A 57,671-nucleotide genomic window follows, 5' to 3' on the forward strand; every position below is an offset into this window, starting at 1 on the left:
CAGGCGCTCCTCGACTGCGCCACCGGACCCGCCGCCACCACCGACACACTGCGCGGCGCCATCGCGAAACTCGAGCGGATCTTCGAATCCGACGAACTCCCCGCCAGCGAAGACACCGACCGCAACGAATTCCATGCGTCGAAGACGCTGAACGGACGCGTCGCCGTAAAGGGCGATTTCGACGCCGTCACCGGCGAGATGCTGCTGACCGCACTGTCCGCCCTGACGAAACCAACCAATCCGGTCGACGACCCCGCCGGCATGCGCAGCCCCGGACAACGCCGGGCCGAGGCGTTCACCGAGATCGTGCGGCACTACCTCGACTCCGGCGACGCCCCGGTCGAGGGCGGAGAGAAGCCGCACCTGTCGCTGCACGTGAACGCGGCAGACCTGGCGCAGACGGATAACGATCATGCGCATACCGGTGATGATCCGGATCTGTTCGGCGACAAAGACATCGCCCACATGCCCTGGACGGGACCACTGAGCATCGCAACCGCACGTCGACTCGCCTGCGACTGCCACCTCACACCAGTAGTGATGGACGACGGCGTCCCGCTCAATCTCGGACGCAGCAGCAGAACAGTCCCCAAGAAGCAGCGCCGGGCGCTCATCGCCCGCGACCACGGCTGCGCCTTCCCAGGCTGCGGCACACCACCCGCCCACTGCGAAGGCCACCACATCAAACACTGGGTCGACGGCGGACCCACCGACCTCGACAACCTGGTCCTGCTGTGCCGCTACCACCACCGGCTACTCCACCATTCCCACTGGCAAGTAGCCATCGGCGACGACCACCACCCGTGGTTCACACCGCCAGGCTCACTGGACCCGTACCGGAAACCGATCCCCGCCCGGGGCCGCGCCGGACCACAAGCGGCCTGAGGGTCAACGTGATTCGGATATCGGACCCTCGACCAGTTCGCCCAAGAGCCGATTGACCTCTTCGCGCGTGAGGTGGGCTCCCATGGCCGCGTACTGCTCGTAGTCCTTGTCGTCGAGCGCACCGCGAACAGCGGCCGCCTCGATCGGCCCGTCGGAGGCATCGATCCAGGCAGGAAGGAATCCGGCCTGCGCCCCCAACGCATCGACCGCGCCCATGAGCACTGCACCGTCAGTCGGTCGACCGGACGCCGCCAGCACTGCTGCCGTCGAATGAATCATCACCAGCCACGACGTGACGTCGCCTTCCTCCTCCAGGTCGGCCCGCATCACCCGCATCGTCGCCAGCGCGCCCTCCACGTCCCCGGCGTCGGCAGCGGCCTTCATCAGCGCCCACGTCGACGATGTGACCGCCCAGCGGTGCCCACACCGCTCGGCCGTTCGAATCGCCTCCCGCAACTCGTCCCGGGCCGCCTCCGCCTCCCCCACCGACCGCAGCAGCATGCCCAACACCATCCGGGCCTCGGCCTCTGCCCACAGGGCGTCATGCTCGACCGCCAACTGCACGGCGTGCCGGCAAATGTCGACGGCAACCTCGGGCCGCCCCTGGATCGCAACGAAGTGGGACCGCCACGCCTCGTCGCGGGCCACCTCGCCTATCTCACCGATCGAGGACCAGAGCTGAGCTCCGCGCCGCACCGAGTCCTCGGCCGTCGCCGCATCGCCCGTCAGGTACGTCAACGACGCCAATCCGTCCAGAGCCCGCGCCATCACCCGGGGCTCGGGCGGTCGCCAATCACCGGCAACCAGATCCAGTGCGGTACGCAGGAACTGGAGACCCTCACCGATGTTCCCGATCCGGTACCAGAACCAGGCGAGCAGGCCGGCGAGTTCGAGTGCATAGTGGGCGTCGTCGACCGCGAAGGCCGACTCGAGCGCAGCACGGTGTTCGGCCTGATCGGAGGCCAGCATGTCCACCGCCAAACCTGCCCGGGCGCTACGCAGCATCGGCGCGATCGCTTCGGCCCGGGCCAGCACATAGGCGCGATGGGCCGCCCGAATCGCGATCGATTCAGCGTCGTCGGCCTGTTCCCGCGCGAACCGGCGCACCGTCGCAAGCATGCGATACCGGGTCGGCGACGACCCGGGGACGACTCGGACCAGCCCACGCCGTACGAGACCGGTGAGAACCGCCGACACCTGCTCGCTGGCACCCAGCGCGCACACCGCCGTCGCCCCCTCCACATCGAAGGATCCCGCGAACACGGAGATCCGACGCACCAGACGCGCCTCCCCATCCGACAGCAATCGATTGGCCCAGTCGATTGTGTCCCACAGTCGACCCCGCGGACCGATGGCAGGTTCGGGAGTGCCGTGGAGCAACGTGAAGTGAGCCGCGAGACGGCCGACGATCTGTTCCTCCGTCATCCAACGCAACTGTGCCGCAGCGATTTCGATGGCGAGTGGCAAGCCTTCCACTGCCCGGCAGATCCCGTGAACCGCTTCGGTGTTGCGGGAATCCAGTTTCCACCCCGCCGTCACACCCGCCGCCCGCTCGGAGAACAACTCGACGGCGGCGCCGTCCACCGACAGTGCCGTCACCACGTGCACGGCCTCGCCGTCCACGCCGAGGGGATCTGCTCCCGTGACGATCACCCGGACGTCCGGGCAGTGGGAAACGATCGCGCGCGCCACGTCCGCGGCGTAGCCGGCGACGTGCTCGCAATTGTCGAGAACCAGCACACACGCGCGTGCGGCGAGCACCTCCGCCAGGTGCGCTGCCGATCCGATTCCGGGCAGCGACAGCAATGTTGCAATTGTCGACGGAATCAGTGCTCCGTCACTGACTTTGGACAGGTCCACGACCCAGGGGCCGTCCGGATCCTCACGCCGTCGACACGCCTCGACCGCGAGCCGCGTCCGGCCGACCCCGCCAGGCCCCACCAGGGTGACCAGCCTCCCGCTGTCGAGTAGATCCATCACCTCGGAGACGTCCCGCTCGCGGTCGACGAGCCGAGTCCGTGGTGCCATCAGGTTCGATCCGCGAGGCTTGGCCGGCGGAGACACCCGCGCCGACTCCAGGTACACGGAGTCGTTCGTGAGGATCGCGGTTTCGATGCGCCGCAGCCCCGGGCTGATCTCGCAGCCCAGTCGGTCGTCGATGATCGCGCGACAGCGGCGGATCGCGGCGAGAGCGTGTGCCCGCTGACCCGAGCGACACAGGCCGAGCACCAACAGTTCCCACGCACGTTCGTCGAGCGGGTGGTCCGCGACGAGCGCCTCCGCCTCGACCGCCGCAGCGGCCGGCGCCCCACCGTCGAGTAGCGCAGTCGCCATCGACATCCGGGCCGCGAACCGCAGGGCGGTCAACCGGAAGACCTCCGTCTCGATGAACACCGTCTCGGTGAATGCCGACGAAGGGATCCCCGCATAGGCGATTCCGTGCCACAGCCGCAGGCCTTCACGGTATGCGTCCGCCGCGGCGTCGGGCGCCGACTCGAGCATCGCATCACCACGCCGGACCTCGTCGACGAACCGTTGAGAGTCAACGGCGTACCGGTCGGCGAGCAACTGCACACGCGTGCCCTCGCGGGTCACGACCCTCTCGCCCTCGGCAGCACCCGCTTCGAGGCGCTCCCGCAGCTCCTCGACGGCCTGCACGAGCGGGTCCGGGCCGCCGTCGGCCTGGCCGTTCCCTGCAGCCGCCACCCCGGTGTGCCGCACCTGGGCGCGCAATCGTTCGATGTCGACGGAGTGTGGAAACGCCACGAGCAAGGCGGCGAGCAACGCGCGTTGCTGCGCGTCGAGAACGATCGGGGCTCCATCTCGTCGCACCGTGACGGGACCCAGAACCGCGAACTCGAGTCCGTCCGCCATCGGTAACTCCCTTCGGTCCGATCGCCCTGTGGTCCGCTAGCCCGTCACGTTCACCATGTCGTGCCCCGCGACGTCGGCGGCGAGCACCCGCAGGTGATCGTCCGCCGAGCCGAGCGTGTGCTCGATCGCGGTCAACCTGGACACGTAGTGCCCCACCGAATACTCAGCCGTCATCCCGATGCCGCCGTGCATCTGGATCGCCTCCTGCCCGATGTGCCGCGCCGATCGGCCGATCCGAAGTTTCGCGCGGGAGGCGACCACCGGATCGACCACCCCGTCGGCGAGCGACATCGTCACGTATTGGCTCATGCTTCGCGCCAACTCGAGCGAGACGTACATGTCCGCGGCACGCTGCGTAAGCGTCTGGAAGCTCGCGAGAGGGACGCCGAATTGTCTACGCGTTCTCAAGTATTCGGTGGTGAGTTGCAGTGCCACCTCCATCGCCCCCACCGCCTCGGCACACAGCGCGGCCTGCGCCCGCACATGCGCGGCCCGGATCGCGACCACTGCGTCTCCTCCGAGTCCCAACGCCTCGCCGGGAGCATCGCGCAGCTCGATCTGCGCGCCCCGCAGTCCGTCGTGCGTCGCGTACGTCTTGCGTGTCACGCCCGGCGCGTCCGCGTCGACGAGAAACAGCCCGATGCCGCCGTCCGGCAGCAACGCCGACACCACTACGGTGTCGGCGCAGTCACCGTGTGGAACGGGGTTCTTGGTTCCGCTGATCGTCCACGAATCGCCCTGCCGCACAGCAGTAGTGGCCACTTCCATAGACGGCCACCGCTGCCCCGGCTCCGCGTGGGCGAATGCCAGGAGGAGCGCACCGCCCACGACGCCGGGCAGGATCTTGCGACGCTGGACCTCGCTGCCGACATCTGCGATCAGGCCACCGGGAAGCAGGACTGCATCGAGGACCGGTTCGGGCGCCAGGCGGCGACCGAGTTCGGTCATGACGATCCCCACCTCCACGGGCCCGGCACCCGATCCACCGTCTGCCTCGTCGAACCCCAGACCGAGGAGCCCGGTCTCGGCGAGCATGCGCCACACGTCGACTCGCCAGCCGCGCGGGGTGTCCTTCGCCGCCGACAGTTGTTCGAGGTCGTAGCTGCGCTCCAGTAGCTCCCGGGTCGTGTCCCGCAGCAGTCTCTGTTCGTCGTCCAGTTCGAAGTCCATGCGCCGCCTCACAATCCGAGGATCGACGATGCGATGATGCTGCGTTGCACCTCACTCGACCCGCTGTAGATGGATACCTTGCGGTAGTTGAGATAGGTGGGGGTGGCCCGTTGCGCCCACAGCGGGGACGCGATCTCGTCGCCGGCGTCGAAGGGCAGCGAGTCCGGTCCGGCGATGTCGACGAGGAGTTCGGTGGCGGCCTGCTGCAGTTCCGATCCACGCAGCTTGAGCAGTGACGACGCCGGATCGGGTTTGCCGTTGGCGGAACTGGCCACCACCCGCAACTGGGTGAGCTCGAGCGCGAGCAGTTCGTTCTCCAGTTCGGCGACGCGCGTGGCGAACAGCGGATCGTCGAGCAACGTGCCGGACCCGAGCACGGTCCCTGCGGCGCGCTCCTTGGCTCGTGCGAGCCGAACCTTGGTGCGGCCGACGCCGGTGACTCCGGTGCGCTCGTTCCCGAGCAGGAACTTGGCGTAGCTCCAGCCCGCGTTCTCCTCCCCCACCAGATTCTCGGCGGGTACGCGCACGTCGTCGAAGAACACCTCGTTGACCTCGTAGCTGCCGTCGATGAGCCGGATCGGCCGGACGGTGACGCCGGGCGAAGTGAGGTCGACGAGGATGAACGAGATCCCCGCCTGCTTCTTCGGAGCGTTCGGGTCGGTCCGCACGAGACAGAAGATCCAGTCGGCGTACTGCGCGAGCGTGGTCCATGTCTTCTGCCCGTTGATCACGTACTCGTCGCCGTCACGAACCGCGCGGGTCTGCAGCGACGCCAGATCAGACCCGGAACCGGGCTCCGAAAAACCCTGGCACCACCAGATGTCGAGGTTCGCGGTCGCCGGAAGGAACCGCTCCTTCTGCTCCTCGGAACCGAACGTCGCGATCACCGGGCCCACCATGTTCGCGTTGAACGCCAGCGGTTCCGGAACGGCGGCAAGCTGCATCTCGTCGAGCCAGATGTGACGCTGGACCGCAGTCCAATCCCGGCCGCCCCACTTGACCGGCCAGTGCGGAACCGCGAGGCCCGCTGCGTTGAGGATACGATGTGTCGCCACGACGTCGTCCCGGCCGATCGTCCCGCCGGAGGCCACCTGCTCCCGGATCTCGGAGGGAATCTCCGTCCGAAAGAACACGCGCATCTCGTCTCGGAAGGCGCGCTCTTGCGGGGTCAACGCCAGGTTCATCGATGGTTACCTCCACACACACGGATCCGGACCGGCCCTCGGTGCGAACGTTACCCTCCTGGCGTGCACAAACAGGAGGCTTTGAACTCCCGTGCGCGGGTGTCGTGCAACTCTGGCTTCCACCGCTCACGCAGACGCCGGCGGGTCGGGTTCGCGCGCCATGCGAAGCGTGTTGAGGACCCCGAGAACACCTGCCAGAAGCGGCACCAGCAGCGCCGCCTGCAGGGCAAGTGGCCGAGCGTCGGTATTGATACGGACGATCTCGTCCTGGATGGCGGGCGCCTGGCCCTGCAGCAACAACTCGAGCTCCGCGTTGCTCATCACCTCGGCGTCGTGCTCGAGCACCTCCGCCACGCGCTGTTGCTCGGCCGCCGGGAGCACCGAGCTCGACTCTGACATCGTGGTGAACGTCGTCGACAGCATCGCCAGCATGACGGCGCCCGCGAAGGCGAGCCCGAACGACAACCCGAAGGATCCGGCCGCAGAGTTGGTGCCGGCGGCCTCGCTGACCCGCTCCTCGGAGATCGGGGCGAGCGTGTAGTTGTTCAACTGCGAGACCAGCAATCCGAGACCCGCGCCCGCGACCACCAGCGGGGCCAGCAAAGCCCACCCGAAGTCTGCTCTCGGGACGATCGGTAGGAGCACGGCGATTCCCACGGTGACCAGTACGAAACCCCACCTGATCATGACGGTCGGCCGCCGGTTGCCTGCCTTCTTTCCCGCAAGCAGCGCGACGGCGAACATGCTCAGCGACAGCGGGGCCAGCGAAAGACCCGCCTGCATCGCGTTGTATTCGAGCACCATCTGCAAGTAGATGGGCAGCGCAATCATCGTGCCGCCCAGCGCGATCTGCTGGAGCATCTGCTGTGAGACTCCGAGCCGGAACACCTTCGACCGGAAGAGATCCGGATCCAGCAGGGTCGCGTCGCCCCGCCGTTTTCGGCGCAGCAACCAGAAGGCCAGACCCGTGAGCGCCGCCGCACCGGCCACCAGCAGCGCGGCAACCGCCTCGCCACCCTCCTGCCACACCAGGATCCCCAGCACTATTCCGCCCATGCCGACCACCGAGAGCACCGCACCGAACACGTCCACACCCCGCGAGCCCGTGTACGGCACGTCACGGACGAGTCCGATGCCCGAGAGGACGACCGCGATGATCGCAGCCTCGAGGACGAAGGCGACGCGCCACGAGAGATACGTCGTGATGAATCCGCCGAGCAGAGGCCCTACCGCTGCCGCGATCGCCGCTGCCGCCCCGACGAGGGCATACACCTTCTTCTGCGCGTCACCTTCGAAGTTTCCGTGGATGAGAGACTGCATCGCCGGCAGGAGCAGTGAAGCGCCGATCCCGCCGACCACCGCCCAGAAGAAGATCACCGCGGTCAGGTTCTGGGCGACAGCCATCGCCACCGCGCCGATCGCGTATCCGAGCAGACCCAGAACGTAGGCGCGCTTGCGTCCGACGAGGTCACCGACCTTGCTGCCGATGAGGATGAACGCCGCCGACACCAGCGCCTCCAGTGCGATGGCCGACTGCACTCCGCTGACGGTCGTGTCGAGGTCGCGCACCACCGCCGAGATCGACACGTTCATCAGCGAGGTGTCCACGACCAGGACGAACATCGCCATCGCGAGCAGGAGTGCAAGCAGGTTCCGGCGCCGAGACATCCGGTCGGATCCGTCGGAGATCACGCTTTCACTCATCGCGGGCCCACCACCTCGGCACGGCACTCACGGCGTTCGTCGCCGGAGTCCGACGGTATCGCCACGGGCTACGGGAGGAGACGGAAACCGGCGGGCCGCGGCCTCCCTGTTCCCGAACTGTTTCGGAAACAGAGGGGCCGGGGCCCGGTCGGTGTCAGCGGGTTTCGAGCACCAGCAGGTATCCGCCGCCGCCGGCATCGATACGGGTGGCGACGTCGAGATCCGGCGCGAAACGGGACAACCGGTCGAGCAGCCATTCGGCCGCGGCCTCGGCATCCGACTCGCCGGGGCAGCGGGCCACCGCCACGCGGCCGCCCTTGCGGCTCAATTGCTCGACGACGCCGACGATCGGCGCGGGATCGACGACGAACAGTTCGTCCGGCCACGGCACGACGGGCTTGACCGCGCCCTTCTTGGTGTTGCACGCGCGGTGTGCCAGGCGCTCCTGAACCGCCTTACTCTTGCTCTTCTTCGCCGTGGCGATGGCGTCGACGCTCGGGCCGCGCGGATCGTTGACGGACATGTCGGGGTCTACGGGTTCGTCACACAGCCAGCAACGCCAGCCGTCACGATCACCGATTTCCTGCATATTGCTCACGCGAAAACGGTACCTTCGCCGCCGAAGCCGCGAAGGTACCGTCCCCTGTTCCGACCGTCCGTTCCGACCGTCTGCCTACATGTCGGAGATCGCCTCCAGCGGCTTCGTCCGCGCGGCGCGCGACGCCGGCCACAGGGCGGCGAGCACCCCGACGATGCCCGAACCGATCAGCATCGCGATCACCTGGCCCCACGGCACCGAGATCTGGTCGAGGCCCTGGTCCGCGAGAGTCCGCACGAAGCCCCAGCCGAACACGACGCCCAGAACCACGCCGACCAGCGCGCCGAACACCGCGATCAGCACCGATTCGAGGTAGATGGTGCGACGCACCTGCGCTCGCTGCATGCCGACCGCTCGCAGCATTCCGATCTCACGACGGCGCTCGACCACGGACAGCGCGAGCGTGTTCACGATGCCGAGGATCGCGATGACGATCGCGAGCGCCAGCAGTCCGTAGAGAACTGACAGCAGCATGTCGATCTGCTGGCCCTGCGTGCCCTTGAACTGCTCCCGGTCCTGCACCTGCACCACGACGAACGGATCCGTCGCGGTCGCCAGGTCGGTGGCCATCGCGGTCAGGTCGGCGCCCGGCGTCGCCTTGATGAGCACCGCCCACTCGGCGCGCATGTTGGCCGGCGTCATCTCCTGGTACACCTGGTCTGACACCATCCACGGACCCAGCAACTGGTTGTCCTCGTAGATGCCGGTCACCGTCACAGTGGTCTGCTCGCCATCACGGTCGGTGAGCGTGACGGGCGTGCCCAGCTTCCAGTCGTGGTCGGCGGCCTCGCTGGCACTCACCAGCATGTCGGCGCCGCCGACGGACGCGGAACCTTCCTTCATCGTGTAGTCGAGGACCCCGTCCGGCGATCCGCTCAGGGCGGTGCCGAAGGCGTCGTCCTCGTCGATCTTCACGGCGACACCGTGCAGGGACACCGCCTCGGCGACACCGTTCACCCGTCCGGCAGCGCCCGCGGCACCCGCCGGCACCCCGATGCCCTGAGGTCCGGTGAGGACGAAGTCGGCCTCGACTCCCTTGTCGACCAGCGAGTTGACACTCGCCTTGGCGGACGCGCCGAACACGCCGATCACCGACACCAACATCAGACCGAGGGTGAGGGCGAATGCGGTCGCCGCGGTGCGCTTGGGGTTGCGGACGGCGTTGGTGCGGGCCAGGCGCCCCACCGAACCGAACGGCTTGGCGAACACGGCGCCGAGCGCACCGACGATCGGCCGCGACAGTGCCGGCGCCGCGAGCAGGACCGCGAGAACGAGGGCGAGAGCGCCGAGCCCCACGACCGCGGCCGCACCGCCGCCCGTGGACCGGGCCCCGGCAACGAGCGCGATCACACCGACGACGGCGGCGATCGCACCGATCAAGGTGCGGACGCGCAGGGTGTCACCGGTGGACGCGAACTCCTCGCGCATCGCGGCGACCGGCGGCACCTTCGCGGCACGGCGGGCCGGTGCATAGGCGCTGACGACGGTGACGATCACACCGAGGACGAGCGCCACGATGACGGTGCGCGGTGCCACCTGCAGAGGGCCGTCGGGCAGGCCGAGATCGAACGCATTGAGCAGGGCGCGCAGGCCATAGGCCAGCCCGACGCCGGCCGCGAGACCGATCGCGCTGCCGATGATGCCGACCACGAGGGCCTCGAACACCACCGAGCGCCCCACCTGCTTACGGCTCGCGCCGATCGCCCGGAGCAACGCCAGTTCGCGCAGTCGCTGCGCCACGATCATCGAGAACGTGTTGTAGATGATGAACGTGCCCACCAGCAGCGCGATCGCCCCGAACGCCAGCAGGAAATAGTTGACGAAGCTGAGGGCCTCGCCGATCTGGTCCTTGGTCTCCTGCTTCACCTCGGCCCCGGTCTGGACCTTCGTGTCGGGCAGCGCCGTGGAGATTCGATCGCGCAACTCGTCCTGCGACGCCCCGGTACCGGCCACATCGATGTAGCCGACGTGGCTGCCGTCGGTGAACAACTCCCGCGCCTGCGCGTCGGTGAACAGCGCTCCGACGTATCCACCGGTGTCGGTGTCCGGGGCGTAGATGCCGGAGACGGTGACGTCGTTCCAGCCGCGCATCGTCAGCACCTTGGTGCTCGACCCGACGTCGAGGCCGGCCCGTGTCGCGGCGCCCTGGTTGAGCGCAATCTGACCGGACTGCTGCGGCGGTGTGCCGGCAACGAACTTCGTGGGTTCACCGAGCGTCTGGCCCGGCGGCAGGTACGACGAGCCCATGCTCGGCGCGCCGCCGTTCTGCATCGGCTTGCCCGCCGAGTTGAGTACGACGATCTGCCCGTCCACGGCAGGCGCGACGGAACGGACGCCGTCGATCGCGCGGAGGGCGTCCACGTCGGCGATCGGGACACCGCTCGAGCCCTGCTCGGTCGCGCTGACCCGCACGTCGACGCCCTGCGCGGTGCCGTCGAAGATGCTGTCGAACGTCTTCTGCAGGGTGTCGGTGAACACGAACGACCCCGCGACGAACGCGGTGCCGAGCACCACCGACAGCACGGTCAGGACGAGCCGCACCTTGTGGGCGGCGAGGTTGCGCAACGACACCTTGCGCATCGGGGAATTGGTCACGGCCATGGCGTCAGACCGTCTCGAGGTTCTTCATGCGATCGAGCACCGACTCCGCGGTGGGCTCGCGCAGTTCGTCGACGATCAGCCCGTCCGCGAGGAACACGACGCGGTCGGCGAAGCTCGCCGCCCGCGGATCGTGCGTGACGATCACGACGGTCTGGCCGAACTCGTCGACCGCGGCCCGCAGAATCGAGAGCACCTCACCCGACGAACGCGAATCCAGGTTGCCGGTCGGCTCGTCACCGAAGATGATCTCCGGTTGCCCCGCGAGGGCGCGCGCGCACGCGACACGCTGCTGCTGACCACCGGACAGCTCGCCAGGGCGGTGATCGAGACGATCCCGCAGACCCAGACGGTCGACGACGGTGTCCAACCACTGCTGATCGGCCTTCCGACCCGCGATGTCCAGCGGCAGCGTGATGTTCTCGAGCGCCGTCAGCGTCGGCACCAGATTGAAGGCCTGGAACACGAAACCGATCCGGTCGCGACGCAACTGCGTCATCTGCTTGTCCGAAAGCGTGGTCAGGTCCGTCGCACCGATCAGCACCGCGCCCGACGTCGAGGCGTCGAGGCCGGCGAGGCAGTGCATGAGCGTCGACTTGCCGGAGCCCGACGGGCCCATGATGGCGGTGAACTCCCCCCGCGCGAACTCCGCGGACACACCCGCGAGGGCATGAACCTGGGTGTCCCCCGACCCGTAGACCTTGGTCAGGTTGACCGCACGCGCGGCCGCTGTGGTTTCGGTGGGCATCTCGGTTTCGGTTGGCATGCCCACCATCCTCGCGCGCGGGCACGACAGAAAACCATCGGGGACTTCCCTGATCTTGTACCCCGACCGACCGTGGAGCCCGGTCAGTCGTGCTCGAATGCCCGGGCGATCTCGCGCTCGATGTCGAGGTACGGCTCGCCGGACACGTCAGCGGTGACCCTGACGATGGCCCCGCCCCGGAATCGGAACGGGGAGCGGTACGCCGCCGACACCGAGTGCCCGGGGTCGCGTCCGATGCGGATTCCCTCCCCGACGCCCGAGAACATCGCCGGCTGCATCCGGACCCCGGTTCGCGAACCCACGGCACGATCGTCGAGGTAGAGCGTCACGTCACCGACCGGCGTGAACTGGTCCTCTCCCGCCCCGGTCCGCTCGAACCGCACGCCGAGCACGTGGTGTCCGGGGGTCACAGGTTCGGGCGACTCCACGAGTTGCTCCTCCTCGCCGAGGAAGTTGTACACGTACTTCAGCCGCCCGTCCTGCACGAACAGCGTGTGACCGCCGAGGCGGCCGCCGTGCGCGAACAGCACCCCCTCGGGTCCGCTCCCCTTCTCCGCATCGAAGTCGTCGACGGTCACCTCCGCGAGCAGCGCGAAGGAACGGCCCCGCATCTCGAGCGCTGCGCCCGGCCCCACCTCGGCGGCGTCCGGGTAGTAGACGAACGATTCCCGCGCGCCGGTGAGGTACGGCCGATAGCGCAGGAACGCCGAGAGGATGTCGAGGTCGTTGAGCGGCAGCCCGCCGTACTTGTCGGCCTCGGCGAACCACAGGGCGCGCATCTGGTCGAGCTTGTCGGGCTGTGCGGCGGCGAGGTCGTGGACCTGGCTGCGGTCGCGCTCGATGTGGAACAGTTCCCACCGGTCGTCGTCGAAATGCGACCAGTTCGACGGAGCCGCCGGGTGGACGGTGTTCGCGAACCACCCGTCGTGCCAGATCCCCCGGGTGCCGAGCATCGAGTAGAACTGGGTGACCTTGCCCGTGGCCGCGTCCGGGTCGTCGAGGATCGGCCGGAAGGAGACCCCCTCGAGGGGCCGCTGCAGGACTCCTCCGACCAGCAGCGGCGGATCGACACCGAGCAGTTCGTACACGGTGGGCGTGATGTCGCAGACGTTCACGTACCGATCCCGAACCTCACCGCGAGCGTCGATCCCGTCCGGCCACGAGATCAGGCACGGGTCCGCGATCCCACCCTCGTGCGACGCGTACCGCTTGAACAGCTTGTACGGCGTGTTGAACGCCATCGCCCAGCCGAGAGAATAGTGGTTGTAGGTATCGGGGCCGCCGAGGTCGTCGATCTTCGCGAGCCCGTCCTCCACCTTGTCGGCGTAGCCGTTGAAGAACCGGTACTCGTTGACCGAGCCATTCGGGCCGCCCTCCCCGCTGGCTCCGTTGTCGGACAGCAGCACGATGATCGTGTTGTCGAGTTGACCCGACTCCTCCAGATAGTCGAGGACCCTGCCGATCTGCGCGTCGGTGTAGCTCTGGAACCCGGCGAACACCTCTGCCATGCGGCTGAACAGCCGCTTCTCCTCGTCTTCCAGCGAGTCCCACGGCCGGACCGTGTCCAGCGGTGGCCACGGCACGCCTTCCGCACTCACCTCGTCGGCGTACGGATTCATCGGGGACAGTTCGGTGTCGGCGGGAACGAGCCCGAGAGCCTTCTGGTTCTGCAGGACGATCTCGCGATACTTCTCGTATCCCATGTCGAATCGACCGGCGTATCGGTCGGACCATTCCTTCGAAACATGATGCGGCGCATGTCCGCAACCGGGGCAAAGGTACATGAACCACGGCTTGTCAGGCGCGATCACCTTGGAGTCGCGAATGAACTCGATCGACTTGTCCGCCAGGTCTTTCGACAGGTGGTAGCCGTCCTCAGGCGAGTACGGCGGCTCCACCGGATGGTTGTCGTAGACGAGGTTGGGATACCACTGGTCGGCCTCACCGCCGAGAAACCCGTAAAACCGCTCGAAACCCCGGGAAAGCGGCCAATTGCGCTTCGTGGCCGCCAGATTCGACTCCTCGAGCGGAGTCAGGTGCCACTTGCCGACGGCGTATGTGTTCCACCCCTGTTCCCCGAGGACCTCGGACATCAGCGCGCAGTCGGCGGGAATACGGCCACTCGAGTTGGCGAATCCGTCCGTGAACTCCTCGACCGTCGTCATCCCCACCGACGTCGGATTCCGCCCGGTCAGCAGCGCGGCGCGCGTCGGCGAACACAGCGCGGTCGTGTGAAACTGGCTCAGCAGCACCCCGCGATCGGCGATGCGCTGCAGATTCGGCATCTCGACGAGGCCGCCGTACGTGTCCCACGTGCCGATTCCGGTGTCGTCCCACACCAGATACAGGACGTTGGGGGCGCCCTCGGGTGCGCGGGGTTCGGCGAACGGCGCCCAATCCGGCGTCGAATCCCTGATGTCGACCGAAACCTTGCCCGTGAATTCCGCAGCCATGACCGGGTCCTCCCGATGCGCGTGGGAACCCATCATCACACGCAGCGGGAGGCTCCGGGGCGGGTTCGAGCTACCGGGCCCGAGTCTCCATCATGACGTTGAAACCCCTGGTGAAGTCCAGATAGTCCACGACGTCCGTTCGCACGACGTCGGGGCTGTCCGGTCCCGCGTAGTAGTGCTCGCGGTAGTCGTCGACCGTGTCGAACCACAGTTCCGAGATGGCCTCGATCGCACCGGCGTCCGCACCTCGTGCATCGACGACAAGGTTCTGCACGTACCTGCTCACCGCAGGATGGTGCACCCGCGCGATGTCGGCGTGCGCGGCGTAGCGACGCTCGAACTCGGCGCGCGGGACGTCCGACCGGCGTGCGACGAAGCAGACCTGCTTTATCCCGGTGAACTCCGCCGCGGGATCGCGGCGATCCCAGCGAACCGACTCCGCGAGCGTCAGCACCGCGTCGGGCTCGACGCCGACGTCGGCCGGCGCGTCGTCCCACGACCACACGACGGTCCGCAGCGGCACGTCATCCGACTGCGGTGCAACGGAATTGGTTCGGAAGATCCCGGCCCGGTGGACGTCGACAGCGAACCGGCCGCCGCCGTCCACCGCACCGAGAACGTCGGCGAACCCGTAGGCCCGCTTGACCGTCGTCACGACCAGCGTGCCTGGCCGCCGTCGAGCGGGATCGTCGCACCCGTCAGGTATGCCGAATCGGGTCCGACGAGGAACGCAACCGCGTTACCGATGTCGGTTTCCGGGTCACCGATGCGACGCATCGGGATGCTCGCGACGAAGGCCTCCGCCTCCTCCGGCCGAGCGTCCGCCCACCGCTGCAGGCCCGGCGACAGTGCATGCGGCGCAACAGCGTTGACGCGAATGTTGTCGACGCCCCACTCGCAGGCCGCCGCGCGCGTGAGGGACCGGACGGCCTCCTTCACCGACGCGTAGCCGCCGTAGCCGCTCGCATCCCAGCGAACCGCGACCGACGACACCATGTTCACGATGGCGCCACCGCCGCGTTCCTTCATGATCGGGTAGCACGCCTGCATCGTCCGCAGAGCCGCGACCGGTCCGGACGTGTACGCCCGCTCGAGAAAGTCGGCCTTCAGATCGTTGATCGGACCCAGCGGGTTGAGGCTGGCGTTGTTGACCAAAATGTCGACACCGCCGAACAGTGCTGCCGTCGTGTCGACTGCGCGCGCGATGTCGTCCGCGTCGGAGACGTCCGCGACGACGGGTTCCGCGATCCCGCCGAATGCCGCGATCTGCTCGCAGGTCTCGATCAGCTTGGACTCGGTGCGTCCCGACACCGCGATGCGGGCGCCCTCCTTCGCGAGTGCGAACGCGACGCCCTGGCCGACTCCCTGGCCGGCGCCCGTGATGAGCGCGACCTTTCCGTCCAACTTGCCCATATGGTTTCAATCTCCCAGGTCAATCGATGTGCTGCCGCACACACAACCAGGAACAGTCGGCAACCGGGTCGCGTTTCCCGATGATCGGGACCGCAACGCCGCTACGCTCGACGTCATGCGGATCGGAGCCCATGTCAGACAGGACGCCGACCCTATCGGGGCCGGGGAGCGCCTCGGTGCGGACATCGTCCAACTGTTCCTCACCGACCCACAGAAGTGGGACAAGCCCGAACCGCACCCACAGGCCGACCAGATCCGGCAGAGCCCGATCGACGTCGTGGTGCACTCGTCCTACGTCATCAACGTCGCGAGCCTGAACAACCGGTTGCGGATGCCGTCCCGCAAGGCCGTCGCCGAACAGGCCGCCGCGGCCGCGGACATCGGCGCGATCGGCCTCGTCGTGCACGGCGGCCACGTGCGCGACGGCGAAAACCCCGCCGCCGGAGTGGCGAACTGGCGCAAGCTCTTCGAACGCCAGCAGGACAAGGGCGGATTTCCGGTCCCGATTCTCGTCGAGAACACCGCGGGCGGCGACTTCGCGATGGCCCGCCACCTGGATGCGATCGCGCGCCTGTGGGACGCGATCGGCGAGTTCGGCGCCGGCTTCTGCCTCGACACCTGCCATGCGTGGGCCGGAGGCGAGGAACTGCTCGGCATCGTCGAACGGGTCAAGGCGATCACCGGGCGCATCGACCTGGTCCACCTCAACAACTCCCGGGACGAGTTCGACTCGGCCCGGGACCGGCACGCGAACCTGACCACGGGCCTGATCGATCCCGCGATGCTCACCGCAGTCGTCTCGGCGGCCGGGGCACCCGTCGTCCTCGAGACACCCGCAGACGGCATCGCCGACGACCTGGCGTACCTGCGGGGCGCCCTGTCGGGAGACTGAAAGCGGCGGACGTCACATACCGAAACGGCCACGACGCCGCGTCGGACCGCGACAGGGACACGGCCCCGCCCTACCATCCCCACTCATGACGTACCTTCGGTCCCGCCGCACGCTCGCCATCTCCTCCGCCGCGATCGCGGCGATCGCCCTGGCCGGTTGTTCCAGCACCGAGTCGGAGCCGACCGCCTCCTCGACGTCGATCACCGCATCCTCGGCTTCCGCGCAGGTCAAGGCTGCTCCACTGGCGGCCGACGAGGGCACCCTGACAGCGGCGCCCACCGCGCAGGAGACCCAGACCGGCACCGCCTCCCCCGATGCCGCGCTCACGATCAGCGACATCCGGATCGGCATCCACGACGGCTTCGACCGAGTCGTGTACGAGCTCGGCGGCACCGGAACCCCGGGATGGAGTTCCGAGATCGTCTCCACCGCCAACCAGCAGGGCAGCGGCAATCCGCTCGCCGTGAGCGGTCAGGCGATCCTGCAGGTCATGATCACCGGATCGTCCATGCCGTTCTCGAGCGGAGTCGAACCGTACGCGGGCCCCAACCCGATCGAGGCCGCTCCGGGTGGCATCGTCACCGAGGTCCGTGACGCGGGCATCTTCGAGGGCACGAACCAGACGCTGATCGGGCTCGCCCGCCCGGACGCCGCATACCGCGTGTTCACGCTGAGCAACCCCACGCGACTGGTCGTCGACGTCGCCCGCTGACCTGAGCGGGTCCGCCCGCCCGTCGCGGCACTGTTGACCTCAACCATTGTCGAGGTCTTACCGTCGGTGTCGTACCCCGGTCGTACTGTGACCGGGCAACGGGAGGGCGGAAGACCATGAGCATGGAAGTCACCGCGTGGAACGCGATGTACAACGCGATGCACGCGCAGCAGGATCGGCGGCCGTTCTCGCGTACGACGCTGCGCCGCATCGCGGGTTACGCGCGGCCGCATCGCGACCACATCGCGTGGTATCTCGTGCTCAGCGTGGTGACCGCGGCGCTCGCGGTGGCCACCCCGGTCCTCGCCGGCCACGTCGTCGACGCGATCGTCGCCGGCGACGCCACCTCCGTGGTGGTGCGACTCGCACTGCTGATCGCGGTCATCGCGCTGCTCGAGGCGGGCCTGGCAATCGTCACCCGGTGGCTGTCGTCGAGTATCGGCGAGGACCTGATCCTCGACCTGCGCCGCGCGGTCTTCGATCACGTCCAGCGCATGCCCGTCGCGTTCTTCACCCGCACCCGGACGGGCGCGCTCGTCAGTCGTCTCAACAACGACGTGATCGGCGCGCAGCGCGCTTTCAGCGACACGCTGTCCGGAGTGGTCGGCAACCTGGTGACACTGGTGATCACGCTCGTGGTGATGATCGGGATCTCGTGGCAGATCACTCTGCTCTCCCTGCTCCTGCTGCCGATCTTCGTGCTGCCGGCCCGGCGCATGGGCACGAGACTCGCCCGGCTCAGCCGCGAGGCCGCCAACCACAACTCGGTGATGAGCACGCAGATGACCGAACGGTTCTCTGCGCCCGGCGCAACGCTGGTCAAGCTCTTCGGACGGCCGTCGGAGGAGTCGGCCGAGTTCTCGGCGCGGGCACGGCGCGTGCGCGACATCGGGGTGCGGACCGCGATGCTGCAGTCGGTGTTCGTCACCGCCCTCACCCTCGTGTCGGCCCTCGCGCTGGCCCTCGTCTACGGGCTCGGCGGGTTCTACGCCCTGCGCGGCCAGCTCGAGGCCGGTGCGGTGGTCTCGCTCGCTCTGCTGCTCACCCGCCTCTACTCGCCGCTCACGTCGCTCGCCAGCGCCCGGGTCGACGTCATGAGCGCACTGGTCAGCTTCGAGCGGGTCTTCGAGATCCTCGACCTGAAGCCACTCATCGCCGAGAAGCCCGGCGCCGTCGACATCCCGGCCGGTCCGGTGTCGGTCGAGTTCTCGGCGGTCGACTTCGCATACCCGGCGCCCGACAAGGTGTCACTCGCGTCGCTGGAGGAAGTCGCGACCCTCGACAGCCGCGGCGGCTCCCCGGTGCTGCACGACATCTCCTTTCGCGTCGAGCCGGGCAGCATGGTGGCGCTGGTCGGGTCGTCCGGCGCCGGAAAGTCCACCATCGCGGGGCTGCTCCCCCGCCTGTACGACGTCGATTCCGGCGCGGTGTTGCTCGCGGGCACCGACGTCCGAGACGTCACGGCCGACTCGCTGCGCCGGACCGTCGGCATGGTGACCCAGGACGGTCACCTGTTCCACGAGTCGGTGCGATCCAATCTGCTGCTCGCGCGTCCCGAGGCCACCGAGACCGATTTGTGGGACGTGCTGCGCCGGGCGCGCCTCACGGAACTGATCGAATCGCTGCCCGACGGGCTCGACACCGTCGTGGGCGAGCGCGGCTACCGACTGTCCGGCGGCGAACGGCAGCGTCTCACCATCGCCCGCCTACTGCTGGCGCAGCCGCGGGTGGTGATCCTCGACGAGGCCACAGCACACCTGGATTCGACGTCGGAAGCCGCCGTCCAGGAGGCACTCGGCGAAGCGCTCGAGGGCCGGACGGCCGTGGTGATCGCGCACCGACTGTCCACGATCCGGGCCGCCGATCTGATCCTGGTGATCGAGGGTGGCCGAATCGTCGAGCGCGGCAACCACACCGAACTCCTCACCCGCGACGGTCGCTACGCGCAGCTGTACCGAACACAGTTCGACACCGGCACACCGGTGCTCAGCGAAGTGTTGAGCTGAACCCCGCGCGGCCGATCAGAAGAAGCGGCGGATGTTGTGAATCCTGAACTCCGACAGCGGGCGTAGCCCCGTCGGAACTCCGGTGCCGTACGCGTTGAACACCATCCCGTTGCCGGCGTAGATCCCGACGTGCCCGGCGATGTCGTAGGTGTCCATCGTGATCACGTCGCCGGGCTGAAGCACCGCGAGCGGCACCAGCATGCCGCCCGTGAATCGGGCCATCTCCTGACTGGTTCGCGGCAGGTTGATCCCCACCGCACGGAAGGCCCACTGGACGAGGCCCGAGCAGTCCCAGGCGTCGGGTCCGTTGCCGCCCCACAGGTACGGCTTCCCGGTCTGCGTAGTGGCCGCGGCGAGCGCCGCGAGGCCACGGGGACTCGGGATCGGAAGGGGAATCGCGATGTCGCCGCTCCCGGCGAACAGGCTGGCGCTGCCGGTGCCGCCACTGCTTCCGGAACTGCCGGACGACAGGACGTCGGACAGGCTGTTGGTGATGTCGGCCGCGTTCGAGATGGAACCGACGATGTCGGGCTGAGCCATTGCGGGTGCCGCCAGCCCGACGGATGTCCCTCCGATGAGTGCTGCTGCGATCAATCCTCGACGAATCGTGTTGGCCACGTTCGTGCCTCCTTGATGAGATTGCGCGGATCCCCCGACCGCAAACTGTGAGGCACGTTACAGATCAGGATTCACTCCTGTCACAGGATCCAGCGCATTCACAGAAACGGGCGCCGGCAAGTCGAAGACTCACCGGCGCCCGTTTCGAACGCTGTCTACCAGGTGGAGGTCAGTCGCGGGGACGACGCTTCGAGAATCGATCGCCCCGGTCTCCCCGGTCGCTGCGGCCGCCCCTCGGGGACCGTCCGCCCGGCGCGCCCTGGTCGAGCTGCAGCTGGATCAGGACACCCGAGATACGGGTCGCACGCAGCGCCTCGACCGTCTCACGCGGCAGGTTGGCCGGCAGCTCGACGAGGCTGTGATCCGGCCGGATGCTGATGTGTCCGAAGTCGCTACGACGCAGACCACCCTCGTTCGCGATGGCGCCGACGATCGCGCCCGGCGCAACCTTGTGGCGCTTGCCGACCGCGATGCGGTACGTCGCGAACTCCTGGCCGTCGCGGCCCACGCGCGGACCGCTCGGGCCGCCGTCGTCGAACCGGCGGGCCGGACGATCCCGCTGCTCGCGGGGCTCACGCTCGCGGCGCGGCGGGGCCGGCGGCTCCGGCTCCATCAGGAACGTCTCGCCATCACGCGACAGGACCGCCAGCGCGGCGGCGATGTCGGCGAGCGGAACGTCGTGCTCGCGCTCGTAGTCCTCGATGAGCTTGCGGAACAGCGCGACGTTCTCGGAGCCCAGGCTCGCCGTGATGGAGTCGCCGAACTTCGTCACACGCTGGGCGTTGACGTCTTCGACGGTGGGCAACTGCATCTCGGTGAGCGGCTGCCGCGTAGTGCGCTCGATCGACTTGAGCAGGTGCCGCTCGCGCGGAGCCACGAACAGCAGCGCGTCACCGGTACGACCGGCGCGGCCGGTACGACCGATGCGGTGCACGTAAGACTCGCTGTCGTGCGGAATGTCGTAGTTGACGACGTGAGAGATGCGGTCGACGTCGAGACCGCGGGCCGCGACGTCGGTCGCGACGAGGATGTCGAGCGCACCGGACTTGAGCTGACCGATGGTGCGCTCACGCTGGGCCTGCACGATGTCGCCGTTGATCGCGGCGGCCGAGAACCCGCGGGCGCGCAGACGCTCGGCGAGGTCCTCGGTGGCCTGCTTCGTCCGGACGAAGATGATCATCGCCTCGAAGGACTCCACCTCGAGGATACGAGTGAGGGCATCGAGCTTGCGCTGGTGCGCCACCTGCACCCACCGCTGGGTGATGTTGGCGGCGGTCGCAGTCTTCGCCTTGACCGTGATCTCGACCGGATCGTGCAGGTACTGCTTGGAGATCTTGCGGATCGCGGGCGGCATCGTCGCCGAGAACAGCGCGACCTGCTTGTATTCCGGGGTGTCGGCAAGGATGCGCTCGACGTCGTCCTGGAAGCCCATCTTGAGCATCTCGTCGGCCTCGTCGAGCACCAGGTACTCGAGGTTCGACAGGTCGAGCGTGCCCTTCTCCAGGTGGTCGATGACGCGACCCGGGGTGCCGACGATGATCTGCGCGCCGCGGCGCAGGCCGGACAGCTGCACGCCGTACGCCTGACCGCCGTAGATCGGCAGCACATGCAGGCCCGGGATGTGGGCCGAGTACTTGCCGAACGCCTCCGCGACCTGCAGCGCGAGTTCGCGGGTGGGTGCCAGGACCAGCGCCTGCGGCACCTTCCGGGTCACATCCAGGCGGGACAGGATCGGGATCGCGAACGCGGCCGTCTTACCGGTACCGGTCTGCGCGAGGCCGACGACGTCCTTGCCCTCGAGCAGCGTCGGAATGGTCGCGGCCTGGATCGGTGAGGGCGACTCGTACCCGACGTCGGAGAGTGCCTTCAGCACCCGTTCGTCGATCTGGAGGTCGGCGAAGGTGATGGGATTGTCGTCGGTCTGCGGGTCGCGCTCGGTGTCACTCATTTGACCTGTCAGTTTAGTCGATGCGTGGTATGGCCTTCGATCCGAGGGCCATCCACGTGCATCGACTCGATTCACCTGCGCAGGAGTCGCGCCGTTCTCACGCGCAGCCGCGTCCGCCGAACGGGAAGTCGGCGACCGTTTTCGGGTCGGACGCGTGCAGTGAACCCCCGTCGGCGGACTGCCGCTGGAGGTCGCCCGCATCAGGCTGGCGGGACCCCGAGTAGGGCGCGGCAATGACCGGCATCACAATGTGGACGACCGTCCTGTCACTCTCCGAGAGGAACCAGCAGTGTCCGATACGACACCCATCCCCACTCACTGGTACAACATCGTCGCGGACCTGCCGGTCGCCCCGCCGCCCCATCTGCACCCGGGCACCATGGAGCCGGTCACGCCCGCCGATCTCGCGGCACTGTTCCCGAGCGCACTGATCGAGCAGGAAGCCACCACCGAGCAGTACATCGAGATCCCCGAACCGATCCGTGAGGCCTACCGCACGTGGCGGCCGGCGCCCCTGATCCGTGCGACAGAATTCGAGAAGGCGCTGGGGACGCCCGCTCGGATCTACGTCAAGTACGAGGGCGTGAGTCCGGTCGGCAGCCACAAGACCAACACCGCCGTCGCGCAGGCCTACTACAACGCGCAGGACGGCGTGAAGAAGATCACGACCGAGACCGGCGCCGGTCAGTGGGGCAGCGCGCTGTCGTTCGCGTGCGCCAAGTTCGGGATCGACCTCGAGATCTGGCAGGTGCGGGCGTCGTACGAGTCCAAGCCGTACCGCCGCCATCTCATGGAGACCTACGGCGGCATCGTGCACCCGAGCCCGTCCGATCTCACCGAGTCGGGCCGCAAGATGCTCGCCGACTTCCCGGACACACCGGGCTCGCTGGGCATGGCGGTCACCGAGGCCGTCGAGGTCGCGGCGAACGACCCCGACGCTCGCTACGCGCTCGGCAGCGTTCTCAACCATGTCGTGCTGCACCAGACGGTCATCGGCCTCGAGGCGGTCGAGCAGCTGCGCGCCGCGGGTGAGGCCAACGCCGACGTCGTGTTCGGTTGTGCCGGTGGCGGTTCCAACCTCGCCGGCCTGGCGTTCCCGTTCATCCGCGAGGTGCTGCACGGTAGGGCGCAGACGCGGATCGTCGCCGCCGAGCCCGCAGCGTGCCCGTCGATCACCAAGGGCGAGTACCGCTACGACCACGGCGACGTCGCCGGCCTGACGCCGCTCCTGAAGATGCACACGCTCGGCCAGGACTTCGTTCCGGACCCGATCCACGCGGGCGGCCTGCGCTACCACGGCATGGCGCCGTTGCTCAGCCACACCGTCGAACTCGGCTACGTCACCGGCCAGGCCGTCGACCAGACCGATTCCTTCGACGCCGGTGTGCTGTTCGCCCGCACCCAGGGCATCGTGCCTGCCCCCGAGTCTGCGCACGCGATCGCCGCAGCCGCCGAGTACGCGCGCGGGCTCACCGAGCCGGAGGTGCTGGTGATCGGCCTGTCCGGACACGGCATGCTCGATCTGCCCGCCTACCAGGCGCACATCGACGGAAACCTCGTGTCGACCGCATAGCCCCGGCACACGGATCGGTGCCGCGGGGTCGGGAACGCCTACCCCGCGGCACCGAGTTCCGTTTCGCCCTAGAGACTTCCGGCCGTGAGACGCCGGATATTCTCCCGCGCCGCCGGGATGTCCGGGTATCCGTTGACCCCCATCAGCAACTCCGCCTCGGCCAGCATCATGCGCAGCACGTGGACGAGGCCGCGCACCCCGCCGAGCGCCAGTCCGTAGACGTAGGGGCGTCCGATTCCGACCATGGTGGCGCCCAGCGCGAGCGCCTTCACGACGTCGGCGCCGGAGCGGACACCGGAGTCGAACAGCACCGGCACCCGGTCCGCGACCGCCTCGACGACACCCGGCAGCGTCTCGAGCGCACCGATCCCCCCGTTCGCCTGCCGCCCACCGTGATTCGAGCAGTAGATGCCGTCGACGCCGGCATCGATCGCCCGCCGCGCGTCCTCGGGATGCGAGATTCCCTTGAGGATGATCGGCAGTGTGGTCAACGAGCGCAGCCAGTCCAGATCCGCCCATGTCATCGAGTTCCCGAAGGTCTGCACCCAGTGGAGCACCGTCATCTGCGGGTCGTCGGAGCCGACCATGTCCCGGAACACCGGGTCGGACGTGTAGTTCTTCAGAACGTGACCGCGCAGCTGCGGAAAGTTCCCGGTGGCGAGATCGCGCGGACGCCAACCCGGCACCCACGTATCGAGGGTGACGGTGATCCCCGTGTAGCCGGCCGCCTCGGCCCGCTTCACGAAACTCTCGGCCAGATCCCGATTCTTGGGGGTGTACAGCTGGAAGAAACTGGGTGTGTCACCGGCATGGGGAACGACGTCCTCGAGCGGATCCTCCATCAGGGTCGAGTACATCGCGGGCACACCCGTCTGCGCGGACGCCTTCGCGACTGCGATATCACCGTGATTGTCGAGGTCGCAGAGCCCGATGACGCCGACCGGCGCCATGAACACCGGACCGGCGAACGTGTGACCCCATGCCTCGACCGCCAGGTTCGGGTTCTCCGCGCCCACGAGCATGCGTGGGATCAGCCCCCACTGCTCGAACGCCTCGACGTTGCGGCGTTGGGTCGTCTCGTCGCCGGCGCCCCCGGCGACGTAGGTGAAGAGCGACTCCGGCATCGCGGCGGTGGCCTTGGCCTCGAGCGCGCTGTAGTCCATCGGGAACTCCGGTGCGCGACCGGCCAGAGCCGCGAGATAGATCTCGTTCTGGTAGGTGCCGAACTGCATGAGTTCTCCATCCTGGTGCGAAATGATCGGCGCCGGCGACGGTTTCGGAGCCCGGCATGCTGCGCGGCACAGCGTAGCCACGCATCGGCGTATCGTCGAGATCGAGAGCGAATGTCTTCGACGGAGCACGCGAATGCACTATGCGACGCGAGCGAGAGCCGGTCAGGCGCTGACCAAGTCGCTCGGCCACCTCAGCGGATCCGAACCGGTGGTGCTCGGACTCCCCCGCGGCGGCGTCCCAGTGGCCTTCGAAGTGGCCGAGGCGCTCGCCGCACCACTCGATATCCTTCTGGTCCGCAAGCTCGGGGTGCCGTGGCAACCGGAACTTGCGATGGGCGCGATCGGCGAGGGCGGCACGGAGGTACTCAACGCCGACGTCATCCGCCTCTCGCACGTCACCCCGCAGGCCGTGGATGCCGTCAGGGCGGACGAACGGCGAGAGCTGGAACGGCGCGCCGCGGTCCTGCGGGGTGGGCACACTCGCATGTCGCTGCGCGGGCGCACCGTCGTCCTGGTCGACGACGGTATGGCCACCGGGGCGACAGCGGCCGTCGCGTGCGTTGCAGCACGAGCGCAGGGCGCCGAACGGATCGTCGTTGCCGTCCCGGTCGCCTCGAGCGAGGCCGTGGCCCGACTCGGAGTGACCGCGGACGAGGTGGTGTGCCCCTTCGTGCCCGCGGATCTCGGCGGCGTCGGCGCGGCCTACACCGACTTCCATCAATTGAACGACCGGGAGGTCACAGAACTGCTGTCCCGAGCCCGGCAAGATCGAACGTGACCGGTGCAACATTCGACGCCGCCACACCGATACACGTCTCGGAGGCTCCACACCGCCAGGGAGGTCCCGTGAGCGTCTCGGAACAGCAAGTACAGACGGTTGCCGATGCATGCCGTGCCCGTCTCGGCGATCCGTCGAGCTGGGTGCCGCCGGACGAGTTTCGGCGCAGTCTCGCGCTGTGCATCATCGAATCCGTCCAGGCCGCCGGATCCCGGTACGCCGACGCGAGCACGGTGATCGACCGATATCGCGCCTACCGCCGCGCGCACGCTGCGGACCCCGTCACCGACGGCGCCCGGGAGCTGCTGCGCACGTTCGAGGAGGCGGGCAGCTCCGATCAGTGGGCAGGAAAGGTCGGCAACTACAAGCGCCGGTATTCCGACTCTGCGGCGCCGCTACGTGCGGCAGAGATCCAGCGAACCGCGGAACGCCTGCACACGCTGCGCGTCGACTCGGTAGGAGATCTGCTCGACGCGACCCGCGACGGCCACGCGTACGCCGACCTCCACGACGCGTGGGTCGAATCCACCGGCGCCCCGGACGACACGACATGGCGCCACCTGATGCTCCTCGCCGGCATCGCGGACCAGAAACACGCCGCCGCGTCCGACGACTTCGTCCGGTCCGCGCTCGCGAGCGCCTCGTGTGAGTCCGGGCCCTCCGCGGAAATCCTGACCGCGGCTGCCGCCACCCTCGGCGTGGAGCCGTCGTCGCTCGAGCACGCCGTGCAACGGTGGAAATGCGCTCACTCCGACACCTATGACACGGTCGCGTGAACTCTGCGAGCCCACTACCTGCGGAAAGTTAGCAGAACTTACGGTTACACTTATTTCCGCAGGTGGGAGCACTCAATACGGCAAATCGGGCACGAGACTTAGTGCAAAGCTCCTCCGAATGTGATCCAATGCACATCCATCATGTCATTTTTTTGGAGGGGTCAAAGTGCGTGAGTATTCGGTTCCACAGTCGTTCACCATTCCGGAAGACGCGTCCATGGCAGACACTGTGTTCCGATACGAAGCCGAGTGTCCGAACCTCGTGCCCTTCAAGAAGCCCGGCAAGGGCGGCTGGGTCGACGTCACCGCGGCCGAGTTCGCCCAGCAGGTCAAGGCGGTCGCCAAGGGCCTGATGGCGTCGGGGATCGAACTCGGCGACCGCGTCGCGATCCTGTCGGCCACACGCTTCGAGTGGGTCGTCCTCGACTACGCGATCTGGACTGCCGGTGGCTGCACCGTTGCGATCTACGACACCTCCTCCGCGGACCAGGCCCAATGGATTCTCGAGGACTCGGCAACATCCTTACTCGTGGTCGAGACATCGACCCATGCGGAAACCGTCAAGGACGTCGCCGAGGCCGCCCCGGCCCTCCGTGAGGTCCTGCAGATCGAGGCCGGCGCGCTCGACGAACTGATCACCCGGGGCAGCGGGATCAGCGACGACGAACTGCACGAGCGCCGGCACCAGGTTCGTGCGTCGTCGCCCGCCACGCTGATCTACACCTCCGGCACCACCGGACGCCCCAAGGGCGTGCAGCTGACCCACTCCAACTTCTACGCGGAGTCCGCGGCCGTGCAGATCGCGCTCGGCGACGCGATGCAGGAGGGCCGGCGCACCCTCATGTTCCTGCCGCTCGCGCACGTGTTCGCGCGCGCGATCTCGTTCGGCGCCTTCGACGCGAAGGTGACGGTCGCCCATACCTCCGACCTCACGACGCTGCTCGAGCAGTTCGCGGTGTTCAAGCCCAACTTCATCCTGTCGGTACCGCGCGTGTTCGAGAAGGTCTACAACTCCGCCAAGCAGAAGGCCGAGGACGGCGGCAAGGGCAAGATCTTCGCCAAGGCGGCCGAGACGGCCATCACGTGGAGCGAGGCCCAGGAATCCGGCGGTGCCGGACTCGGCCTGCGTCTGCGCCACGGCCTGTTCGACAAGCTCGTGTACTCGAAGCTGCGGGTTGCGCTCGGCGGCGAGTGTGACCGCGCGGTCTCCGGCGGCGCGGCGCTCGGCGCCCGGCTCGGCCACTTCTTCCGCGGCGTCGGCATCCCCGTCTACGAAGGCTACGGACTCACCGAATCCAGCGCGGCCGTCACGGTCAACACCACGCGCGACCAGAAGGTCGGTACGGTCGGCAAGCCGATCAACGGCCACGCCGCGAAGATCGCGGACGACGGTGAGCTGCTGATCCGTGGTCCGGTCGTGTTCGCCGGCTACTGGCACAACGAGGCAGCCACCGCCGACGCGCTCCGGGACGGCTGGTTCCACACCGGCGATCTCGGCTCGATCGACACCGAGGGCTACGTGTCGATCACCGGCCGCAAGAAGGAGATAATCGTGACCGCCGGCGGCAAGAACGTCGCGCCCGCGGTGCTCGAGGACGCACTACGCGCGCACCCGCTCGTCAGCCAGTGCCTGGTGGTCGGTGACGCGAAGCCGTTCATCGGCGCGCTCATCACACTCGATCCGGAGGCCTTGCCCGGCTGGAAGGAGCGCAACGGCCTCCCCGCCGACACCCCGATCTCCGAGCTGGTCAAGCACCCCGACCTGCTCGCCGAGATCGACTCCGCGGTGGTCGAGGGCAACACGAAGGTGTCGAAACCCGAACAGATCAAGAAGTACCGTCTCCTCGAGGTCGACTTCACCGTCGAGACCGGCGAGCTCACGCCGACGCTCAAGCTCAAGCGCAACATCATTCACGAGCAGCACGCAGAGCTGATCGAGCGCATCTACACGTAAGCACGGCAACGGTTTCCGGGCCCGGACACGACGTCACGTCGCGTCCGGGCCCGCGTCGTATCGGCGTCTCCTACAACGCCACGGCGTTCAGGAGGTCCTGCGCGACGGAGTGATCGCCGACCGTGTCGAGACCGGCGAGCGGACGTCGACGCCACATCGCGAGCAATAGGTCCTGCGCCGGGCCACGCAACGCCACATCGCCTTTGCGGTGCTCCCGTGTCACCACGACCGCCCCCGGCTCGAACGCGAGGTGCCATTCGGCGGCGGCCGCGTCGGTGCCGTGCAGATGGATCGTGCGGCCGTCGAGTGATTCCGGCAGCTTGCCGGCACTCGCGAGGCGGCCGAGGAACACGTGCGCCCACTCGTCCACCCCGTCGGCCGCTGCCCCCGCTTCGAGCGCCGGGACGTCCGGCCCACCGGCCGCGCTGATCGCATCGGAGACATCGACCCGGTGGATCGAGACCTCGTGCGCCTGCCGACGGATCCACCACCCCACCGTGCCCGGACCGACCATCGTCGGGACCGGGTGATCGGCGCCGTGCCGATCGAACTCGGCGAGCACCGCGTCGAGAGCGGCGCGGTAGGCCGCAACGCATTCGGGACCTCGCGGCATGTCACCGTCCCGGTGAATCTCCGCCAGCGGCGTCCCCGGCTCCGCCCGCAGCGCGGCCGCCACCCACAGGTGCACCTTCCCGGTGTGACGCAGCACGTGCTCGACGGTCCATCCCGGCACCGCCGGAACCCGTTCCGCAAGGGCCTCGACGGGGGTGCCCGCCAGCAGTCTGCCCTGAGTGCGTAACGCGGACAGCAGGTGTGGGGTATCCATCAACCCACGGTAGCGCCGAGGACGAACTCCGCGACGTCGTCGGTGACGGCTCGGTGGATCTTCTCGTGCAGTAGATCGTGGCCGGCATCGGCGTACTCGCGCAGCTCGAGCCCGGCCGCACCCGCCGACCACCCACGGACGCCGTCGATCGGAGCGAGCCTGTCGTCGACGCCGTGGACGGCCAGCACGGGGAAACCGGGGTCCGTGAAGTCGGATGTCTCACTGTGCCCCGCAACCGATTTGGGGGTTCCACACAGGACGGCCGCCCGGAAGGGGGCGAGCTCACGGCGAAGCAGGGTGATCGCGACCGCCGCACCGAGCGAATGCCCCATCACCACGAGCGGCAGACCGGGGCGGTCGTCGACGGCAAGGCCGGTCAGCCGGGCGGCGTCGTCCGCCAGATCGGTGAGTGCACCGGGCGTGCCGGGCGTGCCCTCCGACAGTCCGTGGCCGGCCTGGTCGATGCCCCACATCTCGATGTCGTGGTCGGCGAGTCCCGCCGCGAAGCGATGGTAGTGCCCGGTGTGCTGTCCCATGCCGTGCAGGAACACCAGTCCGGCGCGGGGGTGGCCACCCCCGGCGAGCGGCCAGCGACGGTAGTGGACCTGTCCGGTAGCCCCGGAGAAGAACGGCATGCGCTCATTCTCCCGGTTCTTCGCGTCGCACGCCTCCCCCACCTGTCGGCGGGCGGTGACACAATCGCCCGAACCGACGGGGAAGGGGGCGCGATGTTCCTGCTCGACGACGTGATCGTGTACAGCACCGGGGATCTCACGGTGGCGGCATCGTGCGAGTTCGCCCTGCTCCGACGAGTCGACGGACTCCTCGGACTCGCCACCGCGGAACGCGGTGTGGCCACCGACCCGATGTTGCAGCGCGCTTCGCTGCTCGGAGAGGCTCACGAACGCCGGGTGCGCGACGACTTCGAGGCCCGCTACGGGCGCGTCGAGTCCCTGCCCCCACCCGACTACACCTCCGTCGGTCTGTTCGACGCGCAGCACGCCACCATCGCGGCGGCGCTCGACGGAGCCCCGGTGATCCACCAGGGCACGTTCTTCGACGGTCGGTTCCTCGGCTTCTGCGACTTCCTGGTCCGCGAGGATCACGAGGACCGGGAACGCGCCTCCTACGCGGTGTACGACGCGAAACTGTCCCGCCATGTCGAGGTATCCGCACTGCTGCAACTGGCCGCGTACGCGGATGCCCTCGACGCCGCCGGCATTCGTCCCGCGGAGAAGGTGCACCTGCTGCTCGGGGACGGCTCCGACTCGGCGCACTCGCTGGCGGATCTCCTGCCGGTGTATCGCGCGCGCCGCTCGGCACTCCAACGTGTCCTCGACGAACACCGCGCCGACGGTGCGCCCGCCGTGTGGGGCGACGAGCGGTACGTCGCGTGTGGACGGTGCGGGGCGTGCGCCCCGGAGATCGAGAGCCGTCGCGACGTGATGCTGGTGGCGGGAATTCGCGCGAGCAGTCGTCAGAAACTCGTGTCCGCGGGCGTCACCACGATCGACGCGCTGGCAACGAGAACGGACTCGGTCCCCGATCTGCCCGACGCGACGCTCCGCGGCCTGCGCGCTCAGGCCGCAATTCAGGTCCGCCAGGAATCGTCCGGCACCGAGGAGTTCGAGATCTTCGCTCCCTCCGCGCTGGCGGTGCTGCCGCAACCCGATGCCGGTGACATCTACTTCGACTTCGAGGGCGATCCGCTGTGGGCCCAATCGGGTTCGACGGAGTGGGGCCTCGAATACCTCTTCGGTGTCCTCGAAGAACCCGAGGTCGGCGACACGCCGCGCTTCCTGGCCTTCTGGGCCCACGATCGCGCCGAGGAGCGACGCGCGCTGCTGGCCTTCCTCGACTACGTCCAGGCCCGCCGCACCGCCCATCCGGGGATGCACGTGTACCACTACGCGGCGTACGAGAAGTCCGCGCTGCTGCGCCTGGCCGGACGTCACGGCGTCGGTGAGGAGACAGTCGACGAACTGCTGCGGGACGGCGTGCTGGTGGATCTCTACCCGATCGTCCGAGCGTCGCTCCGGATCGGCGAACGGTCGTACAGCATCAAGAGACTCGAACCGCTCTACATGGGCACGCAACTGCGGGGCAGCGGTGTCACCACCGCGGCCGACTCGGTTGTCGCGTACGCCCGCTTCTGCGAACTGCGCGATCGAGGCCGACCCGACGACGCCGCGGCCGTGCTCCACGAGATCTGCGACTACAACGAGGACGACTGCGTCTCCACCCGCGAACTCCGCAACTGGCTGCTGACCCAGGCCGCCGAGCACGGCGTCTCCTTGCACCCTCACGAAACCGTCCCGTCCACAACCGAACCCGACGAAGACAGCGCCGCCGAGCGCGCGCTACGCGGTTTCGCCGGCGACGGCCCCGCTGCGGTACGCACGGCAGACCAGCAGGCCGCCGCCCTGACAGCCGCCGCCGTCGGGTATCACCGACGGGAGCGGAAGCCGTTTTGGTGGGCGCACTTCGCCCGTCTGAGTGACCCGGTGGACGAGTGGCCCGAGGCCCGCGACGTGCTGCTGGTGGACGACGTCGTGGTGGAGCAGGGCTGGCACACGAGCACCCCGAGGCAGCGAAAACTGCGACGGCACCTCCGGATCACCGGCCGCTTCGGTACCGGGAGCACAGTGGCGCCGGGAGCCGAGGTCTTCCCGCTGTACGACCAGGCGGTTCCCGGCGCCAAGACCGCGGCCCGCTCGGGGCAGCGTGTCTGGTCGACGGCTGTCGTGCTCTCCGTGGGCTCGGACACCGACTTCCGGGACGTCGTCGTGGTCGAGGAGTTGCTGACAGGAGATGTCGAGCACGACGGCGTCCCGATGGCGCTCGCGCCCGGGCATCCGATCGCGACACTCCGGATCGAGCGCTCCATCGAGGAATTCGCGGAGACAACGGCGTCCGCGCTGCCCGCCCTGCCTGCGAACGCGGCGACCGACCTGCTCAGACGAGTGCCGCCGCGCACCCGCAGCGGGGCCGGGCTGCCGCCTGTCGCGGGGTCCGACCACACGATCGCCATCGCGACCGCGCTGCTCGATCTCGATGACTCGTACCTCGCCGTGCATGGGCCGCCCGGCACCGGAAAGACGTTCACCGGCGGCCGCGTCATCGCCCGCCTCGTGACCGAACACGGGTGGCGGATCGGGGTGGTCGCGCAGTCGCACGCGGTGGTGGAGAACATGCTCGACGCGGTCGTCGACGCCGGACTCGACGGTGCGTCGGTCGCGAAGAAGGCAGACCGCGCCGAGGGCCGCCGCTGGACCGCGATCACCGCCACCGACTACCCGCGCTTTCTCGCCGCCGCCACCGCGGGGTGTGTCATCGGCGGGACTGCCTGGGATTTCGCGCATTCCGAGCGAGTTCCGGTGAACAGTCTCGATCTCCTGGTGATCGACGAGGCCGGGCAGTTCGCGCTCGCGAACACAGTCGCGGTGAGCGCGTCGGCGCGCAACCTGCTTCTTCTCGGCGACCCGCAGCAGCTCCCGCAGGTCAGCCAGGGCACGCATCCCGAACCGGTCGACGAGTCCGCGCTGGGCTGGCTGGCGGCAGGGCACGACGCCCTGCCCCGTGACCGCGGCTACTTCCTCGGCCGCACGTGGCGCATGCATCCCGCCCTGTGCGCGCGGGTGTCGGCGCTGTCCTACGACGACCGGCTCCGCTCGGAGGAGGCCGTGACCACCGCGCGGCACCTGGCGGGCGTCGAACCCGGGGTGCACACCGAAATCGTCGAGCACGCCGGGAGATCGACCGATTCCGAGGAGGAATCGTCCGCGATCGTTGCCAAGATCCGATCGCTGCTGGGCCGGGACTGGACCGATGCGAGTGCCTTCGACGGCGCCCGGCCGCTCGGCCAGTCCGACGTCCTCGTCGTGGCGCCGTTCAACGCGCAGGTCGCGAGGCTCCGGCACGACCTCTCGGCGGCGGGTCTCCCGGACGTCCTCGTCGGGACCGTCGACAAGTTCCAGGGACGTCAGGCGGCCGTCGTCCTGGTGTCGATGACCGCGTCGACCGCCGACGACGCGCCACGCGGAATGTCTTTCCTGCTGTCCCGCAACCGTCTGAATGTGGCTCTCTCACGTGGCAAGTGGTGCGCGGTCGTCGTGCGGTCACGCACCTTCACGCACTACCTTCCGTCGACGCCTGCCGCCCTCACCGAGTTGGGAGCTTTCCTGCGACTGGCCCCGGAACCTGCCCGGGACACCGCCCCCGCACATTCAGGTCAGCCGAAGCATTTGCCTTCCCCGCGATAGGTCGGCGTCGCCGTGGCGTGGCCATCCTCGTCCACGAGATGGATCTCGGTGAATCGTTCGCACAGCTCGCCGGCCTTCGCGTGGCGGAACCACACCCGGTCGCCCACCGCGAGTTCGGCCGCGGCGGCACCCGACACGGGTGTCTGCACCTCGCCCGCGCCCTCGTTACGCGACAGCGTCAACCCGCTCGGCCACACCGGAGTGGGGACGCGCGTCTTCCCGGCCGGCCCCGAGGCGATGTAGCCACCACCGAACAGCGTGGTGATCTTCGGTGTCGGCTTGCGCACCGCGGGCAGCGCGAAGAACATGGCCGGACGCGGCGAGAACGAGTGGTAGCGGTCGAACAGCGTCGGCACGTACAGGCCGGAACCCGCAGTCACCTCGGTGACGACGGCGTCGGCCGAACTGACCTCCAGCGAACCCGTCCCACCGCTGTTGACGATTTCGAGTTCGCCCACCTCGGCCGAGACCGCTGCGACGACAGCGCCTCTACGGGTGGCGAGTTCGGCGGCCGATGCCTTCTTGACCATCCGCACCGCGAAGCTGGTGTCGGGCAGCCCCGCGATCTGCGCCTCGTAGAACATCACTCCGACCACGGCGAACCCCCGATCGGCAGCGGCGCGCGCGACACGCGCCACCTGATGAGGCTCCCTCAGCGGCGACCGCCGCACCCCGAGGTGCGCGGGGCCCAGGCGCAACGACGCGTCGATGTCGAGGCAGACCCTCGGTCGCACGCGGTCGGAGCCGACCGCGTCCCGGATCAGGTCCAACTGGGCGACGTCGTCGACCATGAGAGTGATCCGGTCGAGAAGGGAACTGTCCGAGCCGAGTTGGGCCAGCGCCGCGCGATCGACCGTGGGGTACCCCATCAGCACGTCCTGCGCACCCTGCTGCGCGAGCCAGATGGCCTCGCGCAGCGAGTACGACATGATGCCGCGGAAGCCGCCGGAGGCGGTGAGCCCGGCGCCGAGCGCGATCTCGAGGACGGCCCGGCACCGCACCGACTTGCTCGCAACCCGTACCGGCGTACCCTCCGCGCGCCGGACCAGGTCAGCTGCGTTCGTCTGCAGTGTCGCCAGATCGAGTGCCGCCAGCGGCGGGTCGAGACTCGCGGTAGCAGCAGTCAGGCGGCCGATCGTGGCAGTCACATCAGTTCCGTTCGTCGATCCCGTCGAACACGCGGGAGGCGGGCGTCCGGATCAGTCGATCACTCTACTGAACGATTGTCCAGATCAGTTGTCGGCTCGACGGCCTTGGTCCCGACGATGCGGACGAGATCGTCCAACTCGGTGACGATCGCGTTGCTGTCGCGGTCGACGAGCCAGCGCAGCACGATTCCATCGATGACCGCGAGCGCGAATCGGGCGATAGCCTCGACCGGTTCCGTCCACGTGCAGCCTGTGCGGCGTGCGCTCTCCTCGAGAAACACGGTGGCCTCGATGTCCATGACCCGGTACTGCTCGTCTGCGACACTCCCGGCGACCGGCGCGCCTGCGGCGCGTTGCCGCAGGGCATAGGCGGTGATCTCGTAGGTGAGCAACTGGCGATCCGCTGTCGCCTCGATGAGCGGCCACATCCCGGTAAGACCCGTGTGGAGCACCTCGCGCAGATCGCGCAGTCCGTTGAGTTCCTGCGCGTCCCACACCGACGCGAACGCCTCGCGCATTCCTGCGCTGAGCTGTAGCACCAGGCTCTCCGCCATGGCCGTTATCAGCGCTTCCTTGCTCTCGAAGCAGTAGTGCACCACGCCCAGGGATACGCCGGCTTCCTCGGCCACGGCCCGGATCGTCACCGCAGCTATCCCACCCCGTTCGGCAATGTTCAACGCCGCTTCGACGAGTTGGGCGCGGCGCTCTTCCGCTGGAAGCCGATTCAACATCCCATGATCGTAAAACCCGAAAGGGAAAAAACGTGTCTCATTTGCCTGGACGCTCGTCCAAGTGGATAGTTGCGTGAATGGCACAGGACACGTGGCGCAACTGGGCGGGGACCCACTCGTCGACACCTCACCGATTCGAAACTCCTCGATCGGTGGCCGAGCTGAGCATGCTGGTCGCCAAGGCGACCGAGCAGGGATTACGCGTCAAAGCCGTGGGGGCGGGCCATTCGTTCACCGGGGTAGCCGTCACCGACGGCATCCTCGTCAGTCTCGACCACATCTGCGGCATCGAGTCCGTCCGGCAGACGCCGGAAGGTCCGATCGCCACGGTGCTGGCCGGGACACGCCTGCGGAGCCTCAACGAACAGTTGTGGGAGCGCGGGCTGGCGATGATCAACCTCGGGGACATCGACGTGCAGTCGATCGCCGGCGCCCTCGGGACCGGCACGCACGGAACCGGCGCCCGCTTCGGCGGACTGGCGACGCTGATCCGCGGCCTGCAGATCGTGCTCGCCGACGGCACTGTCGCAGACTGCTCGGAGTCGGAGAATCCCGAACTGTTCCAGGCCGCCCGCATCGGGCTCGGCGCACTCGGCATCATCACCAAGTTGGATCTGGCGGTGACCGCGGCGTACGCACTGCACGCGGCCGAGGGCCCGGCCCGGCTCAGCGAGACGCTCGACGGGCTCGAACACGATCTCGAAAGCGTCGACCACTTCGAGTTCTACTGGTTCCCGCACACCAATCGCGTACTGACGAAACGAAACACCCGACTCCCCGGGGACACCGAGCTCGCTCCCCTGAGCAGGATCCGCGGCTACATCGACGACGAACTGATGTCGAACACGCTGTTCGAGGGCATCAACCGGGTGACGACAGCCTTCCCCGCCGCGATTCCGCAGATCAACCACATCTCGGCGCGGGCGCTGTCGGCGCGCGAGTTCACGGACCGCAGCTATCACGTGTTCGCGTCGCCGCGCCGGGTGCGCTTCCGCGAGATGGAGTACGCGGTACCCGTCGAGGCCGTGAAGGACACGCTGCGGGAGATCTCCGGCTGGCTCGATCGGTCGGACTGCAACATCGCCTTCCCCGTCGAGGTGCGCTTCGCTCCCGGCGACGACGTGTGGCTCTCGACCGCCAACGGCCGCGACAGCGCGTACATCGCCGTGCACCAGTACCACCGGCGCGATCACAGCGAGTACTTCGACGCGGTCGAGGCGATCGCGCGCGCAGTCGACGGCCGTCCGCACTGGGGCAAGATGCACGGCCGCACCGCGGACGACCTGCGCCCCACGTACTCGCGGTTCGACGACTTCTGCACGGTGCGCGACAAGCACGACCCGACGCGCACCTTCGACAACGCCTACCTGCGGCAGGTTCTGGCCTGACACCTGCTCGAACGAGCCGGAAACCGGTCGGCACCTCGCTACTCTGAGCGATGTGCCGACCGGACCGGAGCGACCGCGCCTCGATCGCCGCACGTTCCTGCGAGCGGGCACCCTCATTGCTGTCGCCGGCGGTGCCACGCTTGTGGTCGGCTGCGGCGACGGACTGAAGGACCCCGGCGTTCCGCCGCTCCCCGGCGGGGACGTCGTCGCGGACGACAAGGCCACCTGGCGGATCCAGGGCGATCCGCTCGTTCCCGCAACGGGTTCCGGAGCGGCGAACGGATTGAAGGTCGCCGTCACCGATCTCTTCTCGATCCAGGGGCAGCGCGTCGGAGCGGGCAATCCGGCCTGGCTGGGCCAGGCGCCTACCGAGACCGCGACGGCCGACAGCGTGGCCCGCCTGCTCGCACTGGGCGCCACCGTCACCGGGATCACTCAGACCGTCGGCTTCGGGTTCGGACACTCCGGTATCAACACCTCGTACGGGACCCCACCCAATCCGGCTGCCGCGGGACGCGTTCCGGGCGGCGCGACTTCGGGGGCATCGACCGCGGTCGCCCGTCGCACCACCACGGTCGGCCTCGGACCGGATACGACGGGATCGGTGCGGATCCCCGCCGCCTACCAAGGCCTGTACGGGTTCGGTCCGACGCACGGTGCCGTGGCGACGACGGGCCTGATGCCACTCTCACGCACATTCGACAACGTCGGCTGGGTGTGCGCCGACGCGGCCACCCTCGCCACCGTCGGCGATGCCCTCCTCCCCGCGGCGCCCGACATCCCGATCGAGGCGGCAGTCACCTCACCGGGGTTGCTCGCGGTCGCCGACGCCGGCGTCCAGCCCGCGGTCCGCGCAGCGCTCGCACAGTGGAAGCGCGCGGGCCTGCCCCCACTGGCCGAGGAGGAACTCGACATCGCCGCCCTGCCCGACTGGTACGACGCGGTCGTCGCGGTGCAGGGGTACGAGGCGTGGCAGCAATACGGTGGCTGGGTGTCCACCGCGACCGGGTCGATCAGTGACGAGGCGCGGGTGAACTTTCTCGCCGCGTCGATGGTGACGGAATCGACGTACGAGCGCAGCCTGTCCGAGGTGCGGGCGGCGGGGCAGACGGTCCGCGACTACCTCGGCTCACGGGTCCTGCTCTTGCCCACCACCGGATCGAACGCACCGTCCACCGCCGACGATCCCGCCAGCGTCCATCTCGCCGCGACGCTGCGCACCACCGGGCTGCTGATCGCGGTGGCGACCGTCGCCGGGCTCCCGGTTGCGACCGTCCCGGTGCGCTCCGACAACGGGCTCCCGGTAGGGCTCTCGGTGGTGGGTCCGGCCGGACGCGACCGCGACGTGCTGGCACTGGCGGAGCGCGTTGCACGGGCCGGGGTGGCGGCACCGCACTGAGACGTCGCGTCGAATGTGTGTGTCGCACCACCCGCCCGGACACAGATTCATCTAACTGATTACACTCGATCCACTATCTTCGGAGAGAGTGAGGCGACATGCGTGACGCAGTAATCGTCGAGGCAGTACGGTCCCCTATCGGCAAGCGCAAGGGCTCCCTCGCGGACGTGCACGCGGTGGAGCTGTCCGCCCACGTGCTCCGCGCGATCGCCCAGCGCACCGGCATCGATCCGTCGATCGTCGACGACGTGTACTGGGGCAACGTCAACAGCGTCGGCATGCAGACCGGCAACATCGGTCGCATGGCCGTCCTCGGCGCCGGCTGGCCCGAGTCGGTGCCGGGACTGACCGTCGACCGTCAGTGCGGCTCGTCGCAGCAGACCATCTCGATGGCCGCCGCGTCGGTCATCTCGGGCCAGGCCGACGTCATCGTCGCCGGTGGCGTCGAGATGATGACCGCAGTGCCCCTCGGCTCCTCGAACGTTCCGGGCACCGGCGATTCCGCGGGCCCCGCCCGTGAGCGCTACGCGACCCAGCTCGAGGCGCCCGGCTTCAACGGCCGCTTCAACCAGGGCGTCGGCTCCGAGCTGATCGCGCAGCAGTGGAACATCTCCCGCGCGCAGCTCGACGAGTACTCGGTGGCCTCGCACGAGCGCGCCGCCGCCGCACAGGACGCGGGCGCGTTCGAGGCGGAGATCGCGCCGTTCACGCTCGCGGACGGCACCGTCTTCTCCGCCGACGAGGGCATCCGCCGCGGCTCCACCACCGAGAAGCTGGGCCAGCTGAAGTCGCCGTTCCTCGAGGGTGGCGTCATCACGGCCGGTAGCGCATCGCAGATCTCGGACGGCGCCGCCGCGGTCCTGGTGATGACGTCCGAGAAGGCGAAGGCTTTGGGCCTGACGCCGCTGGCACGCATCCACACTGCCGTCGTCGCCGGCGACGACCCGGTCAAGATGCTCACCGGCCCGATCCCCGCGACTGCACTGGCGCTCAAGAAGTCGGGCCTGTCGATCGACGACATCGACGCGTTCGAAGTCAACGAGGCGTTCGCCTCGGTGCCGATGGCATGGCAGCTCGAGACCGGCGCATCGCCGGAGTCGATGAACCCGCTCGGTGGCGCGATCGCTCTGGGCCATCCGCTCGGCGGCTCGGGTGCTCGACTGGCCGCGACGCTGGTCCACCACCTGCAGCGCACCGGCGGCCGCTACGGCCTGCAGACGATGTGCGAGGGTGGCGGCACCGCGAACGCCACCATCTACGAGCGCATCTGACGGTAGGAACCGAACGACGAAGGCGGCCGCCCCCATGTCGGGACGGCCGCCTTCGTGGCGTCCGAGCTCCGGCGCCTGAGGTCCAGCGTCTGAGCCCCGGCGCAGGCCGACGTCAGGGCTCCTCAACCGCCGCCTCCGCCGCCTCCGCCGCCGCGACTTGCGCACGCGCCTCCTCGAGCCCGGACCGCGCGGAGCGCACGGCGTCACTCGCGGTGCGCTCTGCCTGGCGAGCGAACTCGCCCCGCTGCGCGAGATGCTCCCGCTCTCGGTCCAGAGCGCGGAGTCGGTCGGCGATCTGCTCCACTTCGCCCCGCGCGTCCGCGCGGTCGCGTTCCCGCGCGTCCAACTCGACGCGAGCCTTCTCCTCGGACGCCCGGGCCGCCTCGAGCTCGGCGAGCGCGACGGCACCCGCGGCGGGATCCGGGCGATACTCCACGTCCTGCGCCGAATCGTCTTCTTCGGGGACGGATTCGAGACCGGCCGGCCCGAAGCCGCTGTAGGTTGCGGCACCCAGCACCCGACCGCGCCGCACCGTCCGCGCCAGATCCGGGTCGGCCATCGCGGCGTGCAGCGTCTGCGCGACGTCCCTCAGCGCAGCCTCCCCCACGACCCGATCCCGCTGCGCGGCCAGTTCGCCCGCAGATTCCGCCAGTGCCCGCACCACTCGCTGCCGCTGCGTGGTCAGCTCACGCAACGCTGCGGGGTCGAGGCGCCGCTGCGCCGTCCGCAGCGCGTCCCCGAGTGACAGCACGGCATCGACGTCCTCCGGCCGCTCCCGTGACAGGAGGTTCACGAGCCAGCCGACGACGGTGGGCTTCTTCAACGCCGACACCGCCTTGACCGCTTCCCGGTCCTTCTTCGCCCTCGCCTCCTCGACCCGGGCCGTCCGGGCTGCGACGAAGCTGGACGGCTCGAGCCCGTACAGCTCGTCGGTCACCTTGTCGACATCCACCCGTCGATCCTGGCACCGCACCGCGCGGCCGACCAGACCCGAAACACCCCATCCGACCAGCGCCAACTTATCTGCCGTGCAGGACATAGATTTTGTAGTACCGTTGTAAAAAGCAACATCGCTTCACCGGGGAAGGGTTTCCTCCCGACGATTCGGGGGCGTGAACCACACGGCGAAGGGGAATACGCGAAGGGAACGAAAGGACACACGATGACCAACTTCACCGTTCCGGGGCTGACCACCGATCAGGGAACCAAGGTCGCCGACACTCTGCAGAACCGACTCAGCGCATACAACGACCTGCACCTCACTCTCAAGCACGTCCACTGGAATGTGGTGGGACCGAACTTCATCGGCGTGCACGAGATGATCGACCCGCAGGTCGAGCTGGTGCGCGGCTACGCGGACGCCGTCGCGGAGCGCATCGCCGCCCTCGGCGTCTCGCCTCAGGGCACACCGGGCGCCATCGAGAAGGACCGCTCGTGGGACGACTACTCGGTGGGACGCGACAGCGCTCAGGCGCACCTCGCGGCTCTCGACCTCGTCTACACCGGGCTGATCGAGCACAACCGCAAGGCCATCGGGACGGTCGGCAAGATCGACCCGATCACCGAGGACATGCTGATCGGCCAGACTGCCGAACTCGAAAAGTTCCAGTGGTTCGTCCGCGCCCACCTCGAGAACGCGGGAGGCCGCCTCGCGAACGAGGGCGAGCCCACCGAGAAGAAGGCTGCGGCCGCCGCCCGCTGATCGACCCGTCCGGTAACGAAATCGAAGTCCCGACGAAAGGAATCGCGATGAGCGAGAAGAGTGGACCCGCCGAAGGCATCGAGGGCGTCGTAGAAGGCATCAAGGGCAAGGTCAAGGAAGCCGTCGGCGCCGTGACCGGACAGGACGACCTGCGCCGCGAGGGTGAGGCCCAGCAGGACAAGGCCGAGGCCCAGCGCGAAGTCGCGCAGAAGGAAGCAGAGGCCGAGAAGGCCCGCGCCGAAGCCGCAGCCCAGGAGGCTCGCCAGCGGGCTGAACAGCAGTAGTCACCCAAGCGCAGAATCTCGGTCCGGGCACCCGTCGGGGGCGCCCGGACCGTCCTCCCCTCGAAAGGACCGCCATGCTCTCCCTCGGAATCCTCGGTTGGATCATCATCGGCGGTCTCGCCGGCTGGATCGGCAGCAAGGTCATGAAGACCGATGAGCAGATGGGCATCATCCTCAATGTCGTGGTCGGCATCGTCGGCGGCCTCATCGGCGGATTCGTTCTCGGCGCCTTCCTCGACGTCGAGGGCGGTGGGCTGATATTCAGCTTCTTCACCTGCCTGCTCGGCGCGATCATTCTGCTGTTCCTGGTCAAGTTGGTGACCGGGCGACGCTGACGCGCCTGCAGACGAGAGCCCCGGTCACCGTAGTGGCCGGGGCTCTCGCATGAGCGCGGTCAGAGCGCCAGCAGTTCGGCCTTGCGCGCGTCACTCGCGAACGACGCCTCGATCGAATTCCGGGCGAGGGTCTCGATCTCGTCCTCGGTCAGTCCGATGCCTGTGCGCAGTTGTGCGAAGTTCTCGCCTACGTCACCCCCGAAATAGGCGGGGTCGTCGGAGTTGACCGTGACGCGCAGACCTGCCTGCAGCATGGTCCGGAGCGGATGCTCGTCCATCGAATCCACGACCCGCAGTCGGACGTTCGACAGTGGGCACACTGTCAGCGGGATCTCCTCGTCCACCAGACGCTGGATGAGCGCCGAATCCTCGAGGCACCGTACGCCGTGATCGATCCGCTCGGCCCCGAGCAGATCGAGCGCCTGCCAGATGTACTCCGGCGGACCTTCCTCGCCGGCGTGCGCCACCACATGCAGTCCCTCGGACCGGGCGCGGGCGAACACGTCCTCGAACAGTGTCGGCGGATACCCGACCTCCGCCGAATCGAGACCGACGCCGATGATGGGCGCCCGCAGGCGCAGGAGTTCGCCCAGGATCTCTTCCGCGTCGTGCACCGGCTGGTCGCGGAGGAAGGAGGCGATGAGTCCGCTGCTCACACCGAACTCCCGCTCGCTCGCATCGAGCGCGCCGAGGATCCCGTCGAGCACCTCCTGCAGCGGAACGCCGCGAGTGACGTGCGCCTGTGGGTCGAAGAAGATCTCCGCGTGCCGCACCCCCGCCGCGGAGGCGCGGCGCAGGTAGTCGCGGGTGAGATCCGCGAAGTCCTCCGCAGTCCGCAGCACCGCCATGTTGGCGTAGTACAGATCGAGGAACGACTGCAGATCCGTGAACTCGTAGCGGGATTCGAGGTCCGCAAGCCCGCTGTACGGGAGGTGCATCCGGTTCCGGTCGGCCAGCGCGAAGATCAACTCCGGCCCCAGCGCTCCCTCGATGTGCATGTGCAACTCCGCAAACGGTGTCGCTGCCATGTCCGTCAACGCCCCTTCCATTCCGGCGCGCGCTTCTCGGCGAAGGCCGTCGCTCCCTCGCGCGCGTCCTCGGAAACGAATACGGGAGCGATGATCTCGAGTTGCCTGGTGAACGCCTCGTCGGCGGACCACTCGCCGGACCGGACGATCACTTCCTTCGTCTTCGCCACCGCGAGGGGACCGTTGGCGGTGATGCGATCGGCAAGGGCGAGAGCGGTCACGAGTGCGCCGCCCGCTTCGGTGACGGTGTTGACCAGCCCGTAGGTGGCAGCCTCCGCGGCCGAGAACGGGTCACCGGTGAGTGCATACTCCATCGCCTTCTGGTAGGGGATCCGCTGGGGCAGGCGCACCAGCCCGCCGGCGCCCGCGACCAGTCCCCGCTTCACCTCGGGAATCCCGAACTTCGCCTCACGCGACGCAACTACGAGATCCGTGGCGAGGACGAGTTCGGTGCCGCCGGCGAGCGCGTACCCCTCGACTGCGGAGATGATGGGCTTGCGCGGCGGCGCCTCGGTGAACCCGAGCCCCTTCCCCGGAACCACGATGGTCTCGCCGGCGACGAACGCCTTGAGATCCATACCTGCACAGAAGTTTCCGCCGGCGCCGGTGAGGATCGCGAGCGACAGGCCGTCGTCGGCGTCCAGTTCGTCGACGGCCGCCGCCAGTCCTCGACTGACGGCACCATTGATCGCGTTGCGCGCCTCGGGGCGGTTGATCGTGATCACCAGGACCCGATCACGCCGCTCGAGCAAAACCTCATCCGACATCGATGCTTCCCTTCGTCATGGAGCACGATTCTTCCAGCCACGAGCGCACCGACCGACGGTCGACCCGTCCCGTGGATCCTCTCGGCAGTCGCGGCACACTCACGCACAGCCGAGGCGGCAGGCGGTGCCCGAGCGGTCCATCGAGGTATGTCCGGATCGCATCGACGTTCAGTGACACTCCCGGCGCGGGGACGACGACTATCCCGAGATCCGGCCCCCGCGTGGTCGGCACGCCCACCACCGCGGCCTCCTCGACGCCGGGGAAGGCGAGCACTACGTCCTCGATCTCCCTGCTGTAGACCACACCGCGCGGGATCTCGACGGCGTCCGCGGCGCGGCCGACGAACCGGACCTCCCCTGCCGGCCCGATCCGGACGACGTCGCCGGTGTGCAGCCAACCACCGGCGATCGTGCGGGCGGTGGCCCCGGGGTCGCCCCAGTAGCCGCGCATGACGCTCGGACCGCGACACCACAACTCCCCCGCTGCGCCGTCGTCGACGACTCCGGAGATTGCGAACTCCATTCCCCCGTGCGGCAATTCGGGACGATCCCCGACCCTGCTCGTCCGCAGGATCATGCCGGCGCCTCCGGTTTCGGTCATCCCCCAGCCGGAGACGACGTCGGCCGCGGGAAACCGGTGACCCAACTGTTCGAGTGTGGCCACCGAGAGCAGTTCGTCGTCGAGTCCGAGGAATCGCAGAGTCCCGACCTCACCGCCGGACGCGTGTACCAACTGCCGATACAGCGGAGCCGGAGCCGAAAGCCGTTCGACGGCTTCGACATCGAGGGTGTGCAGCAAAGAGTCGGCGTCGAACTCGGCCGCCAGGACCACGGTCCCGCCCGAGACCAGCGTGGGCAACACCTGTGCCACACACGCCGCAGCGGAACTCAGCGGCAGTGCCACCGCGTGCCGCACACCATCCGCCGCACCGCCCCACGACCGGAGCACCGCCTCGATCGTGGACAGCACGTTCTCATGGCTCAGTTCGACGCCTTTGGGCGGCCCGGTGGTCCCGCCGGTGTAGAACAGCAGGGCCGAATCGCCGCGCGCCGCACCGTCGTCGATGAACGGGGTCCCGCTCGGGAGGTCGCGATCGAGCAGCAGGAGGCTTCCGCTGTCCGCGCGGATGTGCCGCAACTGCGCGCTGTCGTGACCGGGATGCACCGGCACCGGCACACCGCCGGCCAGCAGCACCCCGAGAAAAGCCTGCACCCACCGCGAACCGTTGGGCATCCGGATCGCGACCCGGTCCCCGATGCCGACACCCTGTTCGATCAACCCACCGGCGACCCGGGACGCCGACGTCCACAACTGGCCGTACGTCAGCCTCGGCCCGCCACCGGTCTCGACGACCGCCTCCCGGCCCGCATACCGATGCACCGCGACGTCGAGCAGTTCCGTGAGGCAGGTCGCGAGCCCGGAGTAGTGCAGCAGGCCGTCGGCGCAGCGGACCATACGATCGCCGCGCGACCGCTCCGCCGTGGGCGGGTACTCGAGCAGCGACGCCATAGCCACCTCCACCGAGTTCGGTTTGGCCCCGACTATATGACCCTCGTCACACAAGTGCCGAGAGAACCGCGCGGTCGGCGGTTCGCTATCGCCCGCGGTACGTCGCGTGTCCGGGCCCGGCTCCGAGGAAGGTGCGCACCGCGCCCCGCAGGTCGTCGGTGTCGAACAGCGCGCCCGACACCTCCGGGGTGACCGAATCCGCGTGCGCGATGCCACCCGACCTCCACGCCTCCACGATCCGCTTGGTCGCGGCGTGCGCGCGAGTCGGCCCGTCCGCGAGCCTCGCGACCAGCGCCCGCGCCTCGGCGTCGACATCGTCGTGCACGTAGTTGACGACACCCCAGTCGTGCAGGGTGGCGGCATCGTAGAGATCCGCGGTCATCACCAGTTCCCGGGCTCGCCCCGACCCCGCCCGTTCGGCGAGGCGCTGCGGGCCGCCCATCGACGGCGTCAGCCCGACGACCGTCTCCACGAGTCCGAACCGGGCCTTGGGTCCGGCGACGATGATGTCGCACGCGAGGGCGATCTCGAAGGCCGCAGTGAGGGTCAGCCCATGCGCGGCGTAGACGACCGGGCACGGCAGCGCCTCGAGCGGATGGCAGATCTGTGCGAACAACGACTCCCACAGCTGCGCGCCCTGCTCGGCGGTGAGGCCGTCGAACACGTGGACGTCGACGCCGCCCGAGACGACCTTGCCGTCCGCACGCAACAGGAGCGCCCGCGGCGGGCGGGCGGTCAGATCGTCGATGTCGGAGATGACGGCGTCGAACATGGCCTGGTCGAACAGGTTCAGCGGTCCGTGATCGAAGGTGAGGACCGCGACCTCGGCACCCGCGGCCGTGGTGACGCGCTCGAGGCGAGTGGGGCCCGCGGATGGCTCGGTCATCGCCTCAGCGTCGCACAGGCCTCGTTTCTCGTCAGACCGCCACGCTGAGCGGCGGACGCAGGACAGTGGTCATCGCCCGCCCGAAGCCGTCCGGGTCGCCGATCAGCCAGCCGTGACACCCCTGGACCGTGTGGACGCGCGGGTCGGACAACGCATTTCGGAGCGACCGGAAGCTGGCCTGCGGAATGAAACTGTCTCCGTGGCTCCACACCATCGCGGTCGGGACGCCGCGTCGGGCAACGGACGCTGCGGTGTCCCGCAGATCCGCGGTTCGGGCAAGTTCACCGATCCGCCACAACCCGGCCGGGTTGCGGATCGCGTTCCGCAGGGTGTCGCCCGTGATCGCGGCCAGCGCCGACGACGGTGACCGCGCGAGCACGGCGTCGACCGCGGCCGACACACCCCAGCGCCACAGCGGGCGCTCGCGCAGGTGTCGGACGAGTCCGTCCGGCTCCCACGCCGCTCCACCGACCGAATTGACCAGCACCAATTGCGACACCTGCGCTTCGAGACGCTCGGTCGACGCGAGTGCGACACCGCCCCCGAACGAGTGCCCGACGAGTGTGACGGGGGCGTCGATGCCGAGGGCACCGACGAAGCTGGCCACCCAGTCCGCGTAACCGGAGAAGCCGTGCTCCTCAGGCGGCAGGGCGTCGGTGCCGGCGAAGCCCGGCAGAACCGGGGCGTACACCTGCACCCCGGTCGCGGCCAGGCGCTCGACGGCGCTCGCGTAGATCCGCGGCGACAGCCCGAATCCATGCAGGAACAGCACTGGCGCACCCGACCCCGCGGTCCCGTACGGGACCCTGCGCCCGTCGACGACGGCGTCGTGCCAGTGGATCTCGGCGAGCCCCCGGGCGGACGGGGAGATCGAACGGTGGGTGGGCGACTGATGGTGCACGGCGGGGCCTCGACTTCCGGTATGCGCTGCGTCACACACTTCCCGCAGACCGGCGGCGCCGGGACGGCCGTTCTACCTGTTTCGGATACGTGTATTCCGCCGATACCGGTCAGGCGCGGTTCTGCTCCGCCACCCACGCCGCGATCTGGGTGCGCGATCCGTAGCCGAGTTTGGCGAGCACCCGCTCGACATGGCCTTCCGCCGTCCGCTGCGAGATCACGAGTGTCTCGGCGATGTCCCGGTTGGTCATGCCCTGGGCGACGAGATCGGCGACCTGCCGCTCGCGTCGGGTCAGAGCCGGTGCGTCCGCGGCAGGCACCACGATCCGCATCGGGGCCGTCGGCGCGTCCATCTCGGGGCGCGTGAGTCCGGAGACATCTCCCCGCGACAGTGCATAGTCGACGGCATCGGCGAATTCGAGAGCGCCGCCGCGAGTGAACGCCCCCTCGAAGGCCCGCTCACCGAGGAGGGCACGACACCGCCGCCGGCACTCTTCGTGGAACAACATCATGGTCGGTATCAGCACCGGGGGCACCCCCATCGCCTGCCGGAGCGACTCGGCGGCCCCCGAGAGGACTGCAGCCCGTTCGCCGTCCCGCGCCAGCGCCGCACCCCACGCCGACGACTCGAGACAGCCCGCTCCCGCGAATCGGTCGTCGACCTGGACGGAGAGGGCGAGCGCCTCCGTGAACAGCGCGGTCGCTCGGTCGTACCCGCCCTGCCGCCACCACGTCAGACCCAACAGGAACATCGCCCGCGCGCGACACTGAGACTCCCCGCGGGATCGCGTGATCGCGAGCACCTCCTCGTGGCATGCCCGAGCACGTCCGATGTCACCGTCCATCCCCGCCACGAGCCCCAACGCCAGCAGCGCCCAGATCAGGCGATGGGGATCCGTCAGGCTTCGGAACGGTCCGACAGCTCGCTCGAAATGACCGATCGCCTCGGTCAACTCACCCCGATACAGTGCCTGGCGCCCGCGCGCGTGCGACACGATCGCGTCCGCGACCGGATCGCCGATCTCGGCGGCAAGACGGTCGGCCTCGGTGACGAGCGCCGTCCCCGCGGCGAAGTCCTCCTGCATTCCCGCGAATTGACTGGCCGCGGCCAGCGCCGCGATCCGTCGGAAGTCGGGGCCGTCGTCCGACGCAGCGAGCACCCGGGCGAACCAGTGCCGGCCCTCCCCGAGCATCCCGCGGCAGAACCAGAACGGGAACAGCGCGTTGGCCATCCGGACCCCCGCCTCGCCTTCCGCGGAATCGGTGACGCTGAACTCGAGCGCGTCCCGCAGATTCGCTCGCTCGCGGGTCAGTCGCGCGACCGTCTCGGGCTGCCGGGGACCGATCCAGTGCGCCTCGGCATCCTCCGCGAGGTGCAGATACCAGTCGCGGTGTCGCCCCCGGAATCGTCCGCACTCCCCCGACTCTTCGAGCCTCTCCTGTCCGTAATCCCGCAACGTCTCGAGCATCCCGTATCGGACCGTGGTACCCGTCTTCTCGGCGGTGAGGATCGACTTGTCGACAAGCGACGCGACCAGGTCCACCATGTTGCCCGATCCGGCCCCGTCGGCGCAGACGCCCTCGACGGCATCGAGTTCGAAGCCACCGGAGAACACTGCGAGCCGGCTCCACAGTCGCTGTTCCGCCTGCGTGCACAGCCCGTAACTCCAGTCGACGCTGAGTCGCAGTGTCTGCAGCCGCGTGGGCGCCACCCGGCTACCGGCGGTGAGGATTCGGTACCGGTCGGAGAGACGTTCGAGAATCTGCTCGGGCGACAGCGCCCGCAGCCGCGCCGCCGCCAGTTCGATCGGAAGCGGAAGCCCGTCGAGTCGGTGACAGATCTGCACCACGGTCTCCCGATTGTCCTCGGTGACCGCGAAGTCCGGGACGGCCGCGCGGGCGCGCTCCTCGAACAGCGTCACCGACTCGTACCGGGGCAACGCCTCGAGGCTCGGCGGCCGATCCGGGTCCGGAACGGGCAGCGGGGGAACGCGAAGGACCGCCTCCCCACCCACCCCCAAAGGTTCACGACTCGTCGCCACGACGCGCACACTCGGACACTCGCGCAGTAGTTCGTCGACCAGCTTCGCGGCTGCGTCGACGAGGTGCTCGCAGTTGTCCAGCACGAGGAGCACGTTCCGGTCCGCCAGGTGGTCGACGAGCAGGTGCGCCGTGGGCTGCGCGGCCTGATCGTGAAGCCCGAACACCTCGGCGACCGTGTCCGGCACCAGACCCGGGTCGTGCAGCTCCGCCAACTCGACGAACCATGCGCCGTCCGGGAAGTCGCGCTGCACGTCCTCCGCCACCCGCAGCGCGAGACGAGTCTTGCCGACGCCGCCGATACCGAGGAGCGTCACCAGCCTGGACTCGGAGAGCAAGCGCTTGGCACCGGTGAGTTCGCGCCGTCGACCGACGAACGTCGTCAACGTGGAGGGCAGGTTTCCCTGTCTGCTGCTACCGGCGGTGGGCGACATGAGCTGTCACGCTCCCTCGATCCGCTTGCTGATTCGACGGTACGCCGATCGACGCCGAATCATCGCGCTCTCGGCACCCACTACCGTTGACCGCGTGGACGGCCATCAGATCGACATCATCCGACTGGCGTGGGCGCGGGAACTGGGCCTTCCAGACCGAGCCCTCACCGACTCGGGCGCCCGTCACGTTCGGGTCGACGAGAGCGTCGACCGGATCAGGTTCGTGACGATCGCCGGCGCGAGCGCGCTCGTCGGCCCCGGCTGGGCGGTGCAGCGGGCACAGCAGCACGACGACGACGAACTCGTCCACGCGGGCGGTCTGCTCTCCCTCGCGAAGGACCATGCCGGACGCTGTTCGGGGCCCGTCGAACTGGGCTGGGCCGCCGACTTCGGTAAGAGCATCGCGGTCGAGGAGCCCCTCGTCTCCCATGAACGCGAGCACGTCGCCGCGCTCGAGGGTCTGTGTCCGCCGGACGATGTCGCCGAGGCCGACCTGTCCCGTAAGTCCACCTGGTTCACCATCGTCGACGACGATCACCATCCACTCGCATCCGCCGGCTACGCCGAATGGCAGGGCATCGTCGCCGACATGGGGGCGTTGACCGTCCCGTCCGCGCGACGGCGCGGGCTCGGTGCGACGGCGACTCAGTTGGCAACCAACGACGCGCTCGACGCCGGACTGATTCCACAGTGGCGCGCACACCGCGACAACACGGCATCGCGGAGGCTGGCCGCCCGCCTCGGGTACGAGGAACTCGGAACCCACCTGTCGATCGCGGTGACGGCCAGTACCGTGTGAGAAGGATCGACACACGGAGCTGATGTGCGATGAGCGACGACGGTAGGGACCCGACGACCGACACCGGCGTGGGCGCGGATTTCGTGGAACCCGGCGAGGAGTTCACCCGCGACACCCACTACATCACCACCCGGATCACCGCCGACGGGCGGGACGGGTACCCGGCCGAGCCCGGCCGATATCGGCTGGTCGTCGCGCGCGCGTGCCCGTGGGCGAACCGCGCGATCATCGTCCGACGACTCCTCGGGCTGGAAGACGTTCTCTCGATGGGGATCTGCGGGCCCACCCACGACGAACGAAGCTGGACGTTCGATCTCGATCCCGGTGGCGTCGATCCGGTGCTGCAGATCCCCCGCCTGCAGGACGCGTACTTCGCCCGCTTTCCCGACTATTCCCGCGGCATCACCGTGCCCGCGATGGTGGAGATCGCGACCGGGCAGGTGGTCACCAACGACTTTTCCCAGATCACGCTCGACCTCTCGACCGAATGGAAGGAGTTCCACCGCGAGGGAGCCCCGGATCTGTACCCGGAGGACCTGCGGCACGAGATCGACGAGGTCGCGGACCTGGTGTTCCGGGACGTCAACAACGGTGTGTACCGCTGTGGTTTCGCCGGATCACAGGACGCCTACGACAGCGCGTACGACCGGCTGTTCGACCGTCTCGACTGGCTCACCGAGCGGCTGTCCACCCAGCGATTCCTGGTGGGCGACACCATCACCGAGGCTGACGTCCGGCTCTTCACGACACTCGCCCGTTTCGACGCGGTGTACCACGGTCATTTCAAGTGCAATCGCAGCAAGCTGTCCGAGATGCCCGTGCTGTGGAACTACGCACGAGACCTGTTCCAGACACCGGGATTCGGTGACACCATCGACTTCACCCAGATCAAGCAGCACTACTACATCGTTCATCGCGACATCAATCCGACACAGATCGTCCCGAAGGGTCCGGACCTGTCGCACTGGCTCGAACCGCACGGCCGCGAGGCTCTCGGCGGACGACCTTTCGGGAGCGGCACCGCGCCGCACCCACCACGACCGGAAGAGGTTGTGCCGCTGTCACACTGGGCCACCGAACGTTGGACTACCGGGCGGTAAGAATGACGTCGTTCACTCCCCGGTGTAGGTACCGAAGCTCCAGTAGACGCCCTCCGGATCGCGGCACGTGAACCCGCGGGAACCGTAGTCCTCGTCACTCAGACCGTCGACGACGGTCGCCCCGGCGTCCACCGCCCGCAGGTACAGCCCGTCCGGGTCGTCGGTTACCAGGTAGACCGCGCCGACGCCGGTGGGGAGATCGGTGAGCACCGAGTCCTCGCGCGGCGACCCGAGCATCACGCCCCCGCCGCCCGGCCACCCCAGTTCGGCGTGATCCACGCGGTCGCCTTCGCCGTGGACCGCTTTCTCCTCGAAACCGAACGCCTCGACGAGGAACACGATCGCTGCGCGGGCGTCCGCATACCGCAACGCGGGCCAGACCCGGGTCGAACCAGCCATGTCGAATACCCACCTTCCGCTCGGCGCCACGGACCAGTCCAGCCTATCCGCAGGAACGGACCCTCGACCGGGGAATTCAGCGGGCGTCTCGTCCGTTTCCGTAGAGTCGGTGACAACAGAACCGGGTCGCCGACACCGCATACGAGTGAGGACCGACGATGGCCGAGAAGCAGAGCCGACTGGAGTCGACGATCGTCTCCGTACTGGACAACGCGAGCCGACTGCAGGCGCCCGCAGTCGCGAAATACGTCGAACGCGTGCGCCGGGCCCACCCCGACGAGACGCCCGCGCAGATCGTCACGCGGATGGAGAAGATGTTCCTGACCGCCGTGACCGGCAGTGGCAGCGCGGTCGGCGCCGCGGCCGCCGTCCCGGCCGTGGGCACAGTCGCGTCGATCGCCGCGGTCGGCGCCGAGACGGCGTTCTTCATCGAGGCCTCCGCGCTGCTCACGCTCGCGATCGCCTCGGTCCACGGCATCTCACCGGTCGACCACCAGCAGCGTCGCGCGCTCGTCCTGTCAGTCGCGCTGGGTGAATCGGGGATGGAGATCGTCGAGCGGGCAACCGGACTCACCGCGACCAACTGGGCGCGACTCGTCACCGGCCGGATTCCGCCCGGAACGATGCGGGCAATGAACAGTTCGCTGGTGCGTAAGTTCGTCACCAAGTACGCGGCCAAGCGCAGTGCGCTGGTCCTCGGCAAACTCCTTCCGGCGGGCGTCGGCGCGGTGATCGGCGGGGCCGGAAACCGTGCGATCGGGCGCGGGGTGATCGACAATGCACGGGAGGCGTTCGGCCCGGCGCCCGCGATCTGGCCCGACCGGGTCGATCCACACAGTGCGGCCAGGCTCCACGTCGTCGAGCCACTGGACAGCGAGAACCGCATCATCCGGCGCTGAGGCCGAGGGCCGGAGCGAGGAAAGGACGACCGCCGTGCTCCCGGACACCCCCAGCCGACCCCACGTCCTGACCGCCGGTTCCGGCGCGCGGACGGTGGTACTGATCCACGGGTACTCCGATCACGGTGGCACATGGCAGAAGGTGATTCCCACCCTGGCCGAGCGGTATCGGGTGCTCGCCGTGGATCTTCCCGGCTTCGGGCGCAGTGCCGGGCATTGGCGGGAACCACTCATCGACGGTTACGTGGAGGCACTCACCGATCTTGTTGCAGGAGAGTCGGATCGCGTCAGCGTGATCGGCAACTCGCTGGGGTCGGTGACGGCGTTGGCGTTCGCCTCCCGGCGACCCGACCTGGTCGCGAATGTCGTGCTCTCGGACATGCCGGGCGTGACCCGGATCCCGCGGTCATGGACCCGAGGGACCCAGTTGCGGATCGACCGGATGGCCCGCGTGCTCACCGGGCCGCTTCCCGATCGCTATCTCCAGCAGATGGTGGGCGCCGTCTACGCGAGCCTGGCACTGCGGCACCCGCGGCGGGCCGACGCCGCCGTCCGTGCCGGCTACGCCGAGCACTACGCGACCCGCCAGCAGATCGCGAACCTGCTCGCGATCGGCACCGTCGTCATCCGCGAGATCGCGCAGATGCCGATACCTCGGATGTTGGACGAACTGACCGTGCCGGCGCTACTGGTCTGGGGCGAGAACGACCTGCTCACCCCGGCCAGCGCGGCCCGTCGCGTAGCCGCCACCGCCGATCGCACGGTCACGATCATTCCGAGTTGCGGTCATTGCCCGCAATTGGACTGCCCGAGCGAGTTCCTCGCCGAAGTGCTCCCGTTCCTGACCCGCTGACCCACCCTTCCGGTCGGTACAGTCGAACCATGCCCGGCCAGCTTCGAGTGACGTTCGCTCGACTGGTGGCACTCTGTGCGCTCACCCTTGGCGTGCTCGCGATGCACCACGTGACCACCGGAACCCTCAGCGGATCCGCGGCAGCCTTCCAGCACGGGAGCGGCCACTCCGACCACCCCACCCAACCGGTTCCGGACGATCCCAGTCACACACCCGGACACGGCGCCTTCCACCTGTGCCTCGCGGTCCTCGTCGCGGCCACCCTCACCATCGCGATCTGGCTACTGCTGCGCACGGCGCGCGCCCAGCGCATTCGCCTCCGTCGAGCAGCAGGTCCGGGGCAGCGCGCCGGCCGCGGACCGCCGTTCGCCCCCACCACGTCGACATTCCTGTCCACCCTGTGCATCCTGCGAGTGTGACAGGGCCACTGCGACAAGGCCTTTCGGCCTTTCGATCGCAGCCCGGTCCCTGATCACCGAATACGTGAGGAAACAACAGATCATGAACACCAAGCGCATGCTCGTCTCCGTCGGATCCGCGGCGGCCGTCGTGGCCCTCGTCGCCGGCTGTTCCGACAACGGCTCCGACAACACCGCAACCACCACTTCGACGACAAGCGCGTCCGCGACCGAGTCCGGCACGGCCGAACAGGGCGGACCGCACAACCAGGCGGACGTCGAGTACGTCCAGATGATGATCCCGCACCACGAACAGGCCGTCGAGATGGCCGAACTCGTCCCCAGCCGCAGCGGCAACCCCGATGTCATCGCGCTCGCCTCGCAGATCGAGAAGGCCCAGGGCCCGGAGATCGAGCAGATGGAGGGCTGGCTGAAGGCGTGGGGCGTACCGGAACCCAGCGCGGCCCACTCCCCCGGCGCGACCACCGACCACGACGATTCGGATCACGACGGCATGGATCACGGCACGCCGGTTCCCATGACGTCGATGCCGACGATGACCTCCGCACCGATGACCTCGGCACCGATGAACTCCATGCCCGGAATGGAGGGCGGCGGCCACGGCATGATGACCGGCGACCAGATGAAGGCGCTCGAGAACGCGAACGGCCCCGAATTCGACCGCATGTGGCTCGAGATGATGATCGAGCACCACCAGGGCGCGGTCGCCAGTTCCGAGCAGATCCTCCAGAACGGTGAGAACGAGCAGGTCCGTCAGTTGGCGCAGCAGATCGTCGCCAGCCAGCAGGCGGAGATCGCCCAGATGGAAGCGCTGCTGAACAAGTAGTCCGGCCATCCGGTCCGGCCGGCGGCCGTGCACCCGGCGTCGGCGACGCCGGGTGCACGGTCCGGACCGACCGGTACCCTCTCGTTGATTCGATCGGTCGTCATCGGCACGAGGGGGAATCGTGAGCATCCAGTTCGGCGCACCCGCCGCAATCGAAGCGCTGGCGCTGTCCAAACAGTTCAAATCGGTTCGCGCGGTGTCCGACCTGAGTTTCACCGTGCCGCACGGATCGATCACCGGCTTCCTCGGACCCAACGGCTCGGGGAAGACGACGACGCTCCGAATGTTGCTCGGGCTGATCCGCCCGACCGGTGGCGACTCCACGATCCTCGGGGTTCCGTTCGGCAGGATCGACGACCCCGCGCGTGTGGTCGGCGTCGTCCTCGACTCTCGCGGCCTGCATCCCGCCCGAACGGCTCTCGACCATCTGAGGGTGTACGCGTCGGCCATCGGCGTTCCGGACGCCCGCGCCGGACAGGTCCTGCACCTCGTCGGTCTCACCGATGCCGCGGATCGCAAGGCGGGAGTCTTCTCCCTCGGCATGCGCCAACGCCTGGCCCTCGCGACTGCACTGCTCGGCGATCCGCAGATCCTCGTGCTCGACGAACCGGCGAACGGTCTCGACCCGGAGGGCATCGCGTGGCTGCGCGAATTCCTACTCGGCTTCGCCCGCTCCGGGCGCACCGTGCTGGTGTCCAGTCACCTCCTGCGAGAGGTGGAGCAGATGGTCGACCACGTCGTGATCGTCAGCCGCGGAACACTCGTCCATCAGGGATCGATGGAGGAACTACGCACGGCGCATCGCGCCCGTCTCCTCGTCGCGTGCTCGGATCCCGCTCGCCTCGCGACCGCCCTGGCTGCGACCGGCGTCGTCGACACCACGCATCTCGCGGACGGCCGCATCGCGATCGGCGGATCCGATCCCGGCACCGTCGGCCGGGTGGCCGCCGATGCCGACGTCACGGTCTTCGGCGCCGCCACCGAACACGTCGACCTCGAGCAGGTGTTCTTGGCGATGACGTCCGGGCAGTACGCCGCACCCGGATCGGCCGTCACCCCGGGCTACGGTCCGCCGCCGCCCGGCTACGGAGCGCCTCCGGGCTATCCCCCGACCCAGTCGCCCCCACCACAGCCGATCCAGCCGTGGTTCGGCCCGACGAACGGAGGTGGACCGCGATGACCCGACTGTTGACCGCGGAGTTCCGCAAGGTGATCACGCTCCGGTTCTGGTGGGCGCTCGGGCTCGCGCCGCTGTTGATCGGTGTGATGTCCGGTGCGATCAGCATGCCGCTCATCTCCGCAGTCGCCTCCGACTCCGAGTCGGACGAGATCGGGATTGCCGTCGCCGGCATCGGCCTGTTCGTCGCGCTCGGTTCGGTGTTCCTGTTCGCGGCGCTGTTCGGGGCCGTCAACGCGGGCGCCGAATACCGGCACCACACCCTCGCCGGCACGTTCCTGACCACGCGGGGACGAGACCAAGTGGTGGGCGCGAAGCTGGCGGTCACGGCCGGGTTCGGCCTGCTGTACTGCCTGGTCATCGAGATCGTGAGCGTGCCGCTCCTGCTGATCGCGTCGCCGGACGAATTCCAGGTGGACGGCACGATCCTCGGCGTCCTCGCGATCGGTCTGCTCGCGACCGCCCTGTGGACGCTGCTCGGCGCGGGCCTGGCCCTCACGACGGCCTCGTCGATCGGTAGCGCCGTCGGGCTCGTCGCGTGGTACGTCCTCGGCGAAGGGGTCACCCGGCTGATCCTGTCCGGGCTCGGACTCGACGCCGTCGGCCAGTGGCTACCCGGGTCGGTCACGGTCGCCGCGTTCATCGACGTCGTCGACGACGGCGCCCTCGACGGCCTGCCCGGATGGCCGCTCTCGCTGTTCGTACTGGCGCTGTGGGCGGCCACGGCGTGCGGGCTCGGCTGGTGGGCCACCCGCAGCCGCGACATCACCTGACAGGCGCCACCGGACCAGCCACCCCCGCGAGGCTGTCGTGCCACCGGACTACCGTTGATCGCGATGGAAAAACAGGATGCGACACCGGTGGCCGACGAGCACCGCGGCTGGATACGACGACTCACCGCGGAGTGCTGGAACCACCGGAGGACCGCCGTCGGTGCGCTCGCGGTGACGGTGGTGGCGGCGATCATCGACATCGCGTTCCCACTGCTGACGAAGGTCGCGGTCGATGCGGCGTCGGGCGGCGAATCAACCGCCACCCGTGTCATCGGCGGAATCGCGGTGCTCATCGCGATCCTCGGCTGTGTCCGCTTCGGCTGTCAGTACGGGCGCCGCATGCTGGCGGGACGGCTGTCCCTGGACGTACAGCACGACCTGCGGCTGGGCCTGCTCGGTTCGCTGCAGCGTCTCGACGGCCGCGGGCAGGACCAGATCCGCACCGGCCAGGTGGTGTCCCGGTCGATCACCGACCTCCAACTCGTCCAGGGCCTGCTCGCGATGGTGCCGATGTCGGCGGGTGTCGTACTGCAGTTCGTCCTGGCCCTGGTGATCATGGCTTGGCTCTCGCCGCTGCTCACCGTCGTCGCGCTCGTCGTGGTGCCCGCGGTCGGACTTGTCGTGTATCTCGTGCGGCCCACACTGTTCGCGGCCACGTGGTCCGCCCAGCAGCGCGCCGCCGACCTCGCGCAGCACGTCGAGGAGACGGTCACCGGTGTGCGGGTCGTCAAGGGTTTCGGCCAGGAATCGCGGGCCGTCGACCAGCTCGAGGACCTCGGCCGCACGCTGTATGCCGAGCGCCTGCGCGCGGCGCGGATCAACGCGCGCTTCGCGCCGTCGATGGCGGCGCTGCCCCAACTCGGCCTCGTCGGCGTCGTCGCGCTCGGCGGCTGGCTCGCCCTCCACGGCCAGATCACGGTCGGCACATTCCTCGCGTTCGCGGCGTACGTCGTGACGATGACCACCGCCACCCGGACGCTGTCCCAGGTCGTGATCATGGCTCAGCTGTCTCGGGCCGCGGTCGAGCGTGTGTACGAGGTGATCGACACCGAGCCCGAGGTGTCCGATCCGGCGCATCCGGTCGACCTGCCGGACGGCCCGCTCGGCGTCCAACTGCGTGACGTCGGATTCGGCTTCGACGACGACCTCAGCGTGCTGTCCGGTCTCGACCTCACCATCGCCCCCGGCGAATCCGTCGCCGTCGTGGGCCCGGCCGGATCCGGCAAGACCGCGCTGTCGCTGCTGCTCCCACGCTTCTACGCACCGCACACCGGGAGCGTGTCGCTCACCTCCGAAGGCCGGGTCTTCGACGTCGCCGACGTGCGTGCCGACCAGCTCCGCGCGGCCGTCGGCCTGGTGTTCGACGAACCGTTCCTGTTCT

Annotated in this window: 49 protein-coding genes (1 of these 49 running past the window's edge); 24 read left to right on the forward strand and 25 right to left on the reverse strand. The window is 68.6% G+C overall.

The features are described 5' to 3' along the window. On the forward strand, positions 1-885 hold an 885-nt coding region (locus C8K36_RS07335; RefSeq protein ID WP_107983836.1), incomplete at its 5' end, for an HNH endonuclease signature motif containing protein. 3 nt (positions 886-888) lie between these two features. Here the strand turns inward: C8K36_RS07335 and C8K36_RS07340 are convergent. The 10 genes from C8K36_RS07340 to C8K36_RS07385 form a co-directional block, all read right to left on the reverse strand. After that, positions 889-3,759: an ATP-binding protein gene (locus C8K36_RS07340; protein ID WP_107983837.1), complete on the reverse strand. Its 2,871-nt coding sequence runs from the start codon at positions 3,757-3,759 to the stop codon at positions 889-891. 36 nt (positions 3,760-3,795) lie between these two features. Further along, positions 3,796-4,929 carry an acyl-CoA dehydrogenase family protein gene (locus tag C8K36_RS07345; protein WP_107983838.1) on the reverse strand — a complete coding sequence of 378 codons (1,134 nt, stop codon included), beginning with the start codon at positions 4,927-4,929 and terminating at the stop codon, positions 3,796-3,798. An 8-nt stretch (positions 4,930-4,937) separates the two neighbouring features. Beyond that, positions 4,938-6,113 carry an acyl-CoA dehydrogenase family protein gene (locus C8K36_RS07350; RefSeq protein ID WP_107983839.1) on the reverse strand — a complete coding sequence of 392 codons (1,176 nt, stop codon included), beginning with the start codon at positions 6,111-6,113 and terminating at the stop codon, positions 4,938-4,940. Between the two features lie 126 nt (positions 6,114-6,239). After that, on the reverse strand, positions 6,240-7,817 hold the full coding sequence (locus C8K36_RS07355; RefSeq protein WP_107983840.1) for an MFS transporter: 1,578 nt from the start codon (positions 7,815-7,817) through the stop codon (positions 6,240-6,242). 154 nt (positions 7,818-7,971) lie between these two features. Further along, positions 7,972-8,406 carry a hypothetical protein gene (locus tag C8K36_RS07360; RefSeq protein ID WP_219910002.1) on the reverse strand — a complete coding sequence of 145 codons (435 nt, stop codon included), beginning with the start codon at positions 8,404-8,406 and terminating at the stop codon, positions 7,972-7,974. Between the two features lie 84 nt (positions 8,407-8,490). Continuing rightward, entirely contained in the window at positions 8,491-11,016 is a 2,526-nt protein-coding gene (locus tag C8K36_RS07365; RefSeq protein WP_107983842.1) for an ABC transporter permease, read from the reverse strand. A 4-nt stretch (positions 11,017-11,020) separates the two neighbouring features. Then, positions 11,021-11,788, reverse strand: a complete 768-nt coding sequence (locus tag C8K36_RS07370; protein ID WP_107983843.1) for an ABC transporter ATP-binding protein — start codon at positions 11,786-11,788, stop codon at positions 11,021-11,023. 74 nt (positions 11,789-11,862) lie between these two features. Further along, the gene (locus tag C8K36_RS07375; RefSeq protein ID WP_107984291.1) at positions 11,863-14,232 is read right to left on the reverse strand and encodes a sulfatase-like hydrolase/transferase; all 2,370 of its coding nucleotides are present in this window, start codon (positions 14,230-14,232) and stop codon (positions 11,863-11,865) included. 70 nt (positions 14,233-14,302) lie between these two features. Continuing rightward, the gene (locus C8K36_RS07380) at positions 14,303-14,887 is read right to left on the reverse strand and encodes a hypothetical protein (RefSeq protein ID WP_107983844.1); all 585 of its coding nucleotides are present in this window, start codon (positions 14,885-14,887) and stop codon (positions 14,303-14,305) included. Next, on the reverse strand, positions 14,884-15,645 hold the full coding sequence (locus C8K36_RS07385; protein ID WP_107983845.1) for an SDR family NAD(P)-dependent oxidoreductase: 762 nt from the start codon (positions 15,643-15,645) through the stop codon (positions 14,884-14,886). Before C8K36_RS07385 ends, C8K36_RS07380 begins: the two co-directional genes overlap by 4 nt. 115 nt (positions 15,646-15,760) lie before the next feature. Between C8K36_RS07385 and C8K36_RS07390 the strand changes: the two genes are divergently transcribed. From C8K36_RS07390 to C8K36_RS07400, 3 genes are all read left to right on the forward strand, one after another. Next, entirely contained in the window at positions 15,761-16,537 is a 777-nt protein-coding gene (locus tag C8K36_RS07390) for a deoxyribonuclease IV (RefSeq protein WP_107984292.1), read from the forward strand. A gap of 85 nt (positions 16,538-16,622) precedes the next feature. Continuing rightward, positions 16,623-17,249 (forward strand): AMIN-like domain-containing (lipo)protein, encoded by a 627-nt coding sequence (locus C8K36_RS07395; protein WP_107983846.1) that lies wholly within the window; start codon positions 16,623-16,625, stop codon positions 17,247-17,249. 116 nt (positions 17,250-17,365) lie between these two features. Beyond that, positions 17,366-19,255, forward strand: coding sequence for an ABC transporter ATP-binding protein (locus C8K36_RS07400; RefSeq protein ID WP_107983847.1), 1,890 nt, complete (start codon positions 17,366-17,368; stop codon positions 19,253-19,255). A 15-nt stretch (positions 19,256-19,270) separates the two neighbouring features. On the opposite strand, the gene C8K36_RS07405 is transcribed toward C8K36_RS07400, so the two are convergent. Both C8K36_RS07405 and C8K36_RS07410 read right to left on the reverse strand, forming a co-directional pair. Continuing rightward, positions 19,271-19,861 carry an NlpC/P60 family protein gene (locus C8K36_RS07405; protein ID WP_420910866.1) on the reverse strand — a complete coding sequence of 197 codons (591 nt, stop codon included), beginning with the start codon at positions 19,859-19,861 and terminating at the stop codon, positions 19,271-19,273. Positions 19,862-20,042: 181 nt separating this feature from the next. Further along, entirely contained in the window at positions 20,043-21,821 is a 1,779-nt protein-coding gene (locus tag C8K36_RS07410) for a DEAD/DEAH box helicase (protein ID WP_107983849.1), read from the reverse strand. A gap of 289 nt (positions 21,822-22,110) precedes the next feature. Between C8K36_RS07410 and C8K36_RS07415 the strand changes: the two genes are divergently transcribed. Further along, a complete protein-coding gene (locus C8K36_RS07415) occupies positions 22,111-23,394 on the forward strand; it encodes a TrpB-like pyridoxal phosphate-dependent enzyme (protein ID WP_107983850.1) in 1,284 nt (427 codons plus the stop codon). Positions 23,395-23,462: 68 nt separating this feature from the next. On the opposite strand, the gene C8K36_RS07420 is transcribed toward C8K36_RS07415, so the two are convergent. After that, positions 23,463-24,626: an alpha-hydroxy-acid oxidizing protein gene (locus C8K36_RS07420; protein ID WP_107983851.1), complete on the reverse strand. Its 1,164-nt coding sequence runs from the start codon at positions 24,624-24,626 to the stop codon at positions 23,463-23,465. Between the two features lie 133 nt (positions 24,627-24,759). Between C8K36_RS07420 and C8K36_RS07425 the strand changes: the two genes are divergently transcribed. The 3 genes from C8K36_RS07425 (at position 24,760) to C8K36_RS07435 (ending at position 28,134) form a co-directional block, all read left to right on the forward strand. Then, the gene (locus tag C8K36_RS07425) at positions 24,760-25,404 is read left to right on the forward strand and encodes a phosphoribosyltransferase (RefSeq protein ID WP_107984293.1); all 645 of its coding nucleotides are present in this window, start codon (positions 24,760-24,762) and stop codon (positions 25,402-25,404) included. Positions 25,405-25,472: 68 nt separating this feature from the next. Beyond that, positions 25,473-26,180, forward strand: coding sequence for a heme peroxidase (locus C8K36_RS07430; RefSeq protein WP_107984294.1), 708 nt, complete (start codon positions 25,473-25,475; stop codon positions 26,178-26,180). A 166-nt stretch (positions 26,181-26,346) separates the two neighbouring features. Then, positions 26,347-28,134, forward strand: a complete 1,788-nt coding sequence (locus C8K36_RS07435; protein WP_107983852.1) for an AMP-dependent synthetase/ligase — start codon at positions 26,347-26,349, stop codon at positions 28,132-28,134. Positions 28,135-28,204: 70 nt separating this feature from the next. Here C8K36_RS07435 and C8K36_RS07440 read toward each other — a convergent pair whose 3' ends face one another. Continuing rightward, positions 28,205-28,960 carry a maleylpyruvate isomerase N-terminal domain-containing protein gene (locus C8K36_RS07440; RefSeq protein WP_107983853.1) on the reverse strand — a complete coding sequence of 252 codons (756 nt, stop codon included), beginning with the start codon at positions 28,958-28,960 and terminating at the stop codon, positions 28,205-28,207. Beyond that, positions 28,960-29,595, reverse strand: a complete 636-nt coding sequence (locus C8K36_RS07445; protein WP_107984295.1) for an alpha/beta hydrolase — start codon at positions 29,593-29,595, stop codon at positions 28,960-28,962. Before C8K36_RS07445 ends, C8K36_RS07440 begins: the two co-directional genes overlap by 1 nt. A 93-nt stretch (positions 29,596-29,688) precedes the next feature. Between C8K36_RS07445 and C8K36_RS07450 the strand changes: the two genes are divergently transcribed. Then, entirely contained in the window at positions 29,689-33,222 is a 3,534-nt protein-coding gene (locus tag C8K36_RS07450) for a TM0106 family RecB-like putative nuclease (protein ID WP_107983854.1), read from the forward strand. Here the strand turns inward: C8K36_RS07450 and C8K36_RS07455 are convergent. Further along, positions 33,192-34,370 (reverse strand): amino acid deaminase/aldolase, encoded by a 1,179-nt coding sequence (locus tag C8K36_RS07455; RefSeq protein ID WP_107983855.1) that lies wholly within the window; start codon positions 34,368-34,370, stop codon positions 33,192-33,194. The two genes, C8K36_RS07450 and C8K36_RS07455, sit on opposite strands and share 31 nt — an antisense overlap. Before the next feature lie 59 nt (positions 34,371-34,429). Then, a complete protein-coding gene (locus C8K36_RS07460) occupies positions 34,430-35,101 on the reverse strand; it encodes a TetR family transcriptional regulator (RefSeq protein ID WP_107983856.1) in 672 nt (223 codons plus the stop codon). Positions 35,102-35,178: 77 nt separating this feature from the next. On the opposite strand from C8K36_RS07460, the gene C8K36_RS07465 reads away from it, so the two are divergent. From C8K36_RS07465 to C8K36_RS07475, 3 genes are all read left to right on the forward strand, one after another. Next, positions 35,179-36,489 (forward strand): D-arabinono-1,4-lactone oxidase, encoded by a 1,311-nt coding sequence (locus C8K36_RS07465; protein WP_107983857.1) that lies wholly within the window; start codon positions 35,179-35,181, stop codon positions 36,487-36,489. A 52-nt stretch (positions 36,490-36,541) separates the two neighbouring features. Continuing rightward, positions 36,542-37,888: an amidase family protein gene (locus C8K36_RS07470; RefSeq protein WP_107983858.1), complete on the forward strand. Its 1,347-nt coding sequence runs from the start codon at positions 36,542-36,544 to the stop codon at positions 37,886-37,888. A gap of 98 nt (positions 37,889-37,986) precedes the next feature. Next, positions 37,987-39,159, forward strand: coding sequence for a thiolase family protein (locus C8K36_RS07475; protein ID WP_107983859.1), 1,173 nt, complete (start codon positions 37,987-37,989; stop codon positions 39,157-39,159). Between the two features lie 112 nt (positions 39,160-39,271). On the opposite strand, the gene C8K36_RS07480 is transcribed toward C8K36_RS07475, so the two are convergent. Beyond that, positions 39,272-40,198, reverse strand: a complete 927-nt coding sequence (locus C8K36_RS07480; RefSeq protein ID WP_258195306.1) for a hypothetical protein — start codon at positions 40,196-40,198, stop codon at positions 39,272-39,274. 123 nt (positions 40,199-40,321) lie between these two features. On the opposite strand from C8K36_RS07480, the gene C8K36_RS07485 reads away from it, so the two are divergent. From C8K36_RS07485 to C8K36_RS07495, 3 genes are all read left to right on the forward strand, one after another. Then, on the forward strand, positions 40,322-40,861 hold the full coding sequence (locus C8K36_RS07485) for a Dps family protein (protein ID WP_107983861.1): 540 nt from the start codon (positions 40,322-40,324) through the stop codon (positions 40,859-40,861). 47 nt (positions 40,862-40,908) lie between these two features. Next, entirely contained in the window at positions 40,909-41,145 is a 237-nt protein-coding gene (locus C8K36_RS07490; RefSeq protein ID WP_107983862.1) for a CsbD family protein, read from the forward strand. Positions 41,146-41,219: 74 nt separating this feature from the next. Next, on the forward strand, positions 41,220-41,480 hold the full coding sequence (locus tag C8K36_RS07495; RefSeq protein WP_107983863.1) for a GlsB/YeaQ/YmgE family stress response membrane protein: 261 nt from the start codon (positions 41,220-41,222) through the stop codon (positions 41,478-41,480). A gap of 59 nt (positions 41,481-41,539) precedes the next feature. Here the strand turns inward: C8K36_RS07495 and C8K36_RS07500 are convergent, their stop codons facing one another. The 6 genes from C8K36_RS07500 to C8K36_RS07525 form a co-directional block, all read right to left on the reverse strand. Further along, on the reverse strand, positions 41,540-42,508 hold the full coding sequence (locus C8K36_RS07500; RefSeq protein WP_107984296.1) for an adenosine deaminase: 969 nt from the start codon (positions 42,506-42,508) through the stop codon (positions 41,540-41,542). 5 nt (positions 42,509-42,513) lie between these two features. Next, positions 42,514-43,275 carry a crotonase/enoyl-CoA hydratase family protein gene (locus C8K36_RS07505; RefSeq protein WP_107983864.1) on the reverse strand — a complete coding sequence of 254 codons (762 nt, stop codon included), beginning with the start codon at positions 43,273-43,275 and terminating at the stop codon, positions 42,514-42,516. Beyond that, positions 43,265-44,785 (reverse strand): class I adenylate-forming enzyme family protein, encoded by a 1,521-nt coding sequence (locus C8K36_RS07510; RefSeq protein WP_107983865.1) that lies wholly within the window; start codon positions 44,783-44,785, stop codon positions 43,265-43,267. The genes C8K36_RS07505 and C8K36_RS07510 overlap by 11 nt, the downstream gene beginning before the upstream one ends. Positions 44,786-44,870: 85 nt before the next feature. Continuing rightward, positions 44,871-45,671, reverse strand: a complete 801-nt coding sequence (locus C8K36_RS07515; RefSeq protein ID WP_107983866.1) for an enoyl-CoA hydratase/isomerase family protein — start codon at positions 45,669-45,671, stop codon at positions 44,871-44,873. 31 nt (positions 45,672-45,702) lie between these two features. Beyond that, the gene (locus C8K36_RS07520) at positions 45,703-46,572 is read right to left on the reverse strand and encodes an alpha/beta fold hydrolase (protein ID WP_107983867.1); all 870 of its coding nucleotides are present in this window, start codon (positions 46,570-46,572) and stop codon (positions 45,703-45,705) included. 109 nt (positions 46,573-46,681) lie between these two features. Continuing rightward, complete coding sequence (locus C8K36_RS07525) at positions 46,682-49,045, reverse strand: ATP-binding protein (RefSeq protein WP_107983868.1); 2,364 nt, start codon at positions 49,043-49,045, stop codon at positions 46,682-46,684. A 94-nt stretch (positions 49,046-49,139) separates the two neighbouring features. Here C8K36_RS07525 and C8K36_RS07530 point away from each other — a divergent pair, with 94 nt between their 5' ends. Both C8K36_RS07530 and C8K36_RS07535 read left to right on the forward strand, forming a co-directional pair. Continuing rightward, positions 49,140-49,844 (forward strand): GNAT family N-acetyltransferase, encoded by a 705-nt coding sequence (locus C8K36_RS07530; protein ID WP_107984297.1) that lies wholly within the window; start codon positions 49,140-49,142, stop codon positions 49,842-49,844. Between the two features lie 29 nt (positions 49,845-49,873). Then, on the forward strand, positions 49,874-50,944 hold the full coding sequence (locus tag C8K36_RS07535; protein ID WP_107983869.1) for a glutathione S-transferase family protein: 1,071 nt from the start codon (positions 49,874-49,876) through the stop codon (positions 50,942-50,944). A 12-nt stretch (positions 50,945-50,956) separates the two neighbouring features. On the opposite strand, the gene C8K36_RS07540 is transcribed toward C8K36_RS07535, so the two are convergent. After that, complete coding sequence (locus C8K36_RS07540) at positions 50,957-51,343, reverse strand: VOC family protein (protein ID WP_107983870.1); 387 nt, start codon at positions 51,341-51,343, stop codon at positions 50,957-50,959. Between the two features lie 158 nt (positions 51,344-51,501). Between C8K36_RS07540 and C8K36_RS07545 the strand changes: the two genes are divergently transcribed. The 7 genes from C8K36_RS07545 to C8K36_RS07575 form a co-directional block, all read left to right on the forward strand. Beyond that, positions 51,502-52,242, forward strand: coding sequence for a hypothetical protein (locus C8K36_RS07545; protein ID WP_107983871.1), 741 nt, complete (start codon positions 51,502-51,504; stop codon positions 52,240-52,242). Between the two features lie 34 nt (positions 52,243-52,276). Beyond that, the gene (locus C8K36_RS07550) at positions 52,277-53,095 is read left to right on the forward strand and encodes an alpha/beta fold hydrolase (RefSeq protein WP_258195309.1); all 819 of its coding nucleotides are present in this window, start codon (positions 52,277-52,279) and stop codon (positions 53,093-53,095) included. Positions 53,096-53,124: 29 nt separating this feature from the next. Next, positions 53,125-53,514 carry a DUF6153 family protein gene (locus tag C8K36_RS07555; RefSeq protein WP_146176467.1) on the forward strand — a complete coding sequence of 130 codons (390 nt, stop codon included), beginning with the start codon at positions 53,125-53,127 and terminating at the stop codon, positions 53,512-53,514. An 82-nt stretch (positions 53,515-53,596) separates the two neighbouring features. Further along, positions 53,597-54,340, forward strand: a complete 744-nt coding sequence (locus tag C8K36_RS07560; protein WP_107983873.1) for a DUF305 domain-containing protein — start codon at positions 53,597-53,599, stop codon at positions 54,338-54,340. A 121-nt stretch (positions 54,341-54,461) separates the two neighbouring features. Next, positions 54,462-55,520: an ABC transporter ATP-binding protein gene (locus C8K36_RS07565; RefSeq protein ID WP_107983874.1), complete on the forward strand. Its 1,059-nt coding sequence runs from the start codon at positions 54,462-54,464 to the stop codon at positions 55,518-55,520. After that, positions 55,517-56,290 carry an ABC transporter permease gene (locus tag C8K36_RS07570; RefSeq protein WP_107983875.1) on the forward strand — a complete coding sequence of 258 codons (774 nt, stop codon included), beginning with the start codon at positions 55,517-55,519 and terminating at the stop codon, positions 56,288-56,290. Before C8K36_RS07565 ends, C8K36_RS07570 begins: the two co-directional genes overlap by 4 nt. Before the next feature lie 63 nt (positions 56,291-56,353). After that, positions 56,354-57,671, forward strand: the 5' end (the start) of a protein-coding gene (locus C8K36_RS07575; protein WP_107983876.1) for an ABC transporter ATP-binding protein. It continues 2,510 nt past the right edge of the window; only the first 1,318 of its 3,828 coding nucleotides appear in the window; it begins with the start codon at positions 56,354-56,356; its stop codon lies off the right edge, out of view.

It is taken from the genome of Rhodococcus sp. OK519 (genome assembly GCF_003051005.1).
Taxonomy (GTDB): Bacteria; Actinomycetota; Actinomycetes; order Mycobacteriales; family Mycobacteriaceae; genus Prescottella.

Bases quoted from the DNA above. Each gene is read 5' to 3' on its own strand.
- C8K36_RS07545 (WP_107983871.1), top strand. From the start codon at position 51,502: ATGGCCGAGAAGCAGAGCCGACTGGAGTCGACGATCGTCTCCGTACTG.
- C8K36_RS07480 (WP_258195306.1), bottom strand. From the start codon at position 40,198: ATGTCCTGCACGGCAGATAAGTTGGCGCTGGTCGGATGGGGTGTTTCG.
- C8K36_RS07440 (WP_107983853.1), bottom strand. From the start codon at position 28,960: ATGGATACCCCACACCTGCTGTCCGCGTTACGCACTCAGGGCAGACTG.
- C8K36_RS07540 (WP_107983870.1), bottom strand. From the start codon at position 51,343: ATGGCTGGTTCGACCCGGGTCTGGCCCGCGTTGCGGTATGCGGACGCC.
- C8K36_RS07570 (WP_107983875.1), top strand. From the start codon at position 55,517: ATGACCCGACTGTTGACCGCGGAGTTCCGCAAGGTGATCACGCTCCGG.
- C8K36_RS07505 (WP_107983864.1), bottom strand. From the start codon at position 43,275: ATGTCGGATGAGGTTTTGCTCGAGCGGCGTGATCGGGTCCTGGTGATC.
- C8K36_RS07355 (WP_107983840.1), bottom strand. From the start codon at position 7,817: ATGAGTGAAAGCGTGATCTCCGACGGATCCGACCGGATGTCTCGGCGC.
- C8K36_RS07515 (WP_107983866.1), bottom strand. From the start codon at position 45,671: ATGACCGAGCCATCCGCGGGCCCCACTCGCCTCGAGCGCGTCACCACG.
- C8K36_RS07445 (WP_107984295.1), bottom strand. From the start codon at position 29,595: ATGCCGTTCTTCTCCGGGGCTACCGGACAGGTCCACTACCGTCGCTGG.
- C8K36_RS07465 (WP_107983857.1), top strand. From the start codon at position 35,179: ATGGCACAGGACACGTGGCGCAACTGGGCGGGGACCCACTCGTCGACA.
- C8K36_RS07345 (WP_107983838.1), bottom strand. From the start codon at position 4,929: ATGGACTTCGAACTGGACGACGAACAGAGACTGCTGCGGGACACGACC.
- C8K36_RS07460 (WP_107983856.1), bottom strand. From the start codon at position 35,101: ATGTTGAATCGGCTTCCAGCGGAAGAGCGCCGCGCCCAACTCGTCGAA.
- C8K36_RS07535 (WP_107983869.1), top strand. From the start codon at position 49,874: ATGAGCGACGACGGTAGGGACCCGACGACCGACACCGGCGTGGGCGCG.
- C8K36_RS07410 (WP_107983849.1), bottom strand. From the start codon at position 21,821: ATGAGTGACACCGAGCGCGACCCGCAGACCGACGACAATCCCATCACC.
- C8K36_RS07485 (WP_107983861.1), top strand. From the start codon at position 40,322: ATGACCAACTTCACCGTTCCGGGGCTGACCACCGATCAGGGAACCAAG.
- C8K36_RS07490 (WP_107983862.1), top strand. From the start codon at position 40,909: ATGAGCGAGAAGAGTGGACCCGCCGAAGGCATCGAGGGCGTCGTAGAA.
- C8K36_RS07360 (WP_219910002.1), bottom strand. From the start codon at position 8,406: ATGCAGGAAATCGGTGATCGTGACGGCTGGCGTTGCTGGCTGTGTGAC.
- C8K36_RS07425 (WP_107984293.1), top strand. From the start codon at position 24,760: ATGCACTATGCGACGCGAGCGAGAGCCGGTCAGGCGCTGACCAAGTCG.
- C8K36_RS07375 (WP_107984291.1), bottom strand. From the start codon at position 14,232: ATGGCTGCGGAATTCACGGGCAAGGTTTCGGTCGACATCAGGGATTCG.
- C8K36_RS07395 (WP_107983846.1), top strand. From the start codon at position 16,623: ATGACGTACCTTCGGTCCCGCCGCACGCTCGCCATCTCCTCCGCCGCG.
- C8K36_RS07350 (WP_107983839.1), bottom strand. From the start codon at position 6,113: ATGAACCTGGCGTTGACCCCGCAAGAGCGCGCCTTCCGAGACGAGATG.
- C8K36_RS07385 (WP_107983845.1), bottom strand. From the start codon at position 15,645: ATGGGCAAGTTGGACGGAAAGGTCGCGCTCATCACGGGCGCCGGCCAG.
- C8K36_RS07555 (WP_146176467.1), top strand. From the start codon at position 53,125: ATGCCCGGCCAGCTTCGAGTGACGTTCGCTCGACTGGTGGCACTCTGT.
- C8K36_RS07340 (WP_107983837.1), bottom strand. From the start codon at position 3,759: ATGGCGGACGGACTCGAGTTCGCGGTTCTGGGTCCCGTCACGGTGCGA.
- C8K36_RS07420 (WP_107983851.1), bottom strand. From the start codon at position 24,626: ATGCAGTTCGGCACCTACCAGAACGAGATCTATCTCGCGGCTCTGGCC.
- C8K36_RS07500 (WP_107984296.1), bottom strand. From the start codon at position 42,508: ATGGCAGCGACACCGTTTGCGGAGTTGCACATGCACATCGAGGGAGCG.
- C8K36_RS07525 (WP_107983868.1), bottom strand. From the start codon at position 49,045: ATGTCGCCCACCGCCGGTAGCAGCAGACAGGGAAACCTGCCCTCCACG.
- C8K36_RS07510 (WP_107983865.1), bottom strand. From the start codon at position 44,785: ATGGCGTCGCTGCTCGAGTACCCGCCCACGGCGGAGCGGTCGCGCGGC.
- C8K36_RS07370 (WP_107983843.1), bottom strand. From the start codon at position 11,788: ATGGTGGGCATGCCAACCGAAACCGAGATGCCCACCGAAACCACAGCG.
- C8K36_RS07400 (WP_107983847.1), top strand. From the start codon at position 17,366: ATGAGCATGGAAGTCACCGCGTGGAACGCGATGTACAACGCGATGCAC.
- C8K36_RS07390 (WP_107984292.1), top strand. From the start codon at position 15,761: ATGCGGATCGGAGCCCATGTCAGACAGGACGCCGACCCTATCGGGGCC.
- C8K36_RS07560 (WP_107983873.1), top strand. From the start codon at position 53,597: ATGAACACCAAGCGCATGCTCGTCTCCGTCGGATCCGCGGCGGCCGTC.
- C8K36_RS07475 (WP_107983859.1), top strand. From the start codon at position 37,987: ATGCGTGACGCAGTAATCGTCGAGGCAGTACGGTCCCCTATCGGCAAG.
- C8K36_RS07365 (WP_107983842.1), bottom strand. From the start codon at position 11,016: ATGGCCGTGACCAATTCCCCGATGCGCAAGGTGTCGTTGCGCAACCTC.
- C8K36_RS07450 (WP_107983854.1), top strand. From the start codon at position 29,689: ATGTTCCTGCTCGACGACGTGATCGTGTACAGCACCGGGGATCTCACG.
- C8K36_RS07495 (WP_107983863.1), top strand. From the start codon at position 41,220: ATGCTCTCCCTCGGAATCCTCGGTTGGATCATCATCGGCGGTCTCGCC.